Source organism: Paenibacillus sp. A14 (assembly GCF_036864815.1).
Classification (GTDB): Bacteria; Bacillota; Bacilli; order Paenibacillales; family Paenibacillaceae; genus Fontibacillus; species Fontibacillus sanfengchensis.
In genome coordinates this window covers 403,701-461,218 of sequence record NZ_JBAGJD010000002.1, presented here as the reverse complement: position 1 = coordinate 461,218, position 57,518 = coordinate 403,701, and the positions used below count along the sequence as shown (strand labels likewise).

Here is a 57,518-nt window from a genome sequence, read left to right as displayed (position 1 = left end):
GCCGGCGATGGGTAAAATCATTTTGAGTCGAAGCGGCTGTGAGAGGAAGGGGCTTGGGCATTTAACGGGAAAATCTCCCGTTAATCCGGGGCAGTCGGCTCGCGGGCAGCAATTATCGGGAAAACCTCCCGTTAATTTGAGGCGCAGAGGTCCAATCGCGCTATTTGGGCAGAAATAGCGGGAGGAACTCCCGCTAAAAGGGCCGAGGGAGTGGAAGGGGTCAACATTAACGGGGGAAATTCCCGATAATGTCCCAGTCTCAGCCGCACGTTGGGCCTCGACCCGCTCCCCTGGCCCAAATACAAGTTACGGATACCGGTGGCGTGGCGAGACAGTGCGTAATGCGGCTGAAAGGGGCTGGCGCTCTTTAAGCACCTTGGCGTTTCGGCTCATCAGCGCCGTATCGCTCACCTTCCACGTGTGTCCTTTGGAACGCTCCTGGCGAATAGCCAGAAAATTCGCGGGACTTCCCGCGAAGATACGATATCCCTTGGCGCGGCTGTTCGCACAAAACTTGACGCATTCCCCCCGATTCAAGCGGGGAAAGCCGCCCCGTCCGAATACGCTCCGCTTTACGAGAAGGGTCGCGCCCTGAACAAGGGGAACCTTCTGATTCGCCTTGTTCGGGTATCGCAAAAGCAGCCGCTTTTTTCCGCTGAGATACATGTAGTGCGCTCTTTTGCCCACGATATCGGCCTTAGTGGTTAACATGGTGCGGACGCTGTCCGCCAAATACGCGGGTGCGTAATAATCGTCGTCGTCAAATTTGGCGATGAGGCCGTATCTGGCGAGCTTTACGCCATAATTCAAGCAGGCCCCGAGCGGAAGCCGCCCCGGTTTGCGATAGACCCTCACATTTTTGTGGGCTTTCGCGGCCTCCACATAACTGTCGATACGGAGCTTGTCATTGTTTAAGATAATGATAAGCTCTTTTTTGGCGTATTTTTGCCGGGCGTAGTTTTCAAAAAGTGTCTTCAGGCATTCCGGCCGTTTGGTGCAGGTGATGATCGAAACGGCGTTTTGGCTGACAGCCAGGGGCGCTCTCGCTCGCTTCAAGATCGTCTCCCCCTCGGAGGCTTTTGTACATACTTTTTGTAATCGCGGACATGCGGAATTTTTCGATGGTGGGCAAGCAGTTCTTTATCGCTGATGATCCAAGTATGGTTTGCCGAGTTCTTCCGGCGGATGGCGACGAAATTGTATCTCCCTGCGGAATAGACTTTGAAGCCGCGTTTTTTGCTGCGCAGGCAAAAGAGGTCATCCTCGCCCACACTCCGGTTGGGAAACGGTACCTTGTTCAGAACATCCTTTTTGATGAGCAGGGTGGCTCCGGGAAGCTTGGTCACGGGGCGGTTCTCGTCCTGCGGAAAGCGCAGGAGGAGCGTTCGGGAACCGCGCAAATACATATAGTGGGCCCGTTTGCCGATGACATCCGCCTTGGTTCTGTGCAAAGCCTGAAGGCTTTCCGTCAAATAGAAGGGGGCGTAGTAGTCATCATCGTCGAACTTGGCGATGTAGCGGTACCTGGCCTTTTGGACGGCGAAGTTCAGGCAAGCGCCGAGAGTGGATTGCTCCGGCAAGCGGAACACGGATATATTCCGGTGTTTGCGGGCCAATTTTTCGTAAGGCGCAAGCGGAATATTATTTTTATTAATGATGATGATCAGCTCTTTGGCCGGATAAGACTGCCGCAGGTAGTTTTTGATCAGGCTGTTCATGTAGCTCCGCCGATTGGTGCAGGTAATTACAGAAACCCCTTGGGTTTTCGCGGATTTCGCGGAGTTGGTTTTACCGGTTCCCATAGCATCGCACCCCTTATCTATCGATAGTAGAATCTCTCGTCTTGTTACCATATGTGAAGGACGTGCGGGAGGAACGGCATCCCCACAGACGCAGGGGAAATGGGGCGGGTACACCTTAAAGGGAGAGGAAAAGAGCCTTTTTGAGAGACAGGGGCGTTCATGGTCTGTTCAAATTTGGCTGCTAAGATCCCTGTATTCGGAAAATATAGAGAGGAGGAACCGGTTCATGTCTTGGGCGGAGTGGGGGTTATTTGTGACGGGTGTCGGAGGGATTGGTTTTCTTCTGGCGTCCGCACGGATGCGATGGCGGGAGAAACGGGTATCGGCCTGGATCGGTCTAACGGTTATGTTAGGGCTTATGATCGCTCATGCGGGAATTGACGGACTGAAATGGAAGTGGGGGCCGTTTTATGCTTTGCTGTTGGTGCTCGTTTGCCGCCTGGGTTTTATGGTCTACCGCAAGGAGGAGTCCGAGCCGCCAAAGAAGCGGAGAGGCGCCCGTCTCCGGGTGGTGTTGGGCATCGCAGGCCTGATGTATGCCGGACTAAGCTTTTACGTCGGGCGTTCCTTGCTGCCCGCGATCTCATTGGATACGCCAGGCGGTCCTTACGCGGTCGGTACCACCGCGTTCCATTGGAAGGACGCTTCCCGGGAGGAGACGTATACCGCGGAAAGGGACGACCACCGGGAGATTCAGGTCCGCCTTTGGTATCCGGCTCAAGTTTCGTGGGACGCGGCCAAAGCCGACTACGGCTTCTCATCGGTACCCGGGGGAAAGCGGGGGGAGGCGCCTTTTCTGTTTCACATTATCGCCCAGTCCAACCGGAACGCGAAGGCTCATGCCTTTCCGGACGCGCCTCTATCCCCGAGGGAGGAGGCCTATCCGGTCGTCGTATTTGCACCGGGGTACGGGGCTTCGAATTTTATGTATGCCACTTTTGCGGAGGAGTTGGCCAGTCAGGGATACATCGTAGCGGGCATCCAGCATCCTTACTTTACCCTGTTTCCGACTCGTCTTTCCGGCGGCCGGGTTGCCGCCGGCATGTTTGATGCCGGCGCTGCGGGGGATTGGGCGCTGTCGGAGAAGCTAATCCGGCAAATTTTGGTGAAGGATGTGCGATTCGCCATAGATCGGTTGGAGCTGTTGAATCAGGGCGCCGGCAAAGAGGATGGATCGGGCGGGGCCCCCTATTTTGCCAGTCGGATGGACTTCTCCCGACTCGGCATCATGGGGCATTCCTTTGGCGGCACGGTGGCGGCCCAAACGATGGATGAAGACCCCAGAATCCGGGCGGGGATCAATATGGACGGCTTTCTTTACGGAAAAAGACTGGATAACGGCCTGGACCGGCCCTTTATGTATATGTTTACCGGATTGACGGACCGGTTTGAGAAAATGGGTCTGACGGAAGCCGAGTGGGGCGGTCAGCAAACCTTCGCGTTCCCCTCGGTGGAGGAATACGCCGCCATGGCCCGCGAGCAGGCGGAAAGGCACCGTTTGCTGCTGCAAAACGGCGGTTATAATGTGCTTTTCCCCAAAGCCGATCATTTTGACTTTTCCGATACGCCGCTATACTCTCCGCTCCTCGGCAGCGGACATACCCGGGAACTGCACGATACGGTGAATGAACTGGCGCTCGCCTTTTTTGAGCGGCATTTGAACGGACGCGAGAGCGCGCTTCTCCAAAAGACGGACGCCAAGCTGTACTCGCTCGAGGTTGTAGATTTTGAAAAATAGGAACGGTCCGATGTTTCGACTTCCGGTATAATGAACTTACTTGTTTGTTTATTTATAAGGGGGGCAAGGCCATGAATAAAACGGACCGGATGCTCGCGATCCTGATGGAGCTGCAGCGCAGGGAGGTTACCCGGGCCGAGGACCTGGCGGCTACCTTTGAAACCAGTGTGCGGACGATTTACCGGGACATTCAGGCGCTGAGCGAAGCGGGGGTTCCTTTGGTCGGGGCGCCGGGTCGGGGATACTCTTTGATGGAGGGTTACTTTCTCCCTCCGATTAGCTTTACGGCGGAGGAAGCCGTGGCGCTGCTCATGGGAACGGACCTGGTCCAGCGCATCTTTGACGCGGAATATGGGGCGAAGGCGGAGATGTCGCGCCGGAAGATCGAGGCGATATTGCCGGAGCGGGTGCGAAGCGAAGCGGCCCGGGTCAGGGATACGATGAAGCTGCCTCAATTGGGGGCGTATGCAAGGCTTCATTCCGAGAAGGCCTACGTGGAAATGCTGCGCGGAGCGGTGTTGGAGGAGCGAAAGATTCGGTTCGGCTACTCGAAAAAAATCCCCGGCCCCGACGGAAAACGGCAAAGTGTGCGCACGGTCGCGCCTTATGGCCTCGTTTTTAACCAAGGGGCCTGGACCCTGGTTGCTTATTGCGAGTTGCGGCGGGAAATCCGCCATTTTCGGGTTTCCCGGATGAGTGGGCTAACCGTGCAGCCGGACTCTTTTCAGAAACCGTCCGATTTTAATCTGCAGGCCTATACTCCGCCCGACGACCGTAATCTGCGGATTCGAATCCGGGTGAACCCCGGAGCGGCCGACAGGGTAAGGGAATCCCGCAATTATTATTGGGAGGCGGAGGAAGAACTGCCGGACGGCCTCCACGTGACCTTCCGGGTCCGCCAACCCGAGGAATTGCTGCCCTGGCTGCTGGGTTTTGGAGCCGGTGTGGTCGTGCTGGAGCCGGAATCCCTGCGCAAGCGGGTCCGTGAGGAAGCCGAAAACTTGTTAAAGCGCTACTGACATACTGCTGTCAGTAGCGCTTTTGTATAGTGGGATCATCTCAATTAAAGGAGCTGCATCTCTCTTGAACTTGAATATGAACTCTACTAAAGAAATTCTGCTTCGTTTCGAATCCCTGGTCGACGGTTACATCCGTGAACTGGACGGATTCACGATGGAGCAGTTGCTTCAAAAACCGGAGGATGGCGGTTGGTCGCTTGGACAGATGTACCAGCATTTGATCCAATCGGCGCTCTATATGCACTTGGCCAATGCCGAAACTTGCCTGCGGGGAACCGCGGATCCCGCCTTGGCGCCCGCCGGATTAACGAAGGAAGGGAACGCGGTGTTCGCTCAAGGCGAGTTCCCGCCGATTCGGATCCAAGTACCGCCATCCCCGCAGTATACCCCCAAGGCGCCGGAGAGCAAGGAGTCCTTGGTGGAGGGGCTGAACCGGGTGGTCGTGCGTATGGGGGAACTCGAGCCGGCGCTCGCGGGCGCATCCCTGCGGCAGGGAGTTGCGCATCCGCGTTTTGGCGTCTTAACCGCCGGAGAGTGGTTTGCTCTCGTCCCCATGCATTACCGGCATCATCTCCGCCAGTTGGATCGCTTGAAGCAGGAGTTGGCCTCCCATGCCTAGGCTGGAGACGGAAGAGAAGCCCCGCTTCTGGATCTAGATCGGTGTAGTTTCCGCCGCGTTAGAAGGCCTCGCCTGACCCGGGGCCGTTAAACCGCTTTGGCCGTCCGGCGCGAGAGATACAGTCCGGCCAGCAGGATCAGTGCGTAGGCCCACATCAGCCAGACAAAAAAGAGATGCAAATGCGCATCGGAAATGCCGGGGAAAACGTAACCGTGGAACATTAGGGTCAACAAATCGAGCAGCATGCCGGGCACGGCGACTAGCAAAGCGGCTTTGGGACGGTCTTGGGGAGCCGTGCCCCAAAACCTGAAAAGAGCAAGCATGAGCAAAGGAATCCCTGGAATAATGAGGCCAAAAGACAACCAAATCAGGATCGTGCCGGGCTGAATGAGCTCGCCTCCCCAGAAGCGGAAGAGAAGGGTGGCGGCCAGCCACAGCAGAATTCCGGAATACGCATAGAACCGCATAAACGTACCTCCTACTCGTTAATTTTGTTGGTAGACTCGGGGATCGTGGCGAGAAGAACTTGGGACAGCTCGCTATAGATCTCCCGAGCCGGAAATTGCGGGTTGACCAAGGATTGGAGAGCCAGTCCGTCAATCAACGCATTGATAATGACGGCCCGGTACTCCAATGATTTGCCCGTGAGACCGGATCCGGGCAGAAGCCGCTCGAGCAGTGCGGTAACATGGGCATTTTCTGTTTGAAGCAGCTCGCTCAATCGCTCCCGCATCGGCGGGTTTTGCAGGCTAAGGACGACCAGCGAGTAAAATAAAGTATGATACATCGAGTCGGGCGTGCAGCGTTGAAGCGCCCCTTCCAAAAGTCGATCTATCGATTCCTTGGCATGACCCTGGTTTAACTGCGTTCGCTCCGTGTTCTCCCAGGATCGGTCGCAAAGGGATTGCACGACCTCGAACAGTAATTGTTCCTTCGTTTTAAAGTGATAATAAACGGTACCTTGAGTTACATGGGCCCCTTCGGCAACCGCTTTGAAGGTGAGCTTATCGAGCCCCTTTTCCTGAATGACCCGCTCGGCGGAATGAATGAGGTCTTGTTTCGTTACCATGTTGGGCCTGGCCATCGTCGGAAACTCCTCCTTTTGTTTTTTGAGTTATACAGATAACTAACTCGTTGATCTCTAGTTTAGCACATTTTTCCTCGCCGAGAAAGATCCGACGGACAAGCGGGGTATTAACTTCTTAAAGGCCTTATGCGGCGGCCAGGCTATGCGGGTGCCGGGGATCTAACGGTCGTTAAGCCATTTCCGCGAAAGAAATAGCCGCGTTTTCTTATACAAAAAAACCTCCGGGACCGCTAAAGCGGGTCCACGGAGGAGGCTGATTCAATAATCCGAATAAAGGATTATTCCATCCATTTTTTGTAGAGGGCGTCGAATTTGCCTTGCAGCTTCATTTCGTCCATCCACATTTCCAGGTAGCTGGCGTATACGAAATCGCCGCGCGGGATCATGTAGCCTTTTTCGCTTTTGGTGAACGGTTTGTCCGTCAATGCGGCATACAGTCTGGAATCCGCTTTGGCATAAGTCATGGCTTCAACCGTGTCGGTAATCATCACGTCATAAGTGCCGTCAGCGACCAGGTGCGGGATGTCCAGGTTGTTCTCCACAACGGTTACTTTCGCGTTCGTCAGGTGCTGACGTACGAATACTTCGTTGGTTCCACCCGGATTTACGCCGATGCGTACCGAAGGCTTGTTGATGTCTTCCAGCGTTTTGTATTTGTCCTTATCTTCGGCGCGGATCAAAGGCGCTTTACCGAAAGTTACATAGCCTTGGGAAACATAGGCGGTTTTTTGTCTGGCTGTGTTGCGGGTTACGCCGCCCGCGGCAATATCGAATTTGTCCGCTTGCAGGTCTTTCATCATGTCAGACCACGTCGTTTTAACGAAACGAACTTCTACGCCAAGGTCTTTACCCAGTTCTTTGGCGGCGTCAACGTCATAACCTTCGTATTCATTCGTTTTTGGGTTCAAGTATGTAAACGGTTTGTAGTCCCCGGTCATCCCCACGCGGATGTAGCCTCTCTCGATAATTTTATCCAATTGGGAGACAGCGGCTTTCTTCTCTTGTCCCGGCGCATTGGTTGCGGCGGATGCGGCCGATACGTGCTGTGCGGCGATCAGGTCGTGTCCTGCATAACCGGTACCTACCAGAGATAGCGTCAATGCGCCGGCAACTAATACTTTTTTCCAATTTTTCATCATGAAATTCTCCTCCGATTCTTTTCTGTGTTTTTGCGAAGCCTGCCAAATCGCGGGCTTTCGGTGACATGGTGTCTAATCACTTTGTTGCGTTCTTGCAGCAGCCATAGCCATACACGTTTCTTGTATGGCATCCCCCCTTTCAAGTCGTTCATGCTGTACTTGCTATCGGGTATCCGGGAAGGGATAATTAAATTTTGAATTTGGACAATTCGGTGCGCAGTTCCTGAGCGACGTCCTGCAGGTGTTGAACAGACGAGGTGATCTCCTCCATGGAGCGGATTTGATCCTCCGCGGCCTGTGCCGCACTCTGGGCATCCGTGGACGTCATTTGGGCGATCGATTTCATTTCTTCTACCGAAGCGCTAACCTCTTCCGAGCCGGCCGACATTTGCTGGGAAGCCGCGGTGACCTCCAGAATGTGCTCGGCGACGTTACGGGAAACGTCCAGGATGTTTGCAAATTTCTCGCGAACATTTTCGATATACGCGATTCCGGTCTTTACGTCGTTCCGGTTATCGTTCATCACCTGAACGGCATTTTGCGCCTCATCCCGAATTTCGTTGATAATCTCGGCAATCTCTTCCGTGGACTTGCTGGACTGCTCCGCCAATTTTTTGACTTCTTCGGCAACGACCGCGAAGCCGCGCCCATGCTCGCCCGCTCTGGCCGCTTCAATGGAAGCGTTGAGGGACAGGAGATTGATATGCTTTGTAATATCGGTAATGATGTTGAGAATTTCCACGATGTCCTGGGAACGGCCATGAAGACGCTCGATGGCTTCGCCCACCTTGTCGGTTCCGACGCCGATGCTGCGGATTTGATGGACCGCCTGCTCGACGACCGCGGAGCCTTCTTCGGCATGGCTGGCCGCTTGCTGGGCCACTTCCGAGACCTGTGAGGAAGATTCGGCGATTTTCACGACGCCTCCGGCCATTTCACGCATGGATTGGGAAATCTCTTCGGCGCTTGCCGCATGCGTCGTGGCACCGTCGGAAATTTGGCGAATCGAGCTGCCGATGACGTTGACGCTTTGTTTGGTTCTGTCGACCCCGTGAGATACCGATTCCGTCACATTCATGACCTGATTCGATGTTTCGGTCACCCCTTCGATCAGATGCTTGAGATGGGAGACCGTCTGGTTGAAATCCGCGGAAAGAACGGCGATTTCATCTTTACCGTGGACTAGGATATTCTTCGTCAGGTCGCCCTGAGCGACATCTTTGACAACCTCGTTCAGCTTCTGAATCGGCCGGGTCAGTTGGACCGTGAACAGGAAGGCGAGCACAAACGCTACCGTGAGAACGATAAGGGAAGTGATCAGCAACTTCTGGGTCAATTCCGAAATCGGCGAGAATTGTTCATCGGTCGGAGCGGTGACGAAGACGCCCCATTTGTAGGTCGTCGCCGCATAGGCGGCGGAATAATCAGCGTTGTTTTTTTGATATTTAAAAATCCCGGCGGCTCCCTGCAGAGCGCTTTCGTATGCTTTAACGATTTCGGGAACATTTTGCTCCTGCACTGTTTTGGTCAAAACCAATTCCTTTTCGGGGTGCCAGAGAAACTTGCCGGCTTTACTCACGAGAAAAGCATAGCCATTTTTGCCGTATTTCTGTGACGATACGGATTCTTGCACGGCGTTGATCGGAAGAGTCGATCCCATATACCCGTACTGCTTGCCGTCCTTCATCAAAGGAATAATCATGGTTACGATGTTGTTCTTCGTGCGCTTGGAGACGACGGGTTCGGAAACGACGATCTTTCCTAGGCCTTTGCCCGCTTCCTGATAGTGGACGCGATCGGAGACATCTGTGGTTTCACCAAGGAAATTGACAACGTTCTTACCGGTCAAATCGTAGGAAAAAAAGAAGGTTTCAAATTCCTTGTTCTGTTCCTGGGCCTTCTGAATCAGCTTCAGATCCTGCTCTTTGTCCCCTGTGATCAGTTTGCCGATGGATTCGACTTTGGCGATCTCGGAATCGATGAAATGATTGATTTCCGAAGCAAGGTTCGCTGCGGTCAACTGGGCTTCCTGCTTGATACTGTTCTGAAGCAGTGTAGTCGCGCTGTTATAGCTGATCAGAGACACGGCGCCCAAGCTCAACAGCAGCAATAGACAAATCAGAATGATCATTTTTTGCTTAAGTTTCAGGCTCATGCAAAAACTTCCTCCCCTATGATAGTTCCGGGGCCCTACGCGGTTACTCTCGGAATTCTGCGCAATGTCCTCTATTTGCAAATGGGACTGGAATCCTATGCTTGTGGATTTTCCTGCAAAATGTCTTGGGTATTCGGTAAGACTCCACTTAGCTGTTATCGGCAGGAGAAGTTCAAATTTCAAGCGATTTTCTGAAAAAAAGGACAAGTTTTTTTGTAAACCGCTTACAGTTTCCTGCTGCACTCCCCCCCTGAAGACCTAGTGCCCCATTAGACAACCTTGTTTTGCATAGAACTCCTGCACAACCGTATTTCTTTCTGTTTGGAACAAAATATCCAGACTTCTTCTATATTTAGGCCAACACCTTGTCCCTTTTCGGCGGGCCCGCTTCCCTTCGAAAGCCGGGCAGTAGCTGCGGTACGATGGGCTGATGGGGTACTATGTAGGTTGAACTAAAGAATTGGCGTTGGGCAAAGTTATGAAATGGTTTCGGAGATAGATTGCCAACACCCACAATTGTAGATATAAAGCGCCCCCGTCAGAGTCTATCCATTAACAGGAAAATCTCCCATTAATGTACCGCTCTGGGCTCTTGGATCGGATTTAGCTGGAAAAGCTCCATCTATTTCGCAGCCCAATGGCCGAAATACACAATTTCAGTCGAATTAGCGGGAAGTTTTCCAGCTAATTCGCCTCTGCAGCCGCATACGCACCAAATTAACGGGAAGAATTCCTTTTAATTCGAACCAAACCATGAGTTACAGGTCAAGAGTGTGCAAAGAACCCTTTACAACGCTGTTTAGTGCCTCATCAGACGTCGTAATAGGAGAAAATGAGAATACGCTGCTTCAAAAACCTTACTCTTGGGGCAGCTTTTCATTCCTGGGCACGAAAAAATTCCGCCAGCCCTTATTAAAGGCTGACGGAATTGGAGCGTCATAAAAGATGAAGGCGAACAAAGAACGAGGCCGATTCGCCCGGAACGCTTTTCGCGTATATTTTCCCCCTGTGCTGCTCTACGATCGATTTGGCGATCGCCAGACCCAGCCCGTAGCCGCCTTGTTTGCGCGCCCGGGAAGGATCGGTCCGGTAGAACCGGTCAAAAATCCGGTCCAGATGCTCGGGGGCAATCCCGATTCCGGTATTGTGCACCGCGAGAACCGCTTCATTATGCTGCTTTTTTAAGGTCAGGGCGATTTTGCCTTGCGGGTTCGTATATTTAATGGCGTTGTCCAAAAGGATCATGACCACCTGCTTGAACTGCTCCCGGTTCCCGTATACCGTGATTGCCGGCTCGATGTCATAATCGAGGGTCAGTTCCTTTTCGAAGATGACAGCTTCCATCGTCAAAATAATCGTCTCCACCGCTTCACTCAACTCGAATTTAGTGAACAACGGATTATCCCGGGAACCTTCCATCTCGGTCAAATACAGCAAGTCATTGGTCAGCCGGGTCATCCGCTCCGTTTCCGACTTGATGTAATGGAGCCATTTGGCCTGGCTGCGAATCGTGTCCTCCCCGGCCGCAAGCAGCACATCGGCATTCGTGTTGATGATGGACAGCGGCGTTTTCAGCTCATGGGAGGCGTCGGCGATAAACTGCTTCTGCTTGTCGAAGGCTTCCCGAACCGGCCGAATCGACCGGTTGGCGAAATAGCGGCTGACGAAGAACAGGGCCACCAGCATTACCAAACCGACAACAGCGAACGTGTATATCAAATTGGTCAGGATGCCTTGACGGGCGGTAATGTCGAGGAAGACCAACTCCTGTCCGCCTCCCATCAGGGGCCTTGCCGTAAAAATCCAGGTGCTCTCGTCCAGCTTGAATTGTCCGGTCCCCTTGTTCATGGATACGGCTTTCCGAAGGGCGGATTCATAGAACGTCTGATCAAAATCGAATTTGGACTCCCAGGAGATCAGTGTTCCGGAGGCGTCGGTCTGCAGCGCAAAGGAGACCGAGCGCTCCGCCTGCGCGTTCCCGCCATCCGGCAGAAGCGTATCCGCAGGTCCTGAATCCATCGTCCCCCGGTTTCCGGGCGGCATCATGCCGGAGGCATCGTCCCGACGGAAGCGGCCGTTTTTTCCGTTTTCTTTTTGAGACAAATCCATGACCCGGTGCAGCTCCATCTGGATGTCGTTACGGACATCCCGGTACGTAATCGTATAAATCGAAGCGAAGGCGACGAGCATCATCACTGAAATCGTGATCAAATTCAGGAGCAAAAACCGGTTCCGCAGCTTCTTAAACATCAGGCCGTCACCTCGAGCACATAGCCTACGCCCCGAATGGTGCCGATGCGTACCGCCGAATTCAGAAAAGTCAGTTTTTTTCGCAAAAAAGAAATATACACTTCGACATTGTTATGCTCCACCTCGGAATCGAAGCCCCACAGCTTTTCGATGATCTGCTCCTTGGACGTCACGGCTTGCTTGCGCGCCATCAGGAGTTCCAGCAGTTCGAATTCCTTTAAGTTCAGCTTGATCTCCTTCCCCTGGCATGTCAGCTTCAAAGTGGCTGTGCTCAGCTCGATATCCCCGAACTTCATGGCATCCTCCGGGAGCACCTCCCCTTTTCGTCTCAGCGCGGCTCTGATTCTTGCCATAAGTTCCTCAGTAGAAAAAGGCTTGGCGATATAATCGTCAGCCCCGTAATCGAGGCCCATTACCTTATCGGAGATTTCCCCTTTGGCTGTAAGCAAAATCACCGGGGTTGAGTTACCCTCTTCCCGCAGGGCTCTCAGAACACTGATTCCGTCCATCTCGGGCATCATGATGTCGAGCAGCAGCAAATCGTAAATTCCGCTGAGCGCATAGTCCAGCCCTGACTGGCCGTCATGGACGGCATCGACCGAATAATTGTGTTTCTTCAAAATTTGGGTCAAGGCTTCCGCCAAATGAACTTCATCTTCCGCTATCAATATTCTCATCGTCTGTCATCCCCTGCACGCAGCGTTCTTTTTAATGAAGCCATTATAACAGGATTACCTTTAATCAACCTTAATCTAACTTTTATTAGCGCTGTGTAAAATCGTTTAAGATTCATTAAAGGTTCGAGGGCTAAGATACAGACATCAGAACGGCGGACGGCCGTTTGGCTAAGAACAAATAGAGAGGACTGGGTGCAATGGCGATTGAAGTCTTCAACCGGTATGAAAACAAATATCTGCTGGATACGGAAGCCTATCATACGATTTATTCCGCGCTGCTGGATTATATGGAACCGGACGAGTACAACCGGCAACACGGGTTCTACTCGATCAGCAACCTGTATTTTGATACGAAGCAGGATTCGCTGATCCGCACCAGCCTGGCGAAGCCCAAATATAAGGAAAAGCTGCGGCTGCGAGCCTACGGGGTTCCCGAACAAGACGCGAAAGTCTATCTGGAGATCAAGAAAAAGGTGTTCGGGCTGGTCAACAAAAGGAGGACGGCGCTCCGGCTGAATGAAGCCTACGAGTTCGTCCGCACCGGGATTGAGCCGGAGTACAGGGATTATATGAACAGGCAGGTTCTGCATGAAATTACATACTTCTTGCAGCGGTATGAGCTGGAGCCGAAAGTATACCTGGCCTATGACCGGAAGGCGCTATTCTGCAAAAAGAGCCGGGATTTGCGCATTACCTTCGACACGAATATGCGGAGCCGGCGTTATGACCTTAAGCTGGAGCAGGGCTCCTACGGGGAGCCGCTTGTGGACGAAGGATTATGGCTGATGGAAGTGAAGGCGGAGAAGACGGTTCCGCTTTGGCTGGCCCAAATGCTCTCGGAGCATCGGATGTACCGGACCAGCTTCTCCAAATACGGCAACGAGTACAAAAAAATGCTGAAAAACGGTAAATCGGAAAAGGAGCGAAGAATCTATGCTTGATTCAATTTTTAGTACATCTCTCATTAACACGGAACTTAGTTTCACGAATGCGGTATTAACGATCCTGTTTGCGATCGTCCTGGGCGGCATTATCAGCGTTACCTACATGAGGACCAATCCGAAAGGGTACTCGCAGAACTTTACGCTTACCATGGTGCTGCTGCCCTCGATCGTGGCCATCATTATTCTCCTCATCGGCAGTAATGTCGCCAGAGCCTTCAGCCTGGCGGGAGCCTTCTCCATCATCCGGTTCAGAAGCGCCCCCGGCGACCCGAAGGATATCTCCTACGTGCTGTTTACCATGGCGGCGGGGCTGGCCTGCGGCGTGGGATCGTTCGGGTACGCCGTGCTGTTCACCCTGATTTTGTGCCTGCTGATGTTCGTGCTGAACCGGTTCAATTTCGGAGCGAGGAAGACACTGCAGAAGGTGCTGAAAGTGACAATTCCCGAGAATTTGGGGTACGAGGAAGCGTTCGAAGAAGTTTTCAACAACTATGCCGTCGAGTATGAGCTAAAGAAAATCAGAACGACCGAGCTTGGCAGTTTGTATGAACTGGTGTACGCCATCTCGATCGATCACTTGACGAACCAGAAGCAGTTTCTGGATGAAATTCGCTGCCGCAACGGGAATTTGGACATTTCACTGACGATGAGCCCGACGGCGGCCGATTACTGATTAAAAAACGAAAACGGAAGGATGGATAAACATGAAGAGGTTTGAGTTGGGCAGTAAACTGGGGATCTTGTTGTTGAGCTTGGCGCTTATGTCCGCTTGCGGATCGGCATCCGCAGGTCAGAGTGGGGACGGGACGTCGAGCGGGACGGCCACGGCTGGAAGCGCGGCCGTTGGAACGGAATTCGCCAATGTTCATGTGGCCGACAAAGTCACTTTTGAGGCGGAGGACACGGCGGCGGACTGGAGCGCGGAAGGCTCGACGGCGATCCGGCTGAACGGGACCGCCGCTGAGATCAGCGGTGGTTCGGGGGCGGTGTTCCAGGACGGGGCCGTGACGATCACGGCCGCGGGGACCTATGTGCTCAGCGGAAAGCTGAGTGAGGGGCAGATTGTGGTGGATGTGCAGGATAAAGGGGATGTCCGGCTGGTGCTGAACGGGGTGGACATTCACGACAGCGACAGCGCTCCGATCTATGTGAAGCAAGCGGGCAAGGCGATCATTACTTTGGCGGACGGCTCGGAAAATGTCATCACCGACGGAGAGAAATATGTCTTTCCCGACGCCTCTACGGATGAGCCGAATGCCGCGTTGTTCAGCAAGGCCGATTTGACGATTAACGGAACCGGCAAGCTTGCGGTCACGGGGAATTACAATAACGGCATCGCCAGTAAGGATGATTTGAAAATTGCCGGAGGCACCCTGGAAGTGCAGGCTGCGGACGACGGCATCATGGGACGCGATATGGTCGCTGTCCAGGACGGCAGCATCACCGTCAAGGCGGGCGGCGACGGGATCAAATCGACGAATGACGAGGATGCCGCCAAAGGTTTCGTCGCTATCGCCGGCGGCACGTTTAAGGTGGAAGCCGGCAACGATGGTATCCAGGCCGAGACATCCCTGGTCGTTGACGGCGGCGCGTTTGATGTCGTGACCGGGGGAGGAAACGCGAACGGGGAAGTCAAGACGCCGGAGCAGGGGCCGGGCGGCCCTTGGAGCAAGACGGCGGCCGATGCGGCGGGTGGAACCGCGGCCGGGAGCGGCAGCGGGGCGGACACTGCGGCGAAAGCCGGTACCGACACCGCCGCGGCGAATACTGCTGCCGAGACGACGGCCGAGACGGAGTCAACCAGCGCGAAGGGGCTGAAGGCCGGCGCGGACATCAGCGTGAACGGCGGCAGCTTCGCGATCGATTCCGCCGATGATGCCGTGCACGGCAACGGCAATGTGGGCCTGGGCGGCGGCGAGTTGAAGATTGCGTCCGGAGACGACGGCGTTCACGCGGACGCTCTGGTTTTCATCTCCGGCGGGACAGTGGAGATCGAGAAGAGCTATGAAGGCGTCGAAGGGGCAAACATCACGATGGCCGGGGGCGAAGTTCGGGTAAAGGCCTCCGATGACGGCGTCAACGTGGCGGGCGGAAACGACAGTACGTCGGCGAACGGGCGTCCGGAGCAAGACCAGTTCAGCGAGACCGGGTCGGGCTCGAACCTGCTGACGATCCGCGGGGGCCGCTTGGTTGTCGACGCCGATGGAGACGGCCTCGATGCGAACGGCTCGATCGCAATGAGCGGCGGTACGGTCGTAGTGAACGGGCCGACTTCCGGCGGCAACGGCACGCTGGATTACGACGGCACCTTTGAGATCAGCGGCGGAACGCTGGCCGCCGCAGGAAGCTCCGGCATGGCCCAGGCGCCGTCCGACGGGTCGAGCCAATATTCGGTGGCCATGAGCTTTTCGCAGGTACAGCAGGCGGGTACGCCGGTTCGCCTGGAGGATGGCGAAGGAAAGACGATCCTGACCCTTGCGCCCGCAAAAAATTATCAAACCGTCGTCATCAGCACGCCGGAGATGAAAAAGGGCGCCTACACGCTGTATACCGGCGGAACGCCGGCCGGTACCGGAACGGACGGTCTTTTCACCGGCGGTACAACGACGGGCGGGTCGAAGGTCGTGGCGTTTGAGATCACCGACAGCGTGACCACCTGGCTGAACGAATCGGGCGTGACGACCGGCAATACCGCGGGCCGGGGGCCCGGCGGCGGAGGCCGCGGCATGAGACCGGACGGCGGCACGGCCCCGAACGGGGGAACGCCTCCGGAGGGCGGGGTTCCGCCTGAAGGCGGGGTTAACCCCGGCGATGGGGCAAGCATGTCCGCACCGGATGGAGCGGGGACAGAAGGTTGAATTAAAGAGGCTGGATTCGCGGCGTTGCCGCGGACCGGCCTCTTTTTTGAAGAACGATTCTATCACCGCAAGCAAAGCGTCCTAGTAACCTTCCCTTTGAAAGCCGGGCAGGTGAATAAGTGCCTTATGCGGCGCTGTTTTGGCGAATTCGGCTGGACGGGGGGGGAATAGCCGACTTTGAGGCAATGAGGTTGCATCAAACCTTCCTTGATGCTGCCCACTTGGGGCCAATCCGCCGCTTCGGCAAGCAACATGTCGAACTTAGATCGTCGTCTCCCCCTCTAAACCATGCTAACGGTCGCCATAGCCGTTATTTGCCCGGTTTGCGCTGAATCCAAATTCTAACGGCCGCCACGGCCCCTATTTCATATAAGCATGGCTGTTTTGGTCAAAATGAAGGTAAATAACGGTCCACACGACCGTTAGAATCCCAATACGTGATTCAATCGCAACATAACGGCTCTCACGGCCGTTAGACTTCCCAACTGCAGAACCTTGTTTGTAAAGGCCTGTACTTGTTTGTAAAGGCCTCTACTTTTTTGCGAAGTTCTTTAAAAGCGATTAAGGCATCAAGCTCCGTTGTAATCATCTGTCAGGGTTAATGCAACGCAAGTGACTTTTAGTGAGGAAAAGCGGGCCAAACCCTGATTTCGGGGCCTGCACCCGTCCAATAAGACCTTCTTTCACCGCTATTTTTCCCGCGGAGCCGAATCGGGCCGAAATAGCGCCCCAAAAGGGCGCTAATGTGGCGGGCGCAGGCCCTAAATGGCCTAATGGCCGCGGTGCTCCTGATGATGTAAACTTGAGGGAGACTACTTTCGTGCCATGCCATACTGAAGCGCTCGGTTCATTCGGCCCGGTCCTTGACAAGCCTACCTGGAGCAAGCCGCCCGTGCGGACAAGGGGCTGCCCCCTTGAGGACGTCCGGACAAACAAACTTAGGTAACCTCGGAGGGCTCCATGGGCACTTCTATATTGAGTACGGAGAAAAAGGAGCGGACAGCCTTGATGCCAGAAGATATAGAAAAGGCCAAACAGGGGAACAAAGAGGCCTTTGAGCCGATTGTCCGGCATTATACCGCCATGGCAAAGGCGGTGGCCTATGGGAAGTTAAAGGACCGCCAATTGGCGGAGGATGCGGTGCAGGAGGCGTTTACGGAGGCTTTTCTCCACCTGGACAGGTTGACGGCCGCCGAAGCGTTTCCGGGCTGGTTCAAAACGATTGTTCTCCGGCAGTGCTACCGGATTCTCCGCCGCAAGCGGGTCCGGGCGGTGCCTTATGAGGAAGCGGACGAGGCGGTTCTCCGAACCGATCGGGTATCGGAAGCGGTTATACAAAGGGAGCTTCAGCAGTCGGTCCGCGATTCCCTCGCCGCCTTGACGGCACCGATGCGCCTGGCGGTTCAGCTGTTTTATTTTCAGGGATATTCTTTGCAGGAGATTTCCGCCTTTACGGGGACCTCGGTGTCCGCTCTCAAGAAAAGACTCTACGATGCCCGAAAAAAGCTAAGGGGCACTCTCCCCGTGGCCGATCCGGTCTCCGTATATCATCAGCTGTACGAAGGAGGAAGAAGCGTGCTTCATCTCGTAAATGGCCATGTAGTGGAACAAAAGCTGCGGCAGGGAGGCGTTCAAGGCGACATTCTGGTATGGCGGGAGATTTATACGCACGGCCCTGTCTTTGCGAGGCCGGAAGAAGCGGGGAGCCGGGATCGGCGGGCGCGTTATTTGGAAGAAACTTTGGGCATTCCCGGCGCCGAGTATATACGGATCAGCGAAGCGCAGGAAAAAGTCCTGGAGAAGGTTCGAAACTATGAAGAGGTAGTCCTGTGGTTTGAGCACGATCTTTTCGATCAAACGATGCTGTGCTATCTGTTGTCTCGTTTCTCCGGGCAAGACTTGGGGCGTACCAAGCTTAGCTTGCTCTGTATCGGAGAATATCCGGGGATCGAGGGATTTCGGGGTTTGGGACAGCTTACTCCCGAGCAGTTGGGGGCCATGTCGGGAACTTGGACGCCGGTCGGGACCGAACAATTGGAGCTGGGCGCGGAATTTTGGGAGGCCTATACCTCTCCCGGTCCTGTGCGCTTGCAGGAACTGCTGGACCGGGATACTTCCGTCCTGCCGTTCGCGAAAGAAGCTTTTCGGCTTCATTTGGAAAGGTACCCCTCCGTCAAAAACGGTCTCGGGATCGTGGAGGAAACAACGCTGCAGTCCATTCGTGACGGGGTGAACCGGCCGCTCGAATTGTTCAGGCTGGTCGGGGATCGGCTCTCTTTTTTCGGGATGGGCGATTTGCAGTATTGGCATATTCTCAGAAGCATGTCCTTAGAGCCCTGTCCGCTGCTGAAGATTCGCGGAGTACCGGCTTTTCCCGGTTACGGTTCCGGACAAGATGCGGAGGCGCTCCGCGAGGGTATTTTGGAGATCACCGAGTTCGGCCATCAAGTACTGAATGGAAAAGAGGATGCCGCCGCCCGGCGGGGGATAGACGAATGGTATGGAGGCGTACATCTGCAAGGGCGGATGCCCGAGTGGCGCTGGGATGCTTCCCGGCAAAGGATTCAAGGTCCAAATCCCTGACTGTTCGACGGCAGTCAGGGACGCTTTTTGGCGTGTACCGATAAAGTGTCTACAAGGCGAGAGATTCAAAGACGCGGTCCAGGTAAGCGACGGCCTTATCCTCCGCATCAAGACGAAGCTCCAGTTCGGGATAATCCTGACGCAATTCGCAATAAATCCTAATGGATGCCTTTATAGCCTGATAGCAGCTTTTCGGAGTATGAGCAGGGAGGGTGTCTCTTAACCGGTTCGCCTGCTCGCTGTACAACTGCTCCAATCTCCGGAGTCCGCGAGGGAGTTTTCCGTTCTTCACCTGGATGAGCGGACCAAGGACGGAGCTTCGGATGAAAGCAAGGTTGTCGATCACCTCGAATAGCTCGCCTCGTCCCAACTTGGTGGCGCAATAGTGAATCCACACCCAGAACCGGTCCTCCATCCACTGTATATTTATAGTTTCTGAACGACAGGGTGTGTCTAGCAACACTTTTTTGACCTCGTCACTTCTTTCCCAAAGAATGACCGGGTCTTCAATCCGGTCCGCCAGCTCGGGGACGGAGACGAACTTCAGGTCCACATGGAGAAGCCGGCCTCTGAAATCATACAGGCAAATCAAAAGCCGGGGCTCACCGACATGTTCTCCCGTGAAGGCGGATAGCAAGGGTCCCAAACTTTTCGCGTAATGCAACCGCTCCTCGAAGATTTCTTCCCGGTATGCGGCATCAAAGACCACAATTAAATCCAAGTCGCTGAATTCATCCAACGTTCCGGTCATGAGGGAGCCGCCTGCAAGGAGGCCTACAAACCGGGAGTCTGTGCTGATTTTTTCCCGGGCTTGGGAGAGAAATTCTTCAAAAAAGGGTTTGAACATAAGTCAAAACACTCCTTTAATTATGACCCCTCTTTGCAGAAGGGTATTACGCCAACATAGCAGGGGTAGGGATATTTTGTCAATATACCAATCGGCCTTGAGTATGGGGGGTTACCCTCTTGTTGCGACCCGAGTCAGGGAGTATGGTAGTAGAGTAGACATGGATTAGAGGCTAGCAACGGAAGGAAGAGGATCATCGTGAAAACAAAACTGCTTAAAGGCTGTCTTGCCGTATTACTGCTGACGGGAGGCATCGGGGCGACGATAACGGTCCATCCGGCGGAGGCCAAAGCCGACGCGGCCGGGGTGATCAACAAACTGCCCGAGCCGCAATGGAGCCAACCGGACGTCGTGGGAGAGTCGGGAGGCGTGGAAGAGGAGCCATTCGAGGTTCCGAAGCTGAACACGGTATATCTGCATACCAAAGAGGAGCATCTCACGCAAACGAAAGTTTGGGTTGTGGATACGTTGAAAGCTTTTGACACCGGAACCGGGAAATTGAAATGGTCGGCCAACTTTGCGGACCCGGGAACCTCGATGGTTCGCGAAGCGCAGCCGTTTCTGGTATCCCCGGATGGGACGGTGTACGTGACGTTTACGGACAACCTTTCTCCGGCGGGGACCCAGGTTTATGCCGTGGGACCGGACGGGAAAAGAAAGTGGACCCTGAACTTTTCCAGCAAGGACGGATATTTGTTTAGGCTCGCCGACGGAAATTTGGTTTTTGCCTCCAGGGGAAAGATGGACACGCTCGGCAATTACACGGGGGGTTCGTTGACGCTGATCGACAAGAACGGAACACGGCTTAAAAGCTTGGCCTACAAAGGGAACGTTATAGTCAAAGGCAGCCGGGTTTTGCTTCAAACGAACTACGGCGGAGGCAAAGGCTCGCGGATCGAGGCCCTGGATGCTGCTTTGAAGCGAGTGTTTGTACACCAACTTCCGGCGCAATCTTATGCCGAGGTTGGCTTTGACCAGGTGCTTGCCGACGGAACCGTTCTGGTCCGCGCGAATTTGCCGAAAACGGGCAACCGTCTGTTTGGCTTCAGCCCAACCGGAAAGCTGCTGTGGGGGCGGGATATCGCCGGCAACGCGGAAGTTGCCTCGCTCGGGAATGTGTATGGCGTGTATGCGAACGGGAAATTATCTCTTTTTAACGCCAAGGGTTTGGTCAAATCGGCCGCCATTCCGGCCCAAACCGTTTATTTCATCACTTTGGATTTGCTTCAGGACGGCACCGTGGAGTTGAACTTAACGGGTTCCGGCCGCTATGTGCTTGACCCGGTCACCCTGCAAGCCAAGTATACGATCCGGGTTCCGGAAGATGACCATTTTACGTATGCGGGGAACGGGGCTGGATATGTTGTGACGGGAAAGGGTTTTTCCCGGTATAAGTTTTGAGAAACAGAAGGCGGTCCCGAGCGGTTTGTCCCGGGATCGCCTTTACACGTCCAGGCCGGACATGAGGCGGCAGGCAAACGCGTATCAGGCAGGAAAATGGGGGTTAGGTGGCGAAATGGATCGTAATTTGTCTATATAAGTTGAACTCTTGATTTACATGTAAGGCAGCCGTGTGAAATGTTCTTCCGATCGCTGTTGTTCCCAAATTTCCCTATTAATTCAAACCAGAAAAGGTAGAAATCCGGTCACAAAGGCGAACGTTTCCACTTCTCCAGAATCATTTCACACTCTTGCCTATTGGTAAAGCTTAAGTTCAACATATATAAATAGCTGAAGGAGTATGGAAAATGGATGACAACGATGTAGTAAAACAAATGAAAACAAAGCGGAGAATCATTGTTTTTGGGTCGCCATTGTGGTTTCTGGGATTATTTTTTGCTGTCTCCGATGGAGAATGGTTCATGGGGATTTTATGTGTGCTTATACTTGTTGCCAGCGTATTTGCCCTAATTAAAATGAATCAGCAAATTCAAGGCACTCTTGCCCCTTACAGACCGGGAAAAGGCTTCTGGTATTACCGGATGTCCGCGCAAAGTAAAAGAACCTATATCACAGTCGGTCAGTGGGTTTTATTTCTGCTGCTCATCGGTTCTTGGATGATGGACTATTTCAACGGTTATACGGTTGTAACGGCCATCGGCGGCATCATTGCGCTTCAAGTGCTGGTGAAGCGCCGAATCCAACTGCATACCGAGATTGACGATGCCAGCCTGTTTGAGCTCGAGGAGCTTGGAATTATCCAAGAGGGAGAGTTGATCACGTCGTTGTATAAGGATTTTGAGGATTGGTCCAAGGTTTCGGAGGGCGCCAAAGTGTTGGCCCTGACGCCGGACCGATTAATCGTCATCGTTATGGCTTCGCCGGAGGTCGGGACCCGGTATGAGCTCCGGCTACGGGAAATTGTCGGCCTCAGTATAATTGGCGAGGGGAAATACGGGCAGGGTGTCATCGTTACCTTGAGATTGGCTGACGAGACGGTGATCAATCTATTGCTGGAAGGGGAGAGTCAGCAGGACTCTCCGGAGCAGTTCATTCAGTCGCTGCTGCGGGGCTTGGACCGGGTGTACACGGAAACCGCGGGCTCGGCGGGCTTGGAGCAGACAGCGCGGACTCGTCCGGAACACCCCAGATTTCCGGAGGGAGAGCCGCGGCCGGTTATCCGTCATCTGGACCTGCACGAAGCCGCTCCTGTTGTGGAGGGTCCTGATTCCCTGGATCAGGGGGCATCTTCGGGCTCGGGACAGCCGAATCCAACAGAGGAACATGCAAGCAAGCGCATTATTGATTTTTAACTCATGCAGTAAACAGGTTAGGATGTGTGCAGGTTGTGAACAGCAAATTATTTGTCCATGATATCAACCGCTGCAGCTTCGTCAACGGCCCGGGAACCCGTGCGGTAGTTTGGGTGCAAGGGTGCAGCCTGGGCTGTCCGGGCTGCTTCAATCCCGGGACGCACCTGGCGGGGGACCCGTCAGCAAGTATCGCCGACCCCGTTGCTTTGGGCGAGGAACTCGGACGGTTGCCTGTAGACGGACTGACGTTGTCCGGAGGGGAGCCCTTGGAACAGCCGCAGGCGGTTTCCGAACTGATCAGATCTTTCCGGCGTGTGAACGCCGGAACTGTATTAATCTTCAGCGGTTTTACTCCAAAACGGGTCTTTGCCTCGGAGGCGGCCCGTTCCACGATTCTGCTGGCAGACGCGGTGCTTGCCGGTCCTTATCAAGGGGGAAGCGATCCCTGTCGCGAAATTTGGAATTCCAAGCAGCTTATCCTGGTTACGGACCGCATAGAGCCGCATATGCTGACGCCGGAACGGCGGGTGGAAGTATCGCTGCAGTCCGGCAGCCGTTTGCGGCTGTCCGGCTATCCCGATCCGGCGCAGCTCCTAAATTTAAACCAATTCTTGAAACAGGAGCCTGATTATGACGAAAGATGAATTTATCCAGGAGATTGAGGTTCTTATCCGTGCCCGGTACGGGGTTATTCTCATTAATACGCTGGAGGAAGAACGGGCGATCGATCTGCTTGCCGATTTGGCGCGTAAACTGAACAAACGGTTATTGACCTGGTCGTGCACGAGAGGGTTGGTTATGGACGGAAACACGCCGGTGCATCCCGATACGGTGGATCTCATGACCGCCATCGCCAAAGCCGAACAATTGGCCAAGGAGCCCTCCCTGTTCGTATGGCTGGATCTTCAGTCTCATTTGAACAGTTCTCCCGTCTATATTCGGCGATTTAAGGAACTGGCCCAGGATATCCGCGAAAGAATGCCCTCCAATTCGATTATCGTAGGTCCCTTAATGGAAATTCCCATCGAGCTGCAAAAAGAAGTCACGATCATCGACATGCCTTATCCTGATCTGAGCGAACTCAAAACGATTATTTCCCAGTTCGCCCAGCAATACAGAGACCGCAATGATCTTCAGATCGATTGCTCGGAACCCACATTGGATGCTCTGGGGCGGGCATCGATCGGTCTGTCGAAGACCGAAATCGAGAACTGTCTGGCTAAATCGCTCGTGCAGCACAAAAGAATTACCATGGACGACATCGATTTTATTTTGGAAGAAAAGAAGCAGAACATTCGTAAATCCGGCGTTTTGGAGTACGTGGACACGGAAAAACTGGAGACGACCGACATCGGCGGCTTGGATAATTTGAAAAAGTGGCTGGAGATCCGTAAGCAGGCCTATACCCCGGAAGCGGAGAAATTTGGGATAGGCTGGCCCAAAGGCGTGCTGCTTGTCGGGGTTCCGGGATGCGGAAAGAGCTTGAGCGCCAAATGCGTGGCCGCTTCCTGGAAAATGCCGCTCCTCCGTTTGGATCTCGGTCGCGTGTTCGGGATGTACGTCGGATCTTCGGAAGCCAACATTCGGCTGGCCCTATCGATGTGTGAAGCCGTATCGCCCTCCATTCTGTGGATCGACGAGATCGAGAAGGCATTATCGGGCCTGGCCAGCAGCAATTACAGCGATGGAGGCACGACTTCTCGCGTCTTCGGGACGATTTTGACTTGGATGCAGGAGAAGAAGAGTCCGGTCTTTGTGTTTGCGACCGCGAACAATATCGCCAGCCTTCCTCCTGAAATGCTGCGCAAGGGGCGGTTCGACGAGATTTTCTTCGTCGATCTGCCGAACGAGCAGGAGCGTGCCGAAATTTTCCGGATTCACATAAAGCGTATTGGCCGAAATCCGGAGCATTTTGATATCGCCAACCTGGTGAAATTGTCGGGTGAAGCAAACCTGGGCGATGGAGTGCGCTTGACCGGTTCGGAGATCGAGGCCTGCGTGAATCAGGCTTTGTTGGAAGCCTTTTTTGTAAGAAACAGCGAGAAGCACCCGGAAGGAGATGTGACTTCCTCGGATATCGAGCGGGCGATCGTCCAATCCGTCCCGTTAAGCCGTGTCCGCAAAAAGGATATCGGATATATGCGGACTTGGGCGGCCGACAATGCGGTCAGAGCCAGCCTTGCACCGGAACAGACGCATTCCCCGAATAGCGCGGATGTGAATGAGTTGACGGTCGGAAGAAATATAGATTTCTAAGGAGGCGTATTTCGGGATGAGCCACAGTACCACATTTCCCCTGGTTTTTCGCGACAAAAGACTGCTGTTTCGGGCCATGCGCGATACGGGATTAGAACCCGAGAACAAGGTATGGTATTCCTTCAGTACGGAATTGCAAAAGAAACTGGGAATCGGCGGGGAATCTCTCGGTAAGCTGCTAACGGGTAGGAGAGGCGAGCTTCATCTGATTATTGTGGAAACGGAGGAAGGCCTGCAGGGGGTTTTTGAGTCCGGCAATCTGTCCGGGGAGGAGCTGGATCTCGCGGGGGAACAGCTTTTGTCCGAAGTTCAAACCGCCTATCTCCGCGGTGCGGTAAACCAGGTCTGCAGACGTTACATGGAGGCCGGCCTGCATGCGGAAGTCCGTGAGAACAAGAGCCCGGAAGGAGTTTCCTTTGTGCTGAGCTTCGGAACGGGAGGCAAATCGGTTACCGTTACGCAAAACAACGATGGCTATATCGAGGAGCAAGTACAGGGCGTGGCGGGTCGATCCTGCACGGTAGCGACGGCGGAGCTGGAGCGCCTGTTGGCCGGTACGAACGTATCCTCCCTGAAGCGAACTTGGACACCTGCTTACCAAGCGACAGTCGAGGACCGGGAGCTTCAGGTTCTAAAACTGACGTAAAAGGATTACCTTCGTGAAAAGACAGGCGGCAACGGTAAGGACGGGGCTGGTTATGTTGTGACGGAACGGTTCCGAGCTATTGGGCTCGGGGCCGTTTTTTTTGGGAGGGGGTGTCGGGACTCCTGCTCGTGTTAAGTGAACGCAGAACTGACATAATATCGGTCCGAAAGCACTCACGTTGTATCAAACCTGACGAGTTGGTTCCGGCGCTCCCAATTTCCTTAGCCGCCTGTCGCGTTAACGGCCTTTTGGGGCGTTATTTCCGCCCGATTCGGCTGCGGGGGAATGATAGCGGTCAAAAAGGGCCTTATTGCACTAGGGCGGGCCCATAATTCAGGGACTAGCCCACTTTTCCAAAAAAATGGGACCCTAAAAGGCACTGAAGTTGCATCAAACCTGACATGGTGCTACTCATTTTGATCCGGCGTGCCCCATTTCCCTAACCGCCGTCGCATGAGCAGCCTTGCAAGAAAGACGAAAATTAACGCATAACGGTTGCCACAGCCGTTATTTGTCCTGAAAACACCGATTTCCCATTCTAACGGTCGCCACGGCGCTTATTTTCGCATAAACAGGCTGTTAAGACGAGAATCCAGGGGAATAACGGCGCTCACGACCGTTAGAATTTCGAAAGGGCTACTTTTCGTTAAATAGCGACTGCCACAGCCGTTAGACTCCTCTCAGGCGTTAGTACCAGCCGGAAAGTCTGACCTTTTACAGTAATTCATACTCGATTACATCAATGGAGGTAAGTCTTCGAAGGCAAAAGAAAATTTCCCGAAAAAAAAGGAAGACTACGCCTTGCGTAAGATAGGACTCCCATTTTAACCACCCTCTTCTTTCATGTTAGGGTTAGTTCATCGCTAGTACCTAAAAAGCCGTTATTTCACACCGCCCAGCCGAATCCGGCAAAATAGCGCCGCATCAGGAACTTATTTCCTGCACGGGAGAGTATTCCTGGCTTGCAAAATCAACCGGAAACCGCCACAATAGAAACTACAGTAAATTTAGTTAATGAATTTATGAAAGTTAATAGGGGGATGATGTATGGAAATCGGGCTCAGCACTTTTGTGGAGACCACGCCGGATGTGCATACCGGCGAGTTGATCAGCCACGCTCAGCGTCTGCGCGAGGTGGTGGAAGAGATCGTCCTGGCGGACCGGGTGGGGCTCGACGTCTTCGGCGTCGGCGAGCATCACCGCCAGGACTATGCGGCCTCTTCGCCGGCCGTCGTCCTGGCGGCGGCCGCGGCGCAGACCGAGCGGATCCGTCTCACCAGCGCGGTGACCGTGCTGTCATCCGCCGATCCGGTGCGGGTGTTCCAGGAGTTCTCGACCCTGGACGGCATTTCGAACGGGCGGGCGGAAATTATGGCGGGGCGGGGCTCTTTTATCGAATCCTTCCCGTTGTTTGGCTATGATCTGCAGGATTACGACGAGCTATTCGACGAGAAGCTGGACCTGCTCCTGAAGATCCGCGAATCGGAGAAGGTCAACTGGGAGGGTAAACATCGCCCCGCGATCCGTAACCTCGGCGTGTACCCGCGCCCGGTGCAGGAGCCGCTGCCGGTATGGATCGGCAGCGGAGGCAACACCGAGTCCGTCATCCGCGCCGGACTGCTTGGGCTGCCGTTGGTGCTGGCGATCATCGGCGGCCGGCCGACCCAGTTCGCCCCGCTCGTGCAGCTGTACAAGAAAGCGGCGGCTCAGGCCGGGCACGATCCGGCGAAGCTGCCGGTCGCCTCGCACTCGCACGGGTTCGTCGGCGAGGAGACGGAGCAGGCGGCCGATATGTTCTTCCCGTCGACCCAGGCCAGCATGAACGTCATCGGGCGGGAGCGCGGCTGGGGCCATTACGGCCGGGCTTCCTTCGATGCCGCGCGCAGCCTGGAAGGCGCGCTCTACGTGGGCGATCCGGACACGGTCGCGCAGAAGATCATTTACCTGCGCAAAAACGTGGGGATCACCCGGTTTATGCTGCACTGCCCGCTCGGGACGATGCCGCACGAGCAGGTAATGCGGTCCATCGAGCTGCTCGGGACCGAGGTGGCGCCGCGGGTGCGTGAGGAAATCGCCCGTTGGGAAGCGGCGGGAGAGCCGCGGGAATAACCTGGCCTCCGCCTGATCCTGCGCCGCAAGCCCATAAGAAAAAGAACCCTTGGCAGGCGGCGGGAGCCGGTTACCCCGAAGGAACCGGCCCCACCCTGCAAAGGGCCTAAAACCGAAGCGATTCACATGCTCCTCATTGTTCACCAGTAGTTTATAGGCTTCCAATACCGCCAAGGTGCGAACGAAGATATAAATACCCACAGCGATCATGGCCGCAAAAACCGGGTAATATGGCGAAATTATTGCATAACATGATGGCGCATTCTATCTTGCGGCCGTTGCATTTTGTCAACTTACGGTACGCACCTAAACACTTATTAACGGGAAAACCTCCCGTTAATTTCCCGCTCTTGGGCCTTGGCTCCGATTTAAATGGAAAAGCTCCATTTATTTCGCGGCCCAATCGCCAATATACCCTAGTTTCAGACGAATTAGCGGGAGGTTTTCCAGCTAATTCGCCTCTGCAGCACCCTGGGCACCTAATTAACGGGAGAAATTCCCGTTAATGTTAATTAGGCCGTCCCGCCCACCCGGCGTGAACCAAGTTGCCCCGACTAACTCGTCTATAAACTGAACTAAAGGAATTAGCTTTAGTAAGCGTGTGGAATCTGTCTTATATGCAAATCAATAATTCAACTTATCAAAGACTAAAAATTAAAATTGTCCGGGTCCGGGCCAACCCGGCGGTCTTCATTCATCCCGTCGATCCGATTCATATCTTCTTCGCTCAGCGAGAAATCGTAGATCGAGGCGTTTTCGATGATCCGTGCTTCTTTGGTCGATTTCGGAATGGTAATCACGCCGTGCTGCAGGTCCCAGCGCAAGATCACCTGGGCCACCGATTTGCCGTACTTGGCGCCGATTTCCTGAAGCACGGGATCATTCAGCAGCTCCCCTTGCATCAGCGGAGACCAGGCTTCCAACTGGATGCCCTGTTCCCGGCAAAATTGAAGCAGCTCTTTTTGCGTCAGCCGCGGATGGAATTCCACCTGGTTGACCATCGGCTTAATTTCCGCCCCTTCCAGGACATCCTGCAAATGATGGATTTGGAAGTTGCTCACCCCGATCGCCTTCACGCGCCCTTCCCGGTACAGGGTTTCCAAGGCGCGCCAGGACTCCTTGTATTTGCCTTTGACCGGCCAGTGGATGAGGTACAGGTCCAGGTAGTCGAGGCCGAGTTTGTCCATGGTGGCGTCAAAAGCGGCCAAGGCCGAATCGTAGCCCTGGTCGGCGTTCCACAGCTTGGAGGTCACGAACAGTTCCTCGCGCTTCACAAGCGACTCCTCAAGCGCTTCGCGGATCGCGGTCCCGACGCCGGCTTCATTCTGGTACACGGCCGCGGTGTCGATGCTGCGGTAGCCGTGACGGATGGCGGCTTTCACCGCCGCGATGAGTTCTTGTCCTTCTTCGACTTTAAAAACGCCCAAGCCGAAGCCCGGCATTTTTACGCCGTTATGCAAAGTGACGGTATCCTGCAAATTTTTAATCATGGGTTCTGGTCATCTCCTGTTCCTAGTATGGGGTATCTTCTGATGGTATCGCCTTCCATAAAATAGCTTACCCGTTTTGCGCGGCGGGATGCAAGCCGCCCTCAGCCGCCGGGGAGCTTCCCTGCGCGGCGTCTTTTCTCTCCAGCACCCGCGCCCGCCCTGTAAGAATCACCGCGGCCAGAACCATCAGTCCTCCTACCCAGGTGGTGTGGAGAAGGCCGAGATGATCAGTGACGATGCCGCCAAGGTAGGCTCCGATGGCAATGCCGGCGTTAAAGGCGGCGATATTGACGGCGGAGGCGATGTCTTTGGCCTGGGGCGCGAAACGCTCCGCCAGCATGACGACATAGATTTGCAAACCGGACACGTTCATGAAGGCGAATAGGCCCATCAGAAAAATGGTGATTAGTCCGGCAATTTTCATCGGCGCCGTGAAGGCCAGGGCGAACAGCACCAGGGACTGGACAACGAACATGTAGAACAGGGCGCCCACCGGTTTGCGGTTGGCCGCTTTGCCCCCAAGGATGTTGCCGATCGCGATGGCGATGCCGTACATCAGCAGAATCACCGCGGCCGTTTCCTCGGGAAACCCGGTTATTTCATGAAGCAGCGGGGATAAATAGGTAAAGACGACGAAGGTGCCGCCGTAACCCAGGGCGGTGATGGCGAAAGCCAGCAGCAGGCGCCCGTTGGTGACCAGCTTGAGCTGGTCGTTAAGCCGGGTTTTCGCGCCTTTGCGTAAATTTCCGCCGGATACCAGCATCAGGTTGGCGAGAAAAGCCGCCACGCCGATAAGAGCGATGGCGATAAAGGCCGTCCGCCAGCCCCATTGCTGCCCCACCATCGTGCCCAGCGGTACGCCCGTGACCGTGGCCACGGTAAGGCCCGAGAACATAATGGATATCGCGCTGGCCCGCCGGTTCTCGGGAACGAGGTCCGCGGCGATGGTCGATCCGATCGACATGAACACGCCGTGGGCGAGGGCCGAAATGACGCGGGCCGCAAGCAGGACGCCGATGCCGCCGGCCATGGCGGCCAGGCTGTTGCCGGCAATAAAGACGAGCATCACGCCGAGCAGCAGCGTTTTTTTGGAAACGCCGGAGGTCAGTGACGTTAGCACCGGGGCGCCGAACGTGACGCCCAAGGCATATAAAGTGACGGTGAGTCCCGCCGTGGTGACGGATATATCAAAGTCATCAGCAATCAGGGGAAGCAGCCCCACGCTGATAAACTCGGTTGTCCCGATCGCAAAGGCGCTGACCGCGAGGGCCAGAAGCGCCAATATACTTCGCTTTTTTTCTATAGACACAGGTTCTTCCACTCCTCTATGATTTGTCGCCGCCGGCCGGCATATGCTATTATCATTTATCGAGGCTGTGATGAACAGTACGTACTTTTAAGTGATATAGGTACTAAAAAGTGCCTAATGCATAAACAAAGGGAGGAAGTCGCCTTGGCGAAAAAATATAACATCTCGGTAGAAGCAACGCTGGAGGTCATCGGGGGAAAATGGAAATGTGTCATTCTCTGTCATCTCACGCATGGAAAACGCAGAACGAGCGACTTGAAACGCCTCATGCCTGGCATTACGCAAAAGATGCTGACCCAGCAGCTGAGAGAGCTGGAAAATGACGGGATCGTCAACCGGATCAGCTATAATGAAGTGCCGCCGAGGGTCGAATACGAGTTGACCGAATACGGGTGGAGCTTGAAGGGCATTCTGGATTCCCTGTGCGCCTGGGGAGAGAAACATATCATCAAGGAGTACGGGGATAAGAGCGCCGTGTTGGAAGACAGCATCTTGAACCGGTAAATGAAAAACGAATGGCGAAAAAGCCTGGTCATCACCTGTGAAAGCAGGGAGACCGGGCTTTTTTTAATTTTAGGAGAACACTTTCGCATGCAGCAGCCGCAAGGCGCGGCCGATGTCCCGCAGATCGGATTCCGGCAAGCCGCCGATCCGCTCGAGAAACCGGGCTTCGATCTGCCGGAATACCCCGTCTATCAAGCGCTGTCCCGCCTCGGTCAGGCGAATCAGCTGTACGCGGCGATCCCCCTTGGCGGAAACCTTCTCGCACAGTTGTTTTTCCTGGAGCTTGCGGATTTCGCGGCTGGCGTTGGGCATCGAGATATGGTGACAATCGCAGATCTGGCTAAGGGTAACCGGTTGGCTAACCGCGATGTACTCCAGAATGTTGTATTGGACCGGGGTGATCCCCTCCGGTTTCAAACCCTGGGTCATTTCGTGTTTCACTTCGTGTACGGCAGTCGTAAAAGCCACGAATTGTTGAAAAAGCTCAGTCTTGTCCACAGAACCACCTCATTCTGACAATAGCAAAGTAATTATTAAAAAACAATTATCATTTGACAACAATTGAATCGCTGTATATGATTTGATTATCAAATGATAAATAAATGAGGTGCGAGAAGTGAACCTGCTGGTCATATATACCCATCCGAATCATCAAAGTCTGAGTTATGCTTTTTTGCAGAAGGTATTGGAGGGAAGCCGCGAAAATCCGAGGATCTCCGGAATTCAAGTGCTGGATTTGTATGAGGAGTCGTTCGATCCCGTCCTCGTATTCAACAAGGAGAAGCGGAGGCGCGATATGCACCTGGACCCCACCCTGGCCAAATACCGTGACCAGATTCAATGGGCGGATAAGCTTGTGTTTGTCTACCCGATCTTTTGGGGGCGTCCCCCGGCCATGCTCCTCGGTTACATCGACCGGATGTTCTCTTCCGGCTTCGGATATCGCGACAACGGAAAGCTGCTGCCGGAAGGTCTCCTGAAGGGCAAATCCGCGGTCTGCATTTCCACGATGAAAGGCCCGGAGCGGGTTTATCCTTGGTTCTATCTGAATAACGCCCATAAAATATTGATGGGAAGGGCGCTGTTCAGCTATGTCGGCATCCGGCCGGTCAAGTTTTTTGAATTCGGGAGCATGGAGAGTCCCAAAGGCCGTCATGAGAAAAAGCTGCACAAGGTCTACACGTATTTCAAAAACCTCGAGCGTTAATCCCTTTGCGGTGAAGCCACTCGCCGGTGTCCGGGTCGAAGACATAGTCTTTCTTCCATTCCGTGATATGTTCGGCCACGTCCCGGATGGAGGCGGCGATGTAGTGTATTTGCCGATCCGTCATCATCGGATGCAGGGAAAGGCGGGCCCAGCCCGGCTTGCCCGAAAGGTCTCCTTCCGCAATCTGTCCGGCGATGTGGCGGGAATCCGCCGGGTCGATGCCGAGCAAGTAATGGCCGTACGTTCCGGCGCAGGAACAGCCGCCGCGGGCTTGAATGCCGAAGCGGTCATTAAGCAGTTGGACCACCAAGTTGTAATGGATGGCTTCGATCGTAAAAGAAACGATCCCCAGCCGGCTGCGGCGGCTCCCCCCGAGAATGCGCAGGCCCGGAATTGGCTCCAGCTTACGCAGCAGAAGAGAGGTTAACTCCTTCTCCCGCGCGCCCATCCGGGAAATGCCCATCTCTTCTTTCAGGCGAATGCACAGGGCGGCCCGGATAGCTTGCAAAATCCCCGGGGTTCCGCCGTCCTCCCGCGCCTCCGCGTCTTCGACATAGTGATAATCGCCCCATGGATTCGTCCATTGCACCGTGCCGCCGCCGGGATGATCGGGAACGCCGCTGTCGCAGCAGGATTGGTCGACTACGAGAATGCCGCTCGTTCCCGGCCCGCCCAGAAACTTGTGCGGGGAGAACAGGACGCCGTCCAACCTTTCCCGCGGCGGGTCGGGATGCATATCGATGCGCGTATAAGGGGCGGAAGCGGAGAAATCGATGAAACACCTGCCGCCGTGCCGGTGCATCGTCCGGGCCAGCTCGTCATAGGGAGTTTCAAACCCGGTCACATTGGAGCAGGCGGTGAAGGCGCCGATTTTGGTGGTCCGGTGCCGGTAAATCTGTAAAAGTCGCTCCAATTGGTTCGGATCGACCGTCCCCTCCGGCCCGGGAGGCACAACGACGACCTCGCCGATCGTTTCGGCCCAGGAGAGCTGGTTGGAGTGATGCTCCATGTGGGTGACAAAAATAACGGGGCGTTCCGCTTCGGATAAGCGGATTCGCGACTTGAAGCGCTCCGGAACTTTCAGTCCCAGCAGCCGCTGCAGCTTGTTTACCGCCCCGGTCATGCCGGTTCCCGCAAACACCAGCATGTCTTGCGGACCCGCGTTCACATGGCGCTTGATGATTGCCCGAGCCTCCTCGTAGGCCCGGGTCATGGTCCGGCCGGTCACGGTGGAGCGGGTATGCGTGTTGGCCATCCAGGGGCCGAATTCCTCCGCGAGCCTGGTTTCGATCGGCCGGTACAACCGCCCGCTGGCCGCCCAGTCGGCATAGAGGAGCGGTTTGGGGCCGTAAGGGGACTGGAAGGTGTGACCTTCGCCGATCGTATTTTCCCGATACCGCTTAAAATATGCTTCACTTGAGCCCGGTAAATCATAAACAAGGCTCCCGATGTTGGCCTTGAGCATAGGCGCACGCCCTCCGTTCGTTTGGTCGGTTTAGGGTATGCGGGGATGCCTGGCGGCGTTCAAAGGGAGCCTTGAACATTATATAAACAATTGAACATCCGAAGCTAGCGCGTCGCGGAGGTAGGTTTGCGCATCCACGATTTCAAGCTCCGGAATCAGCTCTTCGGGCCGGATGCCCATAATTTCCAGGGACAGCCGGCAGCCGTAGAACTTGACGTTCTTTTTCCGCGCCCCCTTCAGAAAGTGAATCAGCTTGGGAGCTTCCTGATCTTCGATCATTTCCGTCAACATCCATTTTCCCAAGCCGCTGAAATTCATGCGGGACAAGGGAAGGTCTTCGGGTCCTTTCGGCGACATCCAGCCGAGCAGCTTCTCATAGACCGTCTTGTCCTCCTGCGTCATCCGGTCGGGATCCCGCAGCAAAAACAATCCCCAAAAGGCGAAGAACATCGTCACCTCGACCTCGATATCCCGCGCCGCATTGGCCAGAATCAGCCCGGCCATCGCCTTGTCGTACTCCCCGCTGAACATCAGCAGGCTCATCTTCTTCCCGGCTTCCTTCTTCAAATCAGCTTCCCTGCCCGTTTGAACATCCTTTTCCGTTTTCACTTCCATTCCGATCCGCCTCCGGTTGTTGTTGGATGGAATTAGTATGCACGGCGGAGGAAGGGATATGCCCGATTCAAGGAATCGTCATTTTCAGAGGAGTTAACGGGATAACCTCCCGTTAATTTCGGGCATTCGGCTTTGCGGAGCGGAATAACGGGATTTCCTCCCGCTATTTCGGCGCAAAGCGGCCGATGGAGCCTCAGGGGAACGGATTAGCTGGAAATTTTCCAGCTATTTGGGTTCCCTGGGCCGGGACGTCCCAATTAGCGGGAGGTTTTCCCGCTAATTGCCGCGTCGCCTACCGCGTCGCCTACCGCGCCGTCCGCCGCGCCGCCTACCGCACCGTCCGCCGCGCCGCCGTAGGCTGCTCCCCGCGTCGTCCACCAGACGCAGGCGCTAAAACACCCGGCGCGCGGTAACGAACCGCTCTTTCCAGCTATCGGAGAAGGCTTCCAGGCGAACGCCGTATTTTTTCGAGTACGTGTGCAAAATTTGGTTATCCCCCGCGTAAATGCCGACATGGCCGATATCCAATCCGCGCGCGCTGAAGAAGAGCAGATCGCCTTTGCGCAGATCCTCCAACTTGACCTCTTGTCCTGCCTTGGCTTGGTCATAGGATACCCGGGGGAGTTCTACCGCCAGCATATCTTCAAATACCCGCTTCACAAAAGATGAACAATCAAAGGTCGCGGTTTGATCGGGCGATGCGCCGAATTCATACGGGGTGCCGGCAAAGGTCTGGCCATAAGCGAGCAGTTCGTCCGCCTGCTGTTCCCGCAGCTCGGGGCTGGCATAGTCGGTATACTTCGGCTTCGCCGAAATGTAGCCGGTCCGGCCGTCTTCCGTGCGGACCTCCAGCCAGAACGGCGAGGCTTCCCGAAGGACCATAACCTTGGCGCCGACCGGAAGCAGTTCCTCCGCGGCTTCACTCTCCGCGTCCGGAGCGTTCCGTAGATGAACGCCCCAGCGGACCGACGCTTCTTTGCCGATGACGGCGGCTGACGTAATGCGGACGGTTCGGGCGTCCTCCTCCCAAACGACGGTGCTGCCCAGCGCTTCGCTCACCAGGCGCAGCGGAACCAGCGTGTGGCCGTCTACGACCTCGCCCGGGACGTCCACCGGCATCGTCCGGCCGTTCAAATCGGCCTGGCTCTCGCCCAACCGGTAGGTCAGCTTCGCCCCGCCTTTGGTGGCCGTCACTGTTTTGGTGCCGCCGTCCCAAGCGAGCTTTGCGCCTTGCGCCTCAAACAGGCCGCGCATCGGTACGAGCACCGCCCCGTCCACGATTTTCGGCGCCGCAGCCGGTTGAATTCGTACCCCATCCAACAGAATGTTCACCGGAGCCGCCGACGGCGCCGCGGAAACCTGTGCGGCAGACCCGGCGGCATAGGCCGGGACGGCGGAGGTGATCAGCCCTGCACTAAGCAGAAGCAGGAGGGAGTACTTGCTTTTCGGTTTTTTCATGAGGTCATCCTCCTTGAGTTTGAAATCATAGTAAAAGAGCTTACTTAGTTGGACGAGTTTGGAAGGAGAGAGTTGTGCGGAAAATCCTGGCAGCGGGAACCTAATCTATTATTGTAAACGATTACAAGATTGAGTATAGTTGATATACAAGGAGGTGATTTATGGAAAATATGGGATTTAAATAGCAGCCTAGCGACCACAGCATGGCTTGTTTCGTTTCGGTGAAGGCGCAAGTCCAATCCAAAATAAAGGCGGGATGAACAATGAGAAAAGCTTGGGTCAAAATGATGCTCCTCAGCTTGGCATTATCTCTATTTCCGGCGGCCGGATCACAGGCGGCACCGACGGATCCCTGGAAACTGGTTTGGTACGATGAGTTTAATTTGCCTAACGGATCGGCTCCCGACAGCAGCAAGTGGTCTTACGATATAGGTACGGGTTTTGACGGAGGATGGGGAAACAATGAGAAACAGTATTATACTGATTCCAGAAAAAATTCATATCACGAGAACGGGCATCTGGTCATTAAGGCGCTCAAGGAATCCGTGGGAGGAAGGGAGTATACGTCGGCCAGGCTGGTTACGAAAAACAAAGGGGACTGGAAATACGGCAGGTTTGTGATTAAAGCGAAGCTCCCGACCGGCAGCCCCGGTCAGCTTCAAGGCATCTGGCCGGCGATCTGGATGCTTCCGACTGATTATGCCTACGGTAATTGGCCGCAAAGCGGCGAAATCGACATTATGGAAATGGTCGGCAAAGAAGCGTCGGGGGACCGTCATCAGGTATGGGGATCGCTCCATTTCGGAAACCCATGGAAGTACATCAATGCGGGGACTACGGTCACGCAAAACGATTTTCATGAATATGCGGTGGAATGGGAGCCGGATCAGATCCGCTGGTACGTGGACAACCAGTTGATTCAGACCCGATATGCGAGCGAATGGTACAGCTCGGGAGGTCCTCATCCGGCTCCGTTCGACCAGCGGTTTCACCTTCTGATGAACTTGGCGGTCGGCGGAAATTGGCCGGGGAATCCGGATGCCGGAACCGTGCTTCCACAGAGCATGCTGGTAGATTATGTGAGGGTTTACACGAAGTCCGAGAACCCTTCGGGTCAAAATTTGCTGAGCAATCCCGGCTTTGAATCCGGCATTTCCTCCTGGAGCGAGTGGCATGGGGCAGGCCTGGCCCAAAATGTCGAGGCTGGGGGACATACGGGGACGAAGCAGCTTGCGCACTGGCATGCCAATGCCTACAGGCAGTTCACTTATCAGCCGTTGCAGGTACCCAACGGAACCTATAAAGCGTCCGTCTGGCTTAAATCGGGCGGAGGGCAGAACGAGCTTCGGCTGGTAGCGCGGAATCATGGCGGTCCGGAGATGCAGGCGAACGTCGGGCCTGGAGGGGTACCGAACTGGACGCGGTATGTCATTGACAATATCCAGGTTACGGCCGGGTATATCGAAATAGGCGTTTGGTCGGACGCGCTGCCGAATACCTGGGCGGTTTTCGATGATTTTGAGCTGGTAAAAAAATAACCCCCGGATAGTCTCCGCTGCCCCCGGGTATCTTAGGGTAAAACAAGGCGAAGGAGTGAAGCTTGTTGTCCAGAAGAAACCGGAGATACGCGGTCCCTGGGGCGGATCAGGGGATGCAGCGGTTCAAGGCCGAAGTCATGCGGCGCGAGGGTTACGCCGTTGACCCGAACCGGCCGGATGACGTGAAGTTCGAGGTGGCCCGGGAGCTTGGCGTTCCGCTGCAGCCGGGAAGTAACGGAAACCTGACCACGGAAGAGGTCGGTCAGGTCGGCGGCAAAATCGGCGGATCCATGGTCCGCGAGATGATCCGCCTGGCCCAGCAGCAGCTTTCGGAGCGGGGGCCGCAGTAATCGGGGCGATGTCCCGCCAACAACAAATACCGCCGGGGAGCAAATCCCCTGGCGGTATTTGTTGTACGCTATCGCCGGCGGCTGTCGGGGAAACCGGAAAATGGGTGGACTCAAATTTTATTGGGGTCCGAACCAGCCTCTGTCTTTCTGGGTGTCATTATAAACGGAGATCAGCACCAGGGCCGGCTGCTCGCCGACATTCTTCGCCCGGTGCGGGGTACAGGCGTTCCAACTGAAAGAATCCCCCTCCTCAAATATCGCGCTATCCTCGCCTTGCTCCGCATAGATTTTACCCTGAAGAACGAGATGAATCTCCTCTCCCTCATGCACGTGCGGCTTTTCACCGGTGGAAGCGCCGGGAGGAAACTCCACAATCATCATCCGCATATGCTGCGTAGATCCAAGATGGAAGACCCTCAATTGTTCCGGTCCGGTAGAGGTAAGGGTGCGTTCCTCCTTGCGGACGATTTGCATCCGTTCCTCTTTTTTAAGCAGCAAATAGGCCAGCGGCACGTCCAGGGCTCCGGCGATATGTTCCAATGTAGCGATGGAAGGCGAGGTTTTGTTGGTTTCCACCTGGCTCATAAAGCCTTGGGACAGGCCTGTTTTTTCGCAAATTTGAGCGATAGTGATATTCTTTCGTTTCCGGATCGACCGGATAGTGGACCCGATGTCCATAGGCAAATTCCCTCCTGCCTAGCTTGCATCATGATATTAGTAATACAAAATATAATTTAATAATAACAATGTTATGGTTGACAATCCAGCTAAACTAAGGTAATTTAATTCCCGTGAATAAAATATTTATATTACTAATATCAAGGAGGAGACATAAATGAAACAAGTTTGGGGAATCACGATCATGCGAGTGGTGCTGGGGGTTTTGTTCCTGGCGCACGGGATCGATAAGATGAAAATGGGACTGGGCAATGTGGCGGTCTGGTTCGAGAGTATCCACCTTCCTGGACTTGTGGCCTATTTGGTCGGACCGATTGAGTTAATCGGCGGGGTGCTCCTGATTGCCGGTTTGTTTACGCGGTACGTTTCGGCGTTGCTTGCCGTTGTTATGTTGGGAGCGATTTTTACCGCGAAGCTGTCCGCCGGTCTTTTGAACGGCTATGAGCTGGATCTGGCGCTGCTGTCCATAGCGATCTTCTTCGTGCTGGCCGAAACGCCAGGCTGGTCGGCGGACCGTTGGATCAGCGGCAGCAAAAGTGATCGGGCATGACGCTCCCGGCCTATTTTTTCGCCCATGGCGCTCCTTCGCTGGTGTTGGAGGATCACGCGTATACACGCTTTCTGAAGAACTTTGCTCAAACGCTGCCCCGTAAGCCCGAGGGAATCGCGCTTTTCTCCGCCCATTGGGAAAGCCCGGTGCAGCAGGTCAGCATGGTGGAGGAGACCTACGATACAATCTATGATTTCTACGGATTTCCGGAGGAAATGTACAAGATGACTTATCCCGCTCCCGGGGATGCGGCGTTAAGCGGTAAAGTGGCTTCCTTGCTGAGCGGCTCGGGGATTCCGAACGGCCATGACAAGGAGCGGGGATTGGACCATGGAGCCTGGGCGGTGTTAAAGCTGCTGTATCCGGATGCGGATATCCCGGTCGTTGCGATGTCGGTGAACCGCGAATGGAGCATGGAGCGGCAGTACGAAATCGGCAAGGCATTGAGAGAACTGCGCGATCAGGATGTGCTGATCATCGGCAGCGGGGGAATCGTGCACAATTTGCGTCAAATCCACTGGAATGCCGGCCCGGATCATGCGGAGGACTGGCCCCGGGAGTTCGACGGATGGATCGCTGACCGCCTGGGGAGCTGGAATACGGAGGAGCTTTTTCGTTACCGTGAACTGGCTCCGCATGCCGTCCAAGCCGTGCCGACCAGCGAGCACTTCATCCCGCTGCTGCTGGCGATGGGCGCGGGAGATGCCGGACGCCAGGCGCGGCGATTGCATCAAAGCTATCAATGGGGGACCCTGAGCCTCAGCGCATGGGAATTCCAATAAAAAAAGAGGTTGCCCCCACGGGTGGCGGAAACGATCCGCTCCTGGGGCAGCCTCTTTTTTGCCGTTCCGGCGACGGTTTAGCTCCCGCTACGGCAAAAGCAATCCAGCGTGTGGTCGTTCACCATGCCGGAAGCTTGCATAAAGGCATAAATAATCGTCGTTCCGACGAATTTCATGCCCTTCTTCTTCAGAGCCTTGCTCATGGCGTCGGAAATGGGGGTGGAGGCGGGAACCTGGCCGATCCGCTCCCAGTGGTTGACGATCGGCGAGCCATCCACGAAGCTCCATAAATAACCGGCAAAACTGCCGTGCTCCTTGACGATGTCGAGGTAAATCCGGGCATTGGTGATGACGCCCTGCACTTTTAGCCGGTTCCGGATGATTCCGGGGTTTTGCAGCAGTTCTTCGACTTTCTCCGGGCCGTACTCCACAATCTTCAAAGGGTCAAACCCGTCGAAGGCCTCCCGGAAGGTTTCACGTTTTTTCAAAATCGTATACCAGCTTAACCCGGCCTGCATCCCTTCCAGCATCAGCAGCTCGAACAGCTTCTGATCATCATGGAGCGGCCGTCCCCACTCTTCATCATGGTAGGCGATATACAGGGGATCGGCGTTGACCCAGGCGCAGCGCGTAAGCGTTTCGGTTTCGGTTGGATTTATGGTCACGTGCGGCAAACTCCTCTCGAACATTTGTTTGTATAACAAACTGATACCATCATATCCCATTTTGCGCAAAAATCCTAGCTTGGCTTGGCCGCTAGGGCCGACCGCGACAGTTCCGGGGCAGGGGAGAGTGGGAGTTGCGCAATTGTGGCCAACCGGTTGGCGGTCGCGCGGCGCGAGCTGCGCGTTGCGAGCTGCGCGTTGCGAGCTGCGCGTTTGCGAGCTGCGAGGTCGCGAGCTGTGCGTTTGCGAGCTGCGTGGTGCGAGCTGCGCGGCGGTTGTGAGCTAAGTTGGTGTCAGTTGCCCGGCTGCAAGCCACCCGGGTGCGATTGCACGTCTATGGGCCACCCGACTCTAGCCACGCGACCGGCGCTTAACAGCTTCGAGCCCGGACAAGTCGTCAGCCAAACGGTGTCTGCCATAGCCTGTTTACGGCCCGCACGGGAGAATAACGGGAAAACCTCCCGTTAAATCTGCCCATTTCCCCTTCGAGGTCCGATTTAACTGGAATTTCTCCCGCTAATCTTGCCCAATACGGGGGAAACCGCCCTGGCGTCCACAAATTAGCGGGAGGTTTTCCAGTTAATTGAAGCCAACGGGCCCGCTAAGCTAAATTAACGGGAGGTTTTCCCGTTAATTTCTCCGCGCACCTCCGGCGGACGCGCCGCTGGCCCCCCGCAGCGAACCTGGCCTCCGCGCTCCGGGTCATGCCAAAAAGCCGGCGGCCCCCCAGTCATCCTAAGATGACGGAGGAGTCAACCGGCTTTATCCCATCACGTCGCTGCTAGAAAAATTCCAGCAGCTCCGCCTTTACCGCTTCATTTGAGCCTCCGACCCGCTTTTGGTGCTGCGGCTTGTCGAACAGCGCCCGGATTTGCGGCGGGAAGGTTTGCTCGATCTGGATCAGCTCGAGCGCCTCGTTGAACTTCGCCGGGTGCGCCGTGGCCAAGGCGACGGTCACCTCGCCCTTTCCGGCGAGGCGGTCCGCAGCGGCCACGCCGCACGCGGTGTGCGGGTCCAGCAGGTAGCCGAAGTCGTCATGCACCTGCCCGATCGTCGCCAGGCAGTCGTCGTTCTCGACGCTCGCGGCGGCGAAATCGCGCTGCACTTGCTCCAGCAGCCCGCCCGTTACGGCGATTCGGCCATCCTGCCGGAAGCCGTCCATCCGGGCCGCTACCTCGGCCGCGTCCTCGCCCAGCAAGTAGTACAGGTAGCGCTCGAAGTTGCTCGCCACCTGAATATCCATCGACGGGCTGTACGTCATATGGAATTCGCCCGGCTGGTAGACGCCTTCGTTCACGAAGCGCTCCAGGATGTTGTTCTCGTTGGTGGCGAGGATGAGCTTGCCGATTGGAAGGCCCATTTTTTTGGCCAGATAGCCCGCAAAAATATCCCCGAAATTCCCTGTCGGCACGCTGAAGTTCACCTGGCCGCCGGCCGTTAGGCCCTGCTTCGCCAACTGGAAGTAAGCGTAGAAATAATAGACCGTCTGCGGCAGAAGCCGCGCGATGTTGATGGAGTTAATCGCCCGCAGGTGGTATTCCTGCTTGAACGCCACGTCCGCGAACAGCTCCTTGATGATGCGCTGACAGTCGTCGAAATTGCCATCGACGGACATGTTCAGCACGTTGGCGTCGTTCACGGTCGTCATCTGCAGCTCTTGCACCTTGCTGACTTTGCCGTGCGGGTACAGGATGCAGATCTTGATTCCTTCCTTGCCGCGTACGCCCTCGATCGCCGAAGCTCCGGTATCGCCGGAGGTAGCGCCCAGAATGTGGATGATCGAATTCCGTTCGCGGGCGATGTAGGAGTACAGGTTGCCGAGAAACTGCAAGGCGATATCCTTAAAAGCGAACGTCGGCCCGTGGAACAGCTCCAGCACCTGGAGGCCCTCCTTCACGCGGCGGAGCGGGGTTACGTCCGGGCTGCGGAACGTCGCGTAGCTGTCGTTCACGAGCTTTTTCAGGTCGTCGGTCGGGATTTCCCCGTCGATATACAGCTTGAAAATTTCAAGCGCCAGTTCCGGATAGGAGAGCTGTCTCCACTCTGCCAGCGTATCTTCCGAAATGTGCGGGATATGCTTCGGAACGAGCAGGCCGCCATCGTCGGCCAGTCCCATGAGAACCGCATCGATGAAACCGAGGCCTGCCACTTTCCCCCTAGTGCTGATGAATTCCATAATGATCCCCTTTGCATACAACGATTTTCAATCATTGTAACAAAAAATATACGGTTTCCCAACCGGTTGGGGCCATTTTATTTAAGCTTCACCGGAGTTCTCGCCGTTACCCCGCGGATAATCCACAGAACCAGGCCCAGCAGCACGGCGGATGCAAGGAACGATGCGTATCCAGGCAGCACGGAGGGGTCCCAATGGATGACCCGGTCAATCAGACCCCGCAACTCATATTGCCACAAGTAGTCGGTGATGCCGATCGTGACAATCGCCAGGATGATAAAGCCCATGCGGACGACGCCCTTATATCGGTAGAAACCCGCGCTGATCAGCCAACCGGCGAGATAGAAGGTCAGGAGATTGATCCACGCGGTCATGATCGCGTGGATGCTGCTTTCCTGGAACAGGAGGTACTGTGATGACTGAAATCCCGCGCCGTTCAGGCCGGGAAAAGCTTGCAGCAGCAAGGTTGCGGCCGTGAGCACCAGGGTGATAGTCAGAGTAAGGCCCAGAGCGGCGGACAAGGTGCCCCAGAAATACTTTTTGCGGGTGACGCCGGATTTTACATAAAAGGTCAAAAATGAAGTCGCGGCGACGATGCCGATGATGAGCAGATAGGTTTTGGTCGGCCGATATGCAAAAAGAATCGGATCATGTGCTTCGCCCGAGGTGCCGAACAGGGAAACCGCATTGAGCACCAAAGCGAAGGCAAAAAACCAAAGCGTCCATTTCATTTGATTCAGGTACAAGTCCAGACCGATTTTAGAGATGGTGGTTTTCGTCTTCATGAGGAACCTCCTCCCCGCGGGTAAGATGGATAAACAAATCCTGAAGCGGTACGGGCCCGAGCTCCAGGCCAAGCTGTTTGGCGGTCCGCCGCTGCCCGTCATCAAGTTCACCGTATATCATGACCGATTTCGTACCGCCGAGCTGTTGGGAATTAAGCACCAGCAGCCCGCGGGTAAATTCGTGCACGGATGCCGCCGAACCGGTAACCGAAACGCCCCGGTGAATCAGTAAATCATAGCTTTCTTGCAGCAGCAGCTTGCCCCGGTCCAAAATGAGCACCTCGTCGAACAGGTAATCCATCTCCGAAACGAAGTGGGTAGAGAACAGGATCGTGCGGGGATGGGCCGCCTGGTCCTCCAGCAGTTCCCGGTAAAAAATATCGCGCGTCGGCGCATCCATCCCCTGGTACGCTTCATCGTAAAGGGTCAAGGGGGAGCGGTTCGCGAGACCGACCGTCACGCTCAGGGCACTCTGCATGCCTTTGGACAACTGGCCGACCTTTTTGTTCAGCGGAAGGCCGAAGCGCTCCACCAGCTTGGCGGCGTAGTCCGCGTCGAAGTGCGGGCGGTAGCGCTTGGACCCTTCCAGCATGTCTTTTACCGTATCCGTCTCATTGCGGTAATCCGTCTCGTGGACAAACGTCACCTGCTCCATCACCGTCTCGTTCTCAAAAGGAACGGCTCCGCCAACCCGTACGGTTCCCGAAGTCGGTTCCATATAGGAGGCGAGCAGGGAGAGAAGCGTGGATTTTCCGGCGCCGTTTCGCCCGATCAAACCGTAAATTTTACCGCCTTCCAAAGTAAAAGAAAGGTTGTCCAGGGCGGAAAAACCCCCGTATTTTACGTAAACCTGTTCAAATTTCACGTCCATGGTCATGCCGATCACATCCTTTGTATTCTCTGATCATTTGGAGGAGGTCCTCCTCGGTTACTCCCAATTTGCCAGCTTCCTGCAGCATCGGGTGTACATATTGCTCGGCGAAGGCCGATTTGCGCTGCGTCAGCAGTTTTTCCCGGGCGCCTTCGGCGACGAACAGGCCGATCCCCCGCTTTTTGTAAGCGATGCCCGAGTCCACAAGCATGTTGATTCCTTTGGCTACCGTGATGTGATTGATCTTATAAAACTGCACCAGTTGATTGGTGGAAGGGATCTGCTCATGCTCTTGGAGCTGCCCGTTGACGATCTGGTCCTCGATCCTGTCGCGAATTTGCAAAAATAGGGGCTTTCCGCTGTCAAAAGAGCCGTTCATTCGGAGTCACCTCCTTTTAACATTCTATGGTTATATAGTCATGTATATAACTATATATGCTGAAGGGAATGATTGTCAATGCTCCAGAGGCCCGGGCATAAAAAAAGAACGGTCCAAATTTCTTGGGCCGTTCTTCAATAAACCAAAAATTATTAGACGCGAGGCGGTAAGGACAGTACAGGGATTTCGATGATATAAGGATACTCCCCGTTTTTGGCAAAGTCCGTAATTCCGCTGACGCTGATTTTAAATTTGCCGGATGGCAGGTTGGAGACTTTGGCGTTGCCGTTCTCCGTCAAGGTAAGAATGAGCTGGTTGCCGCCGGCCGGATAATTATGGGTGAAGTCATTCGCCCGATCAAACGGAACAGGATGTCCGGCGAATTCGCCTTCGTTGAAGCTGTCCGGAATATACTGCAGGGTCACGTACGGATCCGGGCCCCATATCGGCTCGTCCGCTACGAGCGTAATCACGCCGTCGCCATACGTGCTCTCGGTGACGGAGAAAGCCGGCGGCGTGTTATCCAGCGTCATCGGAAGCTCGAGTACCTGCACGGGCTCCGGGTTGCCGGTTTCGTAAATGTTAAACCGGAGTGACGGCTGGGTCACGATGTTGGCCGTCAATAATCTCAGTTTGACCCGGTCCGATTCATTGCTGATTTGAATATTCGGATCGGTGGACTCGATCTTCACACTTCCGACTGTAAAGTCATCGATTATGATCTTGAAATGACCGCTATCGGCCGCTTCGTCGAAAACCAGATTGGCGGTTGTCGAATCGGTTCCCCGCGACACTTTGAGAAAATCGTTGATATTACGCAATTTATAAGTTGCCGGATCGTTTCCTATAACGTTGTCGTCCGCCAGATAGATCGAATACTCCATTCCCATGATGCCGGGGTTCAGCACAAATGGGACTTCAGGGTTAAGAGAAGCCGCTAAAGGCTGGAACTTGGAGCTCTCAAACCGGTCGATGGCAACTTGTAACGTGTAGACGTAGCTTTTGACCATTTCCGGTCTCGTAACGGGGCCTCTTAGTTCGGCATCGGCCTCCTGAGCGGTCGTCCAAAGATGTTGGATTTCATATTGGGGATATTTCCCGTCAGCGCCATCCAACAAGGCATTCGCCTTGTCAACGAGCACTTGCAGCACAGCGGAGGGGTCCGCCACCGTGTAAGTAACGGTTTTGCCGGAAATCGCCGGCGATACCTTGCCGGAAGCACCGCGAATCGTCCGCTCGGTCGACAAGGAACGGTACGACAGCTCTACGGATTGGTCAAGCGGCAGTAGGGTGTCGGTGGTTAGGATCACGGACTTATCCTTGACAAGGATGTTTTTAAGGCCGAGCGGAAGCTCTTGCCCTTCCAGACTGCGTGTGATTTGAAAATCTTCGGCTGCCGGAACATATCGGCCATCCAGGGTTTCGCCGTAGGTCAAAACGAGTGTTTTGCCATCGGCAAAAGAAACGGCAGGCTGCGCCAGCTCCGATGTCACCGGATCCGGGTTCGTCGTTCCGCCTCCGCCGCTGCTACCGCCTCCGCCGCTCGACCCTCTCGAGGCGGATACCGGAGTTTGCGGCTTCGGCGTTTCCGGGGTTTGCGGCTGGGCCGGGGCGGGGGTTGTCCCCGCGGATGACGGAGGGGTTTGGGTTTGATTTTTCAGTTCATCGGATTTCTTCAGGAACTTGGAAGCTACCAAAGCAACCTGCTGCCGTTCCGCCGTTCCGGTGGGGTTAAACGTCCCGCTCGGAGTTCCGTTGATCAAGCCCAATTCAACGGCGGCGGCTACGGCATCCTTGGCGTAATCGGCGATTTGGCCGGCATCGCTGAATTTGAGTCCCGCCCCTTTTCCCGTTGCATCGACATTCGAGCCCAAGGCCCGAACGAAAAGAACCGCCATGTCCTGGCGCGAAAGGTCTTGTCCGAGTCCGAATTTCCCCTCGCCAGTGCCTTTGATTAATCCGGCCTTGACGGCGGCTTCCACGGAAGCGTAAGCATAATGGGAGGTTGGGATATCGCTGAACGTAGCCGTGGCCGGAGCATCGCTTACGTCAAGCTTTAGAGCTTTGGCGAGAATGATCGCGAAATCCTGGCGCGATATTTTTCCGGTCGGGTTAAAGTTTCCGTCCCCCTTACCATTGATGATGCCTTTTCCCACCAACTCCATAATCGCATCTTTGGCGAAGGAACCGTCGATGTCGTTCAATGCGGTCGAGGCCGCGTAGGCGGGGAGCGATAGCGTGCTCACCAAAGCGGCGGTTGTCATGATTTTGTACAGTGAATTTTTTTTCATCCCTTGTCCCATTCCCCTTATGTATCAAGTGATCTCTCCGGCTATTTCTCCGAAAAATTTACTTATATCATAATGGATGGCTTGTAGTTTGTAATTAGTTTTTTTAAAAAAATAAAATAAATAAATTTAAGACATTATTCAGTCGTCCGAACCCGCCACCGGGCCAATGCATAGCATATAGGACCACTTGGAGAGCGGAAGGGATGGGGTCCGAGATGGGGATTCAGCTTACGGCAATTCATTATGTCTATCTGGCTTGCATTGCAGGCATATTGGCCTTGTTGATCCGGAGAAGGGATACGACCATTATCTGCGTGGCGGGGATCTTCCTGTTGGGACTGTTGGCGACGGGGACGCTGGGAGGTTCGGTTTCCGGGATATTCGAGGCTTTCATTTTTGCGACAAAAGAACTGATGGGAACGATCATGATTATCTCGATCGTGGTGGCTATGAGCCGGGTGTTGATCCTGACCGGGATTAACGAGACGATGCTGGGCCCCTTGATGCGCTTCATCCGTACGCCGTCCGTCGCTTTTTGGGGAATCGGCCTGATCATGATGGTCACTTCGTTCTTCTTCTGGCCCTCCCCGGGGGTCGCGTTGATCGGAGCCGTGCTGCTTCCGGTCGCGCTACGCGTCGGCCTCCCGGCGCTGGGAGCCGCGGTGGCGATGAACTTGTTCGGCCACGGCATTGCGCTGTCGGGCGACTATATCATTCAGGGAGCGCCGAAGTTGACGGCGGACGCGGCGGGGCTGTCAACCGGCGAGGTCATGGCGGCGAGCGTGCCGCTGGTCGCGGTCATGGGTGTGGTGACCACGGTCACGGCCTATTGGCTGATTCGCCGCGACCAGAAGCGGGGGACTTGGCGCGACGGGCTGGTCGCGGAGCCCGGGGCGGCAGGCGTCCTGACGGCCGGCGGAGCGGGAAGCAGGGAGCGTGGGCGCGGGAAAGTGCCGGGACGAGAGAAGGAACAAGGCAAGGGACAAGACAAGGGACAAGAGTGTAAGGAGCCACAAGGGCGCAAGCTGATGCAGGGTCAAGCGCACGGGGAGGCGAAAGGACGCAGGCGATTGCAAGAAGACGAGCCAGTCCCGCTAGCGGCGCCCGTCAAAAAAACGCTCGCCCTGCTGATTCCGCTCCTTTTCCTCGCCGATGTGGCGGCGATGTTGCGGCTGGATCTGCAGGGCGGAGAGGCGACGGCGCTCGTCGGCGGCACCGCCGTGCTGATCCTGGTCGCGGTCGCCCTGTTGGCGCACCGCGGCAGGGGGCTGGAAAAGACGACGTCCTACCTCATCGACGGCTTCGTCTTCGGTTTTAAGGTGTTCGGTCCGGTCATCCCGATCGCCGCGTTTTTTTATCTCGGCGATTCCGCGTTTACGGACCTGTTCGGGGAGACGCTCCCGGCGGGTTCGCACGGGATCGTCAACGACCTGGGGGCCGCGCTGGCGGGCAGCGTCCCCTTGAACGGCGCCGTCGGCGCCGTCACCCTGGCCGCGGTCGGGGCGATCACCGGCCTCGATGGCTCCGGCTTCTCCGGCATCTCCCTCGCCGGGTCGGTCGCGCAGCTGTTCGCGGCCGCGACGCAAACCGACGCCGCCACGCTGACGGCGCTCGGCCAGATCGCCGCCATCTGGGTCGGCGGCGGCACGCTGATCCCGTGGGCGCTGATCCCGGCCGCCGCGATCTGCGGCGTCAGCCCGTTCGAGCTCGCCCGGCGCAATCTGGTGCCGGTGCTGACCGGGCTTGCGGCGACGACGCTGGTCGCCATTTGCCTGCTCTGACCGTGTCCGGTCTGACCGGCCGTCGTGCGGCACGGGACGCTGCGCAGGGAGAAGCACGCCCGCCCCGCCCCGCGCAGCTCTTGCCAGCAGCGAAATTAACGGGATTTCCTCCCGTTAATTTCGCGCATAAACCGCTGCGGGCTCAACTAACGGGAAAATCTCCCGTTATTTAAGCCCGCCATCGGCCCAGGCGCTCCTTCGAGGCAAATTTAGCTGGAGAAATTCCAGCTAATTGCGGATCGGAGCGCCAAACGCGCATAATTAGCGGGAGGTTTTCCCGCTAATTGCTTTCAAAGCTTTGCCAGCTTAGTCAGTAAGAGATCGAAACGTATTAGTTCTCGTTCTCTCAGCTGGCGCCTTCTCGTTTAAGCCACTATCCACCCGATTTCTTCACAGCCTTCCAACCAAATCAACCCAATTACAGCCACCCGACTTATCGCTCTCCACCCAGCCAAATGAAGGCCATTCAACTCATCAACAACTCCTAACACCTTATCATGCACTCCATCCATACCGAACCATGCGCTCCATCCATACCGAACCATGCGCTCCATCCATACCGAACCATGCGCTCCATCCATACCGAACCATGCGCTCCATCCATACCGAACCATGCGCTCCATCCATCACCGATATCCACCCACCCAACTAATCCAAATAGTCCAGCACACCGTGAACCAAACCGTACCGCACCAGCCGTTGGCCGGTTCCGCGGGTGCAGGGGTACAGCCAGCCTTTGTCGCACAGCTTGCGGAGCATGTGCACCGCCGTCTTGTGATCCACGGTAAAGTGGTGCTCCACATCTTTCGGTCGGATCTCACCGTTGAGGTGCACCGCTAGGCGAATCAGTTCTTTTTCGGCGAGTACGGCTCGGTGTGCGGGTTTCTTAGCGGGTTGCAGCCGAGTTAACGCCATCCGCAATAAAGTCAGGCAAAGGCCGGGGCGCTGCTCCACGTCATCATAAGCAAACGAAAGCACATGATAGCCCATCGCGTACAGGAAGGTTTCCCGATTCAGCTCCTGGCTGTATTTTTGCCGGTCCATGTCCCTGACGTGTGAAGCATACCCTTTAATCTCGATGATCAACTTCACATAACCCGGCAGCCAGGCGAAGTCGGTAAAATACGATCTTCCCCGCCAGTCAGGCACCTCATACTCCGGATGCAGTTGATCCAGATTGCCCTGGAGCGGCCACCACACCTGTTTAAGGAACAGTTTTTCCGCATGAAGATGGCCTCTTTCCAGCCGCCCCTTACGCTCTCCGCTTCTGGCAGCCAAATGGTTATGTAACCATAACGCATGACTTTGTTCAAATTCCATACTTCTATTCACCCTTTCACGGAAAAATAAAAACGCCCCGCCTTACTCCGGTGGAGTAAAACGGGACGTTCTTCGTCTCTTCTGAGATAAGTATATGCGAATTTGACGGTGCTGACTATATTTTCGCTTCAGTCTTTCTACTCCCCAAAATAACAGGAAAACCTCCAGCTAATTTTGAATAAGAATGGCTAGAGCAGAAAATTAGCTGGAAAACCTCCCGTTATTTTAGACGCTACCCCCATCAAACTCGCCTTGTACGCCAAATTAGCTCCGCTTTTTCCAGCTAAATGCTGAAAACCGGACGAAACCGCCAAATTAACAGGAGCTTTTCCCGCTAATGAGCGATCGAGAACAGAACTTAGCCAGCTTTGCTGCGCCTACGGGGGTTCCACCTGTTAATGAGCGATCGAGAACAGAACTTAGCCAGCTTTGTTGCGCGCCTACGGGGGTTGCACCTGTTCATGAACGGCCATACCGGAACTCAGCCACCTTACGGGCTTGCACCTCTCCCGCTTAATATCGCCCGGTCCAAAAATAAATCAGTTCCTATCGGTATCCTAAATTGTGGTATTATGATAACAAATACATAAATGAGGTGATTTTTGCTTGATTGGACGCAGTGGTAATCCTACTCTGAAAGAGAGTACATTCGAGAGAGCGGGTGCGTTCTCCGGGATGAACGCGATGACGATTGAGGGAACCGTTAACAAAGCGTTTATTACGCTTGTTATCCTTCTCGGCAGCGCATTCAGCACATGGATGCTGTATTTTGACGGCTACAATGTAATTCCTATGGCGATTGGCGGGGTATTGGTCGGATTTATTCTGGCCTTGATCGTCAGCTTTGTGCCGAAGGCGGCGCCATTTCTGGTGCCGGTTTACGCGATTGCGGAGGGGATGTTCCTAGGGGCGATTTCCGCGCAATATGAGACGTTAATCGAACCGGGAATCACGCTGAACGCCATCCTTCTGACGATGGGCGTGTTCTTAGCCCTGCTGATCGCTTACAAGACGAGATTGATCAAAGCGACGGAAAACTTCAAACTGGGTGTCGTTGCGGCTACCGGCGGCATCGCGCTGGTATACCTGATCAACTTCATCCTGGGATTCTTCGGAATGAAGGTTCCATACCTGCATGATACCGGACTTATCGGCATCGGCATTTCGGTCGTGATTGTGATCATCGCCGCGCTGAACCTCGTGCTGGACTTCGACTTTATCGAGAACGGCGCTGCGCAAGGCGCTCCGAAATACATGGAGTGGTACGGCGCGTTCGGCCTCATGGTTACACTGGTATGGCTGTATCTGGAGATCATCCGCTTGCTTGCCAAGCTGGCGGCCAGCCGGGACTAATACGGATTGCCGACTTGAACCGGCAACAACAAGGAAAAGGCTGACGGGAACTCCTCCCGCCAGCCTTTTTTTACGTCCGTCTAGCCGATTTCCTTGACCGAAGCCACTTCATAGATGATCAGTTCACTACCCAGAATCGGAGATTCCTTTTTCGCGTCCTCCCCGGACCCTGATTCGCCGGATACGCCGGATGCGGGCCGCTGATGCGCGGCCTTAAAAGCGTCGCTATTCCTCCAGGCTTCAAAATCGTCGATCGTTTCCCAATACGTATTGACGTTCAACTCATCGTAATCGCTCAGGTTCTGCGTCAGCAGCACCTCCACCTTGACGATCCCTTTGGACGTATCCAGCGGGCCGGGGGCGGTAAACCGGGGAGCCATGGCGGCGGCCATGCCTTTTTTGACGCGAATGCGGTTGGTTACTACGACCATGTTCGAACAGCTCCTTTGCTTGGGAATTTACTTATGGTGTCAATGATGCTCAGGATTAGTATAGAGTTTTTACGGAGTGAAGAAAAGTTTGTGTCCTATATAGTTGAACTATTGATCTACATATATGATAGATTTAGATTTCACACTCTTGCTCTTGTCTAAAGCCGACTCTTCGATTCAATTTATTATAGATTGTTTAGCCGGAGTAACTTGGTTGGTCTGGTTGACGTTGACTCGGATGGTTGTAGTGATGGTTGGCGACATAAGCTGGAGGGGACGGTGGCCCAATTATCGGGAATTCCTCCCGTTAATTGGATGCCTATGCGGCAGCAGAAGTGAATTAGCTGGAAAAATCCCCGCTAAATCGCCTGAAATTGCGTATATCGGCGGTTGGAGTCGTGAAATAGATGGAGTTTTTCCAGCTAAATAGAATACAAGGGCCAATAACGGAAAATTAACGGGAGGTTTTCCCGTTAATAAGTGGTAAAGTGTGTGGCCTGATTACCGACGGTGCTACTTTATACCCGGTTTATGATTTTGTTAGATTTATGCGATACGAATAGGAGAAAAAGGTGATGGACATGCCGGACACAACGGTGTTGATTGTAGATGACGAAGCGGACATCGTGTCCTTTTTACGGGATGCGCTGGAGGATGAAGGTTATGAGGTGTTGACGGCACGGGACGGAGAAGAGGCGGTACGCCAGGCCGAAAAAGGACCGCAGCTCGTGCTGCTCGACGTCATGATGGACGGCATGAACGGCTTTGAGGTGTGCGAGCGGATCCGGTCTGCGGTGCATGGGCCGATTATTTTTCTGAGCGCCTGCCAGGAGGAAGCGGATCGCATCAATGGCCTGGTGGTCGGCGGGGACGACTACCTCGTCAAGCCCTTCAGCCTGTCCGAGCTGAAAGCCCGCGTTCATGCCCATCTGCGCCGGGAGCGCCGGCAATCGGAATCCCGCGAGGAGGAAGTTCTCCGGTTCGGCGATCTTACGATCGACTATAATCGGCATACGGTGCGTATTCGGGGAGAGGAAGTCGAGTTGACCGCGAAGATGTTCGATATCGTCTGGCTGCTAGCTCTGAATCGGGGGCATGTTTTTTCCAGGGAGCATATTTATGAACGGGTATGGGGCCTGGAAGCCGATGGGGACGACTCGACGGTAACGGAGCATATCAAAAAAATCCGGGCGCGGCTTCAGGCCGTCTCGCCGGAAGACAATTACATCCAAACCGTGTGGGGAGTCGGTTACAAATGGAAATAAAGACTGTATCGATTCGCACCCGGCTGCACCGGATGATCGTCTGGATTTTGACGCTGAGTCTCGTCTGCACGTTGCTGACCTGGTTCCTCATGCTCCTGATCGGGCAATCGCGGGTTAATGGCGAGAACTACTACGAGCGGATGATTCCCGGCATACAGGAACGCCTGTGGCGGGAAGGGGAGCGCGTGCTCGATCCGGCGGCGGCCTCCGGTCTGGATGCCGTCATTCCGCCGGAAGGCTTCAAATACAAAGTGGTCGACAAGTCGGGGGAATTTGTCTACGGTACTTCCCCGGATCGTTCGGATGTGCCGCCGGCAGAGCTTCTGGAACGTTTAAACAAGGTTACACGGGGACCGGAGCATGATTACATCCAATATGTCCCGCTGCTGGACGGGAATAAACAAATGGGCGGAGCGCTCTTGTTGTCCTATAAGCTGAAGGTAACGCCGATCCGCGATTCGGATTCCCTGCTGGTAAAGGCGGGAGTTCCCCTCTTTCTTTGCATTCCTTTCGTTTATATCGTTCTGTTTACGATTCTGTTCGTGCGCCGCTTTGACCGGGAGATCAAGGGGCCGCTCGACCAGTTGATCACCGCCACGGCCCACATTCGGCAGCAGGATTTGCAATTTACGTTGACGCAGCGCGGGACGATTACGGAGATCCGGGACTTGACCGGGGCGTTCGAGCGGATGCGGAAGGAGCTGGCGGATTCACTTCACCGGGAGTGGAAGCTGCAGAAGGATCGCAAGGAGATTATCGCGGCCCTGGCCCACGATATCCGTACGCCGCTGACCGTGATCCAGGGGCACGTGGAAGGGCTGGAGGAAGCGAGGCGGCGAAATATAGACCGGTTCGACCGATACCTGCATGTCATCAAGGCGAATGTCGATCGGGCGGTGAAGCTGGTGCGGGATTTGAACCAGACGGCGGTGCTGGAGCAGGACTCTTTTCAACTCGCCAAGGTGGCGTTCGATCCCGCGGAGTATTTGGAGGAGAAGGCCGGTGAATATGAATCCTGGTGCGAAAAAGAAGGCGTCTGGTTCGTATTCCAAATGACCGATACCAGGGAAACTCCGGGAAGCCCCAAACTGCTTGCCGATCCGGACCGGCTCTCGCAGGTGCTGGACAATCTGGTCTCCAACAGCCTGCGGTTTGCGGAGCGGGGAGAGATCAGGCTGACCGCGCGGATCGGCGGGGAGCGGTTGGATCTGCTACTGGCCGACAATGGTCCGGGATTTGAGCCGGGCAAGGAGACCGAGGTGTTTCAGGCCTTTTACCAGGGCGGAACGGGCGTGAGCCGGCGCAAGGGACATGCGGGTCTCGGCCTCTATATTGCCAAAACCCTCGTCGACAAACATGGCGGGGAGATCGCGGCCAGCCGGGGCGAGGACGGCGGGGCGGTCGTCACGGTGACGCTGCCGATGGGAGAGGGCCGGAAAGACGAACCGGCCGCAGGCGCAGGCGGGCAGTGATTCGAAGAACATTTCACACGGCTGCCTTACGGGTAAATTAGTTCAACTTATATAGAATCTGCCACGCGAAACTGGCTTGTGTTCATATTAAAAATTTGGGACAATAGAACAGATTGAACCATTGAAGAGTTTTCGCATAGAAAGAGGCAGACTTATGAATAAACCATCCATTTATGGATTGACTTTAGAGCAGCTCGGTACCTGGCTGGAGGAGCACGGGCAGAAGAAATCCCGCGCCCTGCAGGTTTGGGAAGGGCTTTACCGGCAGCGGGCCAGAGAATTTCGGGAAATGGGCGGGGTTACACCGGAGACGCTCGAGCTGCTGGAGGCGCATTTTTCGCTGCAAACACTGGAGGTGCACACGAAGCAGCAGTCCGCTGACGGGACCGTGAAGTTCCTGCTGCGGCTGGCGGACGGCAACCTGATCGAGACGGTGCTGATGCGGCACAAGTTTGGATTGTCCGTCTGCGTGACCACGCAGGTCGGCTGCAATATCGGCTGCAGCTTCTGTGCCAGCGGATTGCTCAAGAAGAGCCGGGATTTGACCTCCGGCGAGATCGCGGAGCAGATCATGAAGGTGCAGCTGTTCCTGGACGAGGCGGGGGAAGGGGAACTCGTCAGCCACATCGTGGTGATGGGCATCGGCGAGCCGTTCGATAATTTCACGCATCTGGTGAATTTCCTGCGGACGGTGATGGATCCGAAGGGACTGGCGATCGGGCCGAGACATATCACTGTTTCGACGAGCGGCCTGGCCGACAAGATCCGGGAGTTTGCGGACCTTAACCTGCGCGTCAACCTGGCGGTTTCGCTGCATGCGCCGAACAATGAGCTGCGTACCCGGATCATGAAGATCAACCGCGCGATTCCGATCGAAACGCTGATGCAGGCCATCGACTACTACCTGGAGAAAACGAATCAGCGGATTACGCTGGAGTATATTTTGCTGCGCGAAGTGAACGACCAGCGGGAGCAAGCGTTGGAGCTCGCGGAGCTCATCGGGGATCGGAGACCGTACGTGAATGTGAACCTCATTCCGTATAACCCCGTCGATGAGCACAGCCAATATCAGCGCAGCGATCAGGAAGCCGTACTGGCCTTCTACGATGCGCTGAAAAAGCAAAGCGTCAGCTGCAGCATCCGGCTCGAGCACGGCACCGACATCGATGCCGCTTGCGGCCAGCTGCGCAGCAAACAGATCAAGCGGCTGGAGCACGCTTGATCGTGAACCGCCCCGAAGCGCGAACAATAGCGCGCGTTTCGGGGCGGTTTTTTTGCGGCGGGCCGGCGGGCGGCTCCCGGCCGCGGCCTGCCTCGCGCGGGCCCATTAACGGGAAAACCTCCCGTTAATGGACCGCGAAAGGCCTCAAGCGGCGCAAATAGCTGGAAACTCTCCAGCTAATTTTCGGCCTTTTGAGGCCATAGGCCAGTTCGGCCCGAATTAACGGGAGGAAATCCCGTTAATTCATTTCACGGCGCTTCCTCCGCCTAAATAACGGGGGGAATTCCTGTTATTGAGAACAACTGCTGCTACTATCGGAGACCCTCTTTTTTAAAGTCAAACAAAATTCACAATATGTTCACTTACGAGACAAAATCGAAAATCGATATACTGATCAAGCCGAAAAAAAGAGAGGTGGAGAGAAGTGCCGACTACAAAAAGAGAAGCGCTATATTTTGGCTTGATGATGTGTTTGGGGATGGTTGTGTGCATGACAACTTACAATTTGCTGATGCATGATATGATCGGAAAAATAGGGTTTGCCGACATGATCATTCAGTATTTGGCCGGGTTTGTGGTGGCCATGACTTTGGAAATGTTTATTGTGGGGCCGCTTGCCAAAAAGGTGGCGTTCAAGCTGCCGATCAACAAGGCCAAGAAGCTGCAGGTCGTTCTCGCCATTTCGTCCTGTATGGTCATCGGCATGGTATTTTTTATGTCCCTTTTCGGACTGGTGATGTCCCATTTGGCTAGCGGCTCCGGAGAAGGTTCGTTGTTGATGAATTACCTGAGCACCTTTGTGCAAAATTTCATTGTCGCTTACCCTTTGCAGCTATTGGTGATGGGACCGTTGGTACGGAGATGTTTCTCAAAGTTTGTTCAAGTTCGGACGGCATCTTAAATCAACGCAAAGACCGGGGCTGCCAGAATAGCCCCGGTCTTTGCGTCTGCTGTAATGCACTTCTTAAGCCATATAGCCTGGAGGCGGGATCCGATCGTCGAGCACATACATCGTATTGCTGGAATATCCCCAGACGAGCCATAAAATGGCGTAAACCGGCGACAGGAAAATGCCGAAAAGGACATAAGCGCCGTGTTTTCCGAAAGCGTTAAGCAGCCGAACCTGCCAAATAATGTAGAAAACCAGATTGGCGATCGGCACGAAGTACATCAAGACCCACCAGCCGCTTTCTTTGATCAATTTCAACTGCAGAATGTTGTTCAGAATCGGGACAAAGGCAAACCAGGCGATATCGTCCAGCCCGGCCTTTTTGGCCAGCGAGAAGAAAGCCCCCGCAAACAGAACATACATGGCCACGATGAATAGAAAAGCGAAAAACATGTTGTTGCATCCCCCTTAGAAGTAGATTAATCCCCTCTGTTGTTCGACAGACGGTTTGGTTATTCCTCCCCGGGATAAGGAATTTTCATCTTACTGTATAATCGCCGGACCGCGGCGGCGCATTCGGCACCTTGCTGCGAATCGGGCGCGAGAGCCCGGGCCATCGCCAACTGGACCAGCGCCTCCTCGTAAGGCATCTTGAGCTTCTGGGCTTCCTTGATGCCGCGTTCCCAGCAGCGGAAGGCCGCTTGCGGGGAGCCCTTAAGCCGCCGGTAAATCCCGGTGAGCCATTCGGAACGCGGTTTGGCGATCGGGAAGACACGGGCGAAGGTCTGAAGTCCCGTCAAGGCTTCTTCCGCCAAACTTTGCAGTTCCCCGGCCTGCCGGGGGAGGGCAATGCCTCCGCCGAGTTTCTTTTCCCAAAGCATGAGCAAAGTTTCCGCCACAGCCGCATAACTGTCGAAGGAGTAGTACGCTGCGGGCGAGGATTGCCGCATCAAGGCGAGGCTTTCTTCCGCATAACTTAACGCCTCCTCCGGCTTCCCCTCCTTGAGCCGGGCCAACGCCATCAGACCGTTAACGCGCAGTTCCTCCGTCATACCGATATTGACCGGGATGAGGGACACCGCTTCTTCCAGCTTACCGACGGCTTCCGGGATACGGCCGGAATACAGAAGCCCTTCGGAGAGGGCCATGAGTCCCCACGATCTGGCTTGGGCATTTCCGCTTTGCACTCC

At 55.0% G+C, this 57,518-nt stretch carries 52 protein-coding genes (1 of these 52 only partly in view); 25 read left to right on the top strand and 27 right to left on the bottom strand.

Annotated elements, in window-relative coordinates:
- Positions 1–306 precede the first annotated feature (306 nt).
- Both V4U88_RS06470 and V4U88_RS06465 read right to left on the bottom strand, forming a co-directional pair.
- Positions 307–1,056, bottom strand: coding sequence for a glycosyltransferase family 2 protein (locus tag V4U88_RS06470; protein WP_334072442.1), 750 nt, complete (start codon positions 1,054–1,056; stop codon positions 307–309).
- Positions 1,053–1,802: a glycosyltransferase gene (locus V4U88_RS06465; RefSeq protein ID WP_334072441.1), complete on the bottom strand. Its 750-nt coding sequence runs from the start codon at positions 1,800–1,802 to the stop codon at positions 1,053–1,055. Before V4U88_RS06465 ends, V4U88_RS06470 begins: the two co-directional genes overlap by 4 nt.
- Before the next feature lie 226 nt (positions 1,803–2,028).
- Between V4U88_RS06465 and V4U88_RS06460 the strand changes: the two genes are divergently transcribed.
- The 3 genes from V4U88_RS06460 to V4U88_RS06450 all read left to right on the top strand — a co-directional run bounded on the left by V4U88_RS06460 (position 2,029) and on the right by V4U88_RS06450 (position 5,178).
- A complete protein-coding gene (locus V4U88_RS06460; RefSeq protein WP_334072440.1) occupies positions 2,029–3,540 on the top strand; it encodes an alpha/beta hydrolase family protein in 1,512 nt (503 codons plus the stop codon).
- A 71-nt stretch (positions 3,541–3,611) separates the two neighbouring features.
- Positions 3,612–4,559, top strand: coding sequence for a helix-turn-helix transcriptional regulator (locus V4U88_RS06455; protein WP_334072439.1), 948 nt, complete (start codon positions 3,612–3,614; stop codon positions 4,557–4,559).
- Positions 4,560–4,635: 76 nt separating this feature from the next.
- A complete protein-coding gene (locus V4U88_RS06450) occupies positions 4,636–5,178 on the top strand; it encodes a DinB family protein (RefSeq protein WP_334072438.1) in 543 nt (180 codons plus the stop codon).
- A gap of 86 nt (positions 5,179–5,264) precedes the next feature.
- On the opposite strand, the gene V4U88_RS06445 is transcribed toward V4U88_RS06450, so the two are convergent.
- From V4U88_RS06445 to V4U88_RS06420, 6 genes are all read right to left on the bottom strand, one after another.
- Complete coding sequence (locus tag V4U88_RS06445) at positions 5,265–5,645, bottom strand: DUF5367 family protein (RefSeq protein WP_334072437.1); 381 nt, start codon at positions 5,643–5,645, stop codon at positions 5,265–5,267.
- 11 nt (positions 5,646–5,656) lie between these two features.
- Positions 5,657–6,247 (bottom strand): TetR/AcrR family transcriptional regulator, encoded by a 591-nt coding sequence (locus V4U88_RS06440; protein ID WP_334072436.1) that lies wholly within the window; start codon positions 6,245–6,247, stop codon positions 5,657–5,659.
- Between the two features lie 296 nt (positions 6,248–6,543).
- Positions 6,544–7,404 (bottom strand): transporter substrate-binding domain-containing protein, encoded by an 861-nt coding sequence (locus V4U88_RS06435; protein WP_334072435.1) that lies wholly within the window; start codon positions 7,402–7,404, stop codon positions 6,544–6,546.
- A 187-nt stretch (positions 7,405–7,591) separates the two neighbouring features.
- The gene (locus V4U88_RS06430; protein WP_334072434.1) at positions 7,592–9,559 is read right to left on the bottom strand and encodes a methyl-accepting chemotaxis protein; all 1,968 of its coding nucleotides are present in this window, start codon (positions 9,557–9,559) and stop codon (positions 7,592–7,594) included.
- A 936-nt stretch (positions 9,560–10,495) separates the two neighbouring features.
- On the bottom strand, positions 10,496–11,809 hold the full coding sequence (locus tag V4U88_RS06425) for a sensor histidine kinase (RefSeq protein WP_334072433.1): 1,314 nt from the start codon (positions 11,807–11,809) through the stop codon (positions 10,496–10,498).
- Entirely contained in the window at positions 11,809–12,486 is a 678-nt protein-coding gene (locus tag V4U88_RS06420; RefSeq protein WP_334072432.1) for a response regulator transcription factor, read from the bottom strand. Before V4U88_RS06420 ends, V4U88_RS06425 begins: the two co-directional genes overlap by 1 nt.
- Before the next feature lie 197 nt (positions 12,487–12,683).
- Here V4U88_RS06420 and V4U88_RS06415 point away from each other — a divergent pair, with 197 nt between their 5' ends.
- From V4U88_RS06415 to V4U88_RS06400, 4 genes are all read left to right on the top strand, one after another.
- On the top strand, positions 12,684–13,427 hold the full coding sequence (locus V4U88_RS06415; protein WP_334072431.1) for a polyphosphate polymerase domain-containing protein: 744 nt from the start codon (positions 12,684–12,686) through the stop codon (positions 13,425–13,427).
- Positions 13,420–14,103: a DUF4956 domain-containing protein gene (locus V4U88_RS06410; RefSeq protein ID WP_334072430.1), complete on the top strand. Its 684-nt coding sequence runs from the start codon at positions 13,420–13,422 to the stop codon at positions 14,101–14,103. Before V4U88_RS06415 ends, V4U88_RS06410 begins: the two co-directional genes overlap by 8 nt.
- 31 nt (positions 14,104–14,134) lie before the next feature.
- Positions 14,135–16,288 (top strand): carbohydrate-binding domain-containing protein, encoded by a 2,154-nt coding sequence (locus V4U88_RS06405; RefSeq protein ID WP_334072429.1) that lies wholly within the window; start codon positions 14,135–14,137, stop codon positions 16,286–16,288.
- Between the two features lie 1,008 nt (positions 16,289–17,296).
- Complete coding sequence (locus V4U88_RS06400) at positions 17,297–18,871, top strand: sigma-70 family RNA polymerase sigma factor (protein ID WP_334072428.1); 1,575 nt, start codon at positions 17,297–17,299, stop codon at positions 18,869–18,871.
- A gap of 49 nt (positions 18,872–18,920) precedes the next feature.
- On the opposite strand, the gene V4U88_RS06395 is transcribed toward V4U88_RS06400, so the two are convergent.
- Positions 18,921–19,718: a nucleotidyltransferase domain-containing protein gene (locus tag V4U88_RS06395; RefSeq protein WP_334072427.1), complete on the bottom strand. Its 798-nt coding sequence runs from the start codon at positions 19,716–19,718 to the stop codon at positions 18,921–18,923.
- Between the two features lie 198 nt (positions 19,719–19,916).
- On the opposite strand from V4U88_RS06395, the gene V4U88_RS06390 reads away from it, so the two are divergent.
- The 6 genes from V4U88_RS06390 (at position 19,917) to V4U88_RS06365 (ending at position 27,482) form a co-directional block, all read left to right on the top strand.
- On the top strand, positions 19,917–21,119 hold the full coding sequence (locus V4U88_RS06390; RefSeq protein ID WP_334072426.1) for a hypothetical protein: 1,203 nt from the start codon (positions 19,917–19,919) through the stop codon (positions 21,117–21,119).
- A 515-nt stretch (positions 21,120–21,634) separates the two neighbouring features.
- Positions 21,635–22,471 (top strand): hypothetical protein, encoded by an 837-nt coding sequence (locus V4U88_RS06385; protein WP_334072425.1) that lies wholly within the window; start codon positions 21,635–21,637, stop codon positions 22,469–22,471.
- A gap of 35 nt (positions 22,472–22,506) precedes the next feature.
- On the top strand, positions 22,507–23,115 hold the full coding sequence (locus V4U88_RS06380) for a 4Fe-4S single cluster domain-containing protein (RefSeq protein ID WP_334072424.1): 609 nt from the start codon (positions 22,507–22,509) through the stop codon (positions 23,113–23,115).
- Positions 23,102–24,727, top strand: a complete 1,626-nt coding sequence (locus tag V4U88_RS06375; RefSeq protein WP_334072423.1) for an AAA family ATPase — start codon at positions 23,102–23,104, stop codon at positions 24,725–24,727. Before V4U88_RS06380 ends, V4U88_RS06375 begins: the two co-directional genes overlap by 14 nt.
- A gap of 16 nt (positions 24,728–24,743) precedes the next feature.
- Positions 24,744–25,373 carry a DUF2997 domain-containing protein gene (locus V4U88_RS06370; RefSeq protein ID WP_334072422.1) on the top strand — a complete coding sequence of 210 codons (630 nt, stop codon included), beginning with the start codon at positions 24,744–24,746 and terminating at the stop codon, positions 25,371–25,373.
- 1,047 nt (positions 25,374–26,420) lie between these two features.
- Complete coding sequence (locus V4U88_RS06365) at positions 26,421–27,482, top strand: LLM class flavin-dependent oxidoreductase (protein WP_334072421.1); 1,062 nt, start codon at positions 26,421–26,423, stop codon at positions 27,480–27,482.
- 647 nt (positions 27,483–28,129) lie between these two features.
- On the opposite strand, the gene V4U88_RS06360 is transcribed toward V4U88_RS06365, so the two are convergent.
- Together V4U88_RS06360 and V4U88_RS06355 are read right to left on the bottom strand one after the other, a co-directional pair.
- On the bottom strand, positions 28,130–28,972 hold the full coding sequence (locus V4U88_RS06360; protein WP_334072420.1) for an aldo/keto reductase: 843 nt from the start codon (positions 28,970–28,972) through the stop codon (positions 28,130–28,132).
- 67 nt (positions 28,973–29,039) lie between these two features.
- Positions 29,040–30,281 (bottom strand): MFS transporter, encoded by a 1,242-nt coding sequence (locus V4U88_RS06355; protein WP_334072419.1) that lies wholly within the window; start codon positions 30,279–30,281, stop codon positions 29,040–29,042.
- 117 nt (positions 30,282–30,398) lie between these two features.
- On the opposite strand from V4U88_RS06355, the gene V4U88_RS06350 reads away from it, so the two are divergent.
- A complete protein-coding gene (locus V4U88_RS06350; RefSeq protein ID WP_416367208.1) occupies positions 30,399–30,785 on the top strand; it encodes a winged helix-turn-helix transcriptional regulator in 387 nt (128 codons plus the stop codon).
- A 69-nt stretch (positions 30,786–30,854) separates the two neighbouring features.
- On the opposite strand, the gene V4U88_RS06345 is transcribed toward V4U88_RS06350, so the two are convergent.
- Positions 30,855–31,283, bottom strand: a complete 429-nt coding sequence (locus V4U88_RS06345) for a MarR family winged helix-turn-helix transcriptional regulator (RefSeq protein ID WP_334072417.1) — start codon at positions 31,281–31,283, stop codon at positions 30,855–30,857.
- A gap of 118 nt (positions 31,284–31,401) precedes the next feature.
- Here V4U88_RS06345 and V4U88_RS06340 point away from each other — a divergent pair, with 118 nt between their 5' ends.
- On the top strand, positions 31,402–31,992 hold the full coding sequence (locus tag V4U88_RS06340) for an NAD(P)H-dependent oxidoreductase (protein ID WP_334072416.1): 591 nt from the start codon (positions 31,402–31,404) through the stop codon (positions 31,990–31,992).
- On the opposite strand, the gene V4U88_RS06335 is transcribed toward V4U88_RS06340, so the two are convergent.
- From V4U88_RS06335 to V4U88_RS06325, 3 genes are all read right to left on the bottom strand, one after another.
- Positions 31,973–33,457: an aminotransferase class V-fold PLP-dependent enzyme gene (locus tag V4U88_RS06335; RefSeq protein ID WP_334072415.1), complete on the bottom strand. Its 1,485-nt coding sequence runs from the start codon at positions 33,455–33,457 to the stop codon at positions 31,973–31,975. The two genes, V4U88_RS06340 and V4U88_RS06335, sit on opposite strands and share 20 nt — an antisense overlap.
- Positions 33,458–33,535: 78 nt before the next feature.
- The gene (locus tag V4U88_RS06330; RefSeq protein WP_334072736.1) at positions 33,536–34,000 is read right to left on the bottom strand and encodes a DsrE/DsrF/DrsH-like family protein; all 465 of its coding nucleotides are present in this window, start codon (positions 33,998–34,000) and stop codon (positions 33,536–33,538) included.
- Positions 34,001–34,462: 462 nt separating this feature from the next.
- Complete coding sequence (locus V4U88_RS06325; protein ID WP_334072414.1) at positions 34,463–35,530, bottom strand: C40 family peptidase; 1,068 nt, start codon at positions 35,528–35,530, stop codon at positions 34,463–34,465.
- 263 nt (positions 35,531–35,793) lie between these two features.
- On the opposite strand from V4U88_RS06325, the gene V4U88_RS06320 reads away from it, so the two are divergent.
- The gene (locus V4U88_RS06320; protein WP_334072413.1) at positions 35,794–37,068 is read left to right on the top strand and encodes a glycoside hydrolase family 16 protein; all 1,275 of its coding nucleotides are present in this window, start codon (positions 35,794–35,796) and stop codon (positions 37,066–37,068) included.
- Positions 37,069–37,133: 65 nt separating this feature from the next.
- Positions 37,134–37,418, top strand: a complete 285-nt coding sequence (locus tag V4U88_RS06315) for an alpha/beta-type small acid-soluble spore protein (protein WP_334072412.1) — start codon at positions 37,134–37,136, stop codon at positions 37,416–37,418.
- Between the two features lie 117 nt (positions 37,419–37,535).
- On the opposite strand, the gene V4U88_RS06310 is transcribed toward V4U88_RS06315, so the two are convergent.
- Positions 37,536–38,096 carry a helix-turn-helix domain-containing protein gene (locus V4U88_RS06310; protein WP_334072411.1) on the bottom strand — a complete coding sequence of 187 codons (561 nt, stop codon included), beginning with the start codon at positions 38,094–38,096 and terminating at the stop codon, positions 37,536–37,538.
- A gap of 157 nt (positions 38,097–38,253) precedes the next feature.
- On the opposite strand from V4U88_RS06310, the gene V4U88_RS06305 reads away from it, so the two are divergent.
- Entirely contained in the window at positions 38,254–38,646 is a 393-nt protein-coding gene (locus V4U88_RS06305) for a DoxX family protein (protein WP_334072410.1), read from the top strand.
- The gene (locus V4U88_RS06300) at positions 38,643–39,428 is read left to right on the top strand and encodes a DODA-type extradiol aromatic ring-opening family dioxygenase (protein WP_334072409.1); all 786 of its coding nucleotides are present in this window, start codon (positions 38,643–38,645) and stop codon (positions 39,426–39,428) included. The genes V4U88_RS06305 and V4U88_RS06300 overlap by 4 nt, the downstream gene beginning before the upstream one ends.
- A 77-nt stretch (positions 39,429–39,505) precedes the next feature.
- Here the strand turns inward: V4U88_RS06300 and V4U88_RS06295 are convergent, their stop codons facing one another.
- The 6 genes from V4U88_RS06295 to V4U88_RS06270 all read right to left on the bottom strand — a co-directional run bounded on the left by V4U88_RS06295 (position 39,506) and on the right by V4U88_RS06270 (position 46,595).
- On the bottom strand, positions 39,506–40,087 hold the full coding sequence (locus tag V4U88_RS06295) for a DNA-3-methyladenine glycosylase I (protein ID WP_334072735.1): 582 nt from the start codon (positions 40,085–40,087) through the stop codon (positions 39,506–39,508).
- Between the two features lie 787 nt (positions 40,088–40,874).
- On the bottom strand, positions 40,875–42,269 hold the full coding sequence (gene thrC / locus V4U88_RS06290) for a threonine synthase (protein WP_334072408.1): 1,395 nt from the start codon (positions 42,267–42,269) through the stop codon (positions 40,875–40,877).
- A 77-nt stretch (positions 42,270–42,346) separates the two neighbouring features.
- Positions 42,347–43,054 carry a hypothetical protein gene (locus V4U88_RS06285; protein WP_334072407.1) on the bottom strand — a complete coding sequence of 236 codons (708 nt, stop codon included), beginning with the start codon at positions 43,052–43,054 and terminating at the stop codon, positions 42,347–42,349.
- Positions 43,029–43,931 (bottom strand): ABC transporter ATP-binding protein, encoded by a 903-nt coding sequence (locus tag V4U88_RS06280; RefSeq protein ID WP_334072406.1) that lies wholly within the window; start codon positions 43,929–43,931, stop codon positions 43,029–43,031. The genes V4U88_RS06285 and V4U88_RS06280 overlap by 26 nt, the downstream gene beginning before the upstream one ends.
- Positions 43,909–44,304 carry a GntR family transcriptional regulator gene (locus V4U88_RS06275; RefSeq protein WP_334072405.1) on the bottom strand — a complete coding sequence of 132 codons (396 nt, stop codon included), beginning with the start codon at positions 44,302–44,304 and terminating at the stop codon, positions 43,909–43,911. Before V4U88_RS06275 ends, V4U88_RS06280 begins: the two co-directional genes overlap by 23 nt.
- 152 nt (positions 44,305–44,456) lie before the next feature.
- On the bottom strand, positions 44,457–46,595 hold the full coding sequence (locus tag V4U88_RS06270) for an S-layer homology domain-containing protein (protein WP_334072404.1): 2,139 nt from the start codon (positions 46,593–46,595) through the stop codon (positions 44,457–44,459).
- A 215-nt stretch (positions 46,596–46,810) separates the two neighbouring features.
- On the opposite strand from V4U88_RS06270, the gene V4U88_RS06265 reads away from it, so the two are divergent.
- Positions 46,811–48,376 carry a hypothetical protein gene (locus tag V4U88_RS06265; protein ID WP_334072403.1) on the top strand — a complete coding sequence of 522 codons (1,566 nt, stop codon included), beginning with the start codon at positions 46,811–46,813 and terminating at the stop codon, positions 48,374–48,376.
- Positions 48,377–48,871: 495 nt separating this feature from the next.
- Here the strand turns inward: V4U88_RS06265 and V4U88_RS06260 are convergent, their stop codons facing one another.
- Both V4U88_RS06260 and V4U88_RS06255 read right to left on the bottom strand, forming a co-directional pair.
- Positions 48,872–49,003 carry a hypothetical protein gene (locus V4U88_RS06260; protein WP_334072402.1) on the bottom strand — a complete coding sequence of 44 codons (132 nt, stop codon included), beginning with the start codon at positions 49,001–49,003 and terminating at the stop codon, positions 48,872–48,874.
- 21 nt (positions 49,004–49,024) lie between these two features.
- The gene (locus V4U88_RS06255; RefSeq protein WP_334072401.1) at positions 49,025–49,696 is read right to left on the bottom strand and encodes a DUF559 domain-containing protein; all 672 of its coding nucleotides are present in this window, start codon (positions 49,694–49,696) and stop codon (positions 49,025–49,027) included.
- Positions 49,697–50,302: 606 nt separating this feature from the next.
- Between V4U88_RS06255 and V4U88_RS06250 the strand changes: the two genes are divergently transcribed.
- Entirely contained in the window at positions 50,303–51,049 is a 747-nt protein-coding gene (locus V4U88_RS06250) for a Bax inhibitor-1/YccA family protein (RefSeq protein WP_334072400.1), read from the top strand.
- Positions 51,050–51,129: 80 nt separating this feature from the next.
- Here V4U88_RS06250 and V4U88_RS06245 read toward each other — a convergent pair whose 3' ends face one another.
- On the bottom strand, positions 51,130–51,480 hold the full coding sequence (locus V4U88_RS06245) for a heme oxygenase (protein ID WP_334072399.1): 351 nt from the start codon (positions 51,478–51,480) through the stop codon (positions 51,130–51,132).
- A 575-nt stretch (positions 51,481–52,055) separates the two neighbouring features.
- On the opposite strand from V4U88_RS06245, the gene V4U88_RS06240 reads away from it, so the two are divergent.
- From V4U88_RS06240 to V4U88_RS06225, 4 genes are all read left to right on the top strand, one after another.
- Positions 52,056–52,745 carry a response regulator transcription factor gene (locus V4U88_RS06240; RefSeq protein ID WP_334072398.1) on the top strand — a complete coding sequence of 230 codons (690 nt, stop codon included), beginning with the start codon at positions 52,056–52,058 and terminating at the stop codon, positions 52,743–52,745.
- Positions 52,736–54,217 (top strand): sensor histidine kinase, encoded by a 1,482-nt coding sequence (locus V4U88_RS06235; RefSeq protein WP_334072397.1) that lies wholly within the window; start codon positions 52,736–52,738, stop codon positions 54,215–54,217. The genes V4U88_RS06240 and V4U88_RS06235 overlap by 10 nt, the downstream gene beginning before the upstream one ends.
- A 154-nt stretch (positions 54,218–54,371) precedes the next feature.
- A complete protein-coding gene (rlmN, locus tag V4U88_RS06230) occupies positions 54,372–55,439 on the top strand; it encodes a 23S rRNA (adenine(2503)-C(2))-methyltransferase RlmN (protein WP_334072396.1) in 1,068 nt (355 codons plus the stop codon).
- A 424-nt stretch (positions 55,440–55,863) separates the two neighbouring features.
- Positions 55,864–56,340 carry a DUF2798 domain-containing protein gene (locus tag V4U88_RS06225; protein ID WP_334072395.1) on the top strand — a complete coding sequence of 159 codons (477 nt, stop codon included), beginning with the start codon at positions 55,864–55,866 and terminating at the stop codon, positions 56,338–56,340.
- 63 nt (positions 56,341–56,403) lie between these two features.
- Here the strand turns inward: V4U88_RS06225 and V4U88_RS06220 are convergent, their stop codons facing one another.
- Positions 56,404–56,781 carry a DUF5684 domain-containing protein gene (locus tag V4U88_RS06220; RefSeq protein ID WP_334072394.1) on the bottom strand — a complete coding sequence of 126 codons (378 nt, stop codon included), beginning with the start codon at positions 56,779–56,781 and terminating at the stop codon, positions 56,404–56,406.
- A gap of 59 nt (positions 56,782–56,840) precedes the next feature.
- Positions 56,841–57,518, bottom strand: the end of a protein-coding gene (locus V4U88_RS06215) for an AAA family ATPase (RefSeq protein ID WP_334072393.1). The gene runs 3,453 nt beyond the window's last position; only the last 678 of its 4,131 coding nucleotides appear in the window; the start codon falls outside the window, past its right edge; its stop codon occupies positions 56,841–56,843.

Excerpts from the sequence above, each read along its gene's own strand:
- V4U88_RS06465 (WP_334072441.1), bottom strand. The coding sequence starts at position 1,802 with ATGGGAACCGGTAAAACCAACTCCGCGAAATCCGCGAAAACCCAAGGG.
- V4U88_RS06460 (WP_334072440.1), top strand. The coding sequence starts at position 2,029 with ATGTCTTGGGCGGAGTGGGGGTTATTTGTGACGGGTGTCGGAGGGATT.
- V4U88_RS06455 (WP_334072439.1), top strand. The coding sequence starts at position 3,612 with ATGAATAAAACGGACCGGATGCTCGCGATCCTGATGGAGCTGCAGCGC.
- V4U88_RS06450 (WP_334072438.1), top strand. The coding sequence starts at position 4,636 with ATGAACTCTACTAAAGAAATTCTGCTTCGTTTCGAATCCCTGGTCGAC.
- V4U88_RS06445 (WP_334072437.1), bottom strand. The coding sequence starts at position 5,645 with ATGCGGTTCTATGCGTATTCCGGAATTCTGCTGTGGCTGGCCGCCACC.
- V4U88_RS06440 (WP_334072436.1), bottom strand. The coding sequence starts at position 6,247 with ATGGTAACGAAACAAGACCTCATTCATTCCGCCGAGCGGGTCATTCAG.
- V4U88_RS06435 (WP_334072435.1), bottom strand. The coding sequence starts at position 7,404 with ATGATGAAAAATTGGAAAAAAGTATTAGTTGCCGGCGCATTGACGCTA.
- V4U88_RS06430 (WP_334072434.1), bottom strand. The coding sequence starts at position 9,559 with ATGAGCCTGAAACTTAAGCAAAAAATGATCATTCTGATTTGTCTATTG.
- V4U88_RS06425 (WP_334072433.1), bottom strand. The coding sequence starts at position 11,809 with ATGTTTAAGAAGCTGCGGAACCGGTTTTTGCTCCTGAATTTGATCACG.
- V4U88_RS06420 (WP_334072432.1), bottom strand. The coding sequence starts at position 12,486 with ATGAGAATATTGATAGCGGAAGATGAAGTTCATTTGGCGGAAGCCTTG.
- V4U88_RS06415 (WP_334072431.1), top strand. The coding sequence starts at position 12,684 with ATGGCGATTGAAGTCTTCAACCGGTATGAAAACAAATATCTGCTGGAT.
- V4U88_RS06410 (WP_334072430.1), top strand. The coding sequence starts at position 13,420 with ATGCTTGATTCAATTTTTAGTACATCTCTCATTAACACGGAACTTAGT.
- V4U88_RS06405 (WP_334072429.1), top strand. The coding sequence starts at position 14,135 with ATGAAGAGGTTTGAGTTGGGCAGTAAACTGGGGATCTTGTTGTTGAGC.
- V4U88_RS06400 (WP_334072428.1), top strand. The coding sequence starts at position 17,297 with ATGCCAGAAGATATAGAAAAGGCCAAACAGGGGAACAAAGAGGCCTTT.
- V4U88_RS06395 (WP_334072427.1), bottom strand. The coding sequence starts at position 19,718 with ATGTTCAAACCCTTTTTTGAAGAATTTCTCTCCCAAGCCCGGGAAAAA.
- V4U88_RS06385 (WP_334072425.1), top strand. The coding sequence starts at position 21,635 with ATGAATCAGCAAATTCAAGGCACTCTTGCCCCTTACAGACCGGGAAAA.
- V4U88_RS06375 (WP_334072423.1), top strand. The coding sequence starts at position 23,102 with ATGACGAAAGATGAATTTATCCAGGAGATTGAGGTTCTTATCCGTGCC.
- V4U88_RS06370 (WP_334072422.1), top strand. The coding sequence starts at position 24,744 with ATGAGCCACAGTACCACATTTCCCCTGGTTTTTCGCGACAAAAGACTG.
- V4U88_RS06365 (WP_334072421.1), top strand. The coding sequence starts at position 26,421 with ATGGAAATCGGGCTCAGCACTTTTGTGGAGACCACGCCGGATGTGCAT.
- V4U88_RS06360 (WP_334072420.1), bottom strand. The coding sequence starts at position 28,972 with ATGATTAAAAATTTGCAGGATACCGTCACTTTGCATAACGGCGTAAAA.
- V4U88_RS06350 (WP_416367208.1), top strand. The coding sequence starts at position 30,399 with ATGCATAAACAAAGGGAGGAAGTCGCCTTGGCGAAAAAATATAACATC.
- V4U88_RS06335 (WP_334072415.1), bottom strand. The coding sequence starts at position 33,457 with ATGCTCAAGGCCAACATCGGGAGCCTTGTTTATGATTTACCGGGCTCA.
- V4U88_RS06330 (WP_334072736.1), bottom strand. The coding sequence starts at position 34,000 with ATGAGCCTGCTGATGTTCAGCGGGGAGTACGACAAGGCGATGGCCGGG.
- V4U88_RS06325 (WP_334072414.1), bottom strand. The coding sequence starts at position 35,530 with ATGAAAAAACCGAAAAGCAAGTACTCCCTCCTGCTTCTGCTTAGTGCA.
- V4U88_RS06320 (WP_334072413.1), top strand. The coding sequence starts at position 35,794 with ATGAGAAAAGCTTGGGTCAAAATGATGCTCCTCAGCTTGGCATTATCT.
- V4U88_RS06310 (WP_334072411.1), bottom strand. The coding sequence starts at position 38,096 with ATGGACATCGGGTCCACTATCCGGTCGATCCGGAAACGAAAGAATATC.
- V4U88_RS06305 (WP_334072410.1), top strand. The coding sequence starts at position 38,254 with ATGAAACAAGTTTGGGGAATCACGATCATGCGAGTGGTGCTGGGGGTT.
- V4U88_RS06300 (WP_334072409.1), top strand. The coding sequence starts at position 38,643 with ATGACGCTCCCGGCCTATTTTTTCGCCCATGGCGCTCCTTCGCTGGTG.
- thrC (WP_334072408.1), bottom strand. The coding sequence starts at position 42,269 with ATGGAATTCATCAGCACTAGGGGGAAAGTGGCAGGCCTCGGTTTCATC.
- V4U88_RS06285 (WP_334072407.1), bottom strand. The coding sequence starts at position 43,054 with ATGAAGACGAAAACCACCATCTCTAAAATCGGTCTGGACTTGTACCTG.
- V4U88_RS06280 (WP_334072406.1), bottom strand. The coding sequence starts at position 43,931 with ATGACCATGGACGTGAAATTTGAACAGGTTTACGTAAAATACGGGGGT.
- V4U88_RS06275 (WP_334072405.1), bottom strand. The coding sequence starts at position 44,304 with ATGAACGGCTCTTTTGACAGCGGAAAGCCCCTATTTTTGCAAATTCGC.
- V4U88_RS06270 (WP_334072404.1), bottom strand. The coding sequence starts at position 46,595 with ATGAAAAAAAATTCACTGTACAAAATCATGACAACCGCCGCTTTGGTG.
- V4U88_RS06265 (WP_334072403.1), top strand. The coding sequence starts at position 46,811 with ATGGGGATTCAGCTTACGGCAATTCATTATGTCTATCTGGCTTGCATT.
- V4U88_RS06260 (WP_334072402.1), bottom strand. The coding sequence starts at position 49,003 with ATGGATGGAGCGCATGGTTCGGTATGGATGGAGCGCATGGTTCGGTAT.
- V4U88_RS06255 (WP_334072401.1), bottom strand. The coding sequence starts at position 49,696 with ATGGAATTTGAACAAAGTCATGCGTTATGGTTACATAACCATTTGGCT.
- V4U88_RS06245 (WP_334072399.1), bottom strand. The coding sequence starts at position 51,480 with ATGGTCGTAGTAACCAACCGCATTCGCGTCAAAAAAGGCATGGCCGCC.
- V4U88_RS06240 (WP_334072398.1), top strand. The coding sequence starts at position 52,056 with ATGGACATGCCGGACACAACGGTGTTGATTGTAGATGACGAAGCGGAC.
- V4U88_RS06235 (WP_334072397.1), top strand. The coding sequence starts at position 52,736 with ATGGAAATAAAGACTGTATCGATTCGCACCCGGCTGCACCGGATGATC.
- rlmN (WP_334072396.1), top strand. The coding sequence starts at position 54,372 with ATGAATAAACCATCCATTTATGGATTGACTTTAGAGCAGCTCGGTACC.
- V4U88_RS06220 (WP_334072394.1), bottom strand. The coding sequence starts at position 56,781 with ATGTTTTTCGCTTTTCTATTCATCGTGGCCATGTATGTTCTGTTTGCG.